This window comes from Aequorivita sediminis (assembly GCF_032080575.2).
GTDB lineage: Bacteria > Bacteroidota > Bacteroidia > Flavobacteriales > Flavobacteriaceae > Aequorivita > Aequorivita sediminis.
The window spans coordinates 1-57671 of the sequence record NZ_JAVLSO020000004.1 but is presented as its reverse complement, the minus strand read 5'-3'; the positions used below and the strand labels follow the sequence as shown (position 1 = coordinate 57671).

46 protein-coding genes and 1 riboswitch (1 of these 47 running past the window's edge) are annotated in these 57671 nt (G+C 34.5%); of the genes, 30 read left to right on the top strand and 16 right to left on the bottom strand.

The features are described 5' to 3' along the window. A protein-coding gene (locus RT250_RS08640; RefSeq protein WP_313114018.1) for an SDR family oxidoreductase crosses the window boundary here: on the bottom strand, nt 1-692 show its start. The gene continues 742 nt to the left of window position 1, outside the view; 692 of the gene's 1434 nt are visible here — the first part of the coding sequence; the start codon lies at nt 690-692; the stop codon falls past the left edge of the window. 124 nt (nt 693-816) lie between these two features. On the opposite strand from RT250_RS08640, the gene RT250_RS08635 reads away from it, so the two are divergent. Next, nucleotides 817-1023 carry a hypothetical protein gene (locus RT250_RS08635; protein WP_313114016.1) on the top strand — a complete coding sequence of 69 codons (207 nt, stop codon included), beginning with the start codon at nt 817-819 and terminating at the stop codon, nt 1021-1023. A gap of 3 nt (nt 1024-1026) precedes the next feature. Here the strand turns inward: RT250_RS08635 and RT250_RS08630 are convergent, their stop codons facing one another. Next, nucleotides 1027-1659: a MarC family NAAT transporter gene (locus RT250_RS08630; protein WP_313114015.1), complete on the bottom strand. Its 633-nt coding sequence runs from the start codon at nt 1657-1659 to the stop codon at nt 1027-1029. A 183-nt stretch (nt 1660-1842) separates the two neighbouring features. On the opposite strand from RT250_RS08630, the gene argS reads away from it, so the two are divergent. Together argS and RT250_RS08620 are read left to right on the top strand one after the other, a co-directional pair. Further along, complete coding sequence (gene argS, locus RT250_RS08625) at nt 1843-3618, top strand: arginine--tRNA ligase (protein WP_313114013.1); 1776 nt, start codon at nt 1843-1845, stop codon at nt 3616-3618. Nucleotides 3619-3874: 256 nt separating this feature from the next. Continuing rightward, nucleotides 3875-4831, top strand: a complete 957-nt coding sequence (locus tag RT250_RS08620; protein WP_313114011.1) for a fasciclin domain-containing protein — start codon at nt 3875-3877, stop codon at nt 4829-4831. Nucleotides 4832-4885: 54 nt separating this feature from the next. Here RT250_RS08620 and RT250_RS08615 read toward each other — a convergent pair whose 3' ends face one another. The 4 genes from RT250_RS08615 to RT250_RS08600 all read right to left on the bottom strand — a co-directional run bounded on the left by RT250_RS08615 (nt 4886) and on the right by RT250_RS08600 (nt 8427). Continuing rightward, the gene (locus RT250_RS08615; protein ID WP_313114009.1) at nt 4886-5533 is read right to left on the bottom strand and encodes a carbonic anhydrase; all 648 of its coding nucleotides are present in this window, start codon (nt 5531-5533) and stop codon (nt 4886-4888) included. 74 nt (nt 5534-5607) lie between these two features. After that, a complete protein-coding gene (locus RT250_RS08610) occupies nt 5608-6210 on the bottom strand; it encodes a C40 family peptidase (RefSeq protein ID WP_313114007.1) in 603 nt (200 codons plus the stop codon). A gap of 43 nt (nt 6211-6253) precedes the next feature. Then, nucleotides 6254-7372 carry a lipid-A-disaccharide synthase gene (lpxB, locus tag RT250_RS08605; RefSeq protein ID WP_313114005.1) on the bottom strand — a complete coding sequence of 373 codons (1119 nt, stop codon included), beginning with the start codon at nt 7370-7372 and terminating at the stop codon, nt 6254-6256. Between the two features lie 74 nt (nt 7373-7446). Further along, nucleotides 7447-8427, bottom strand: a complete 981-nt coding sequence (locus RT250_RS08600; protein ID WP_313114004.1) for a D-alanine--D-alanine ligase — start codon at nt 8425-8427, stop codon at nt 7447-7449. Nucleotides 8428-8646: 219 nt separating this feature from the next. Here RT250_RS08600 and RT250_RS08595 point away from each other — a divergent pair, with 219 nt between their 5' ends. Beyond that, the gene (locus RT250_RS08595) at nt 8647-9282 is read left to right on the top strand and encodes a PASTA domain-containing protein (RefSeq protein ID WP_313114002.1); all 636 of its coding nucleotides are present in this window, start codon (nt 8647-8649) and stop codon (nt 9280-9282) included. Continuing rightward, entirely contained in the window at nt 9269-10315 is a 1047-nt protein-coding gene (locus tag RT250_RS08590; protein ID WP_313114001.1) for an RluA family pseudouridine synthase, read from the top strand. Before RT250_RS08595 ends, RT250_RS08590 begins: the two co-directional genes overlap by 14 nt. Before the next feature lie 90 nt (nt 10316-10405). On the opposite strand, the gene RT250_RS08585 is transcribed toward RT250_RS08590, so the two are convergent. After that, nucleotides 10406-12163, bottom strand: coding sequence for a T9SS type A sorting domain-containing protein (locus RT250_RS08585; protein ID WP_313114000.1), 1758 nt, complete (start codon nt 12161-12163; stop codon nt 10406-10408). Between the two features lie 299 nt (nt 12164-12462). Here RT250_RS08585 and RT250_RS08580 point away from each other — a divergent pair, with 299 nt between their 5' ends. From RT250_RS08580 to RT250_RS08530, 11 genes are all read left to right on the top strand, one after another. After that, a complete protein-coding gene (locus tag RT250_RS08580) occupies nt 12463-12759 on the top strand; it encodes an endonuclease domain-containing protein (RefSeq protein ID WP_313113999.1) in 297 nt (98 codons plus the stop codon). A gap of 816 nt (nt 12760-13575) precedes the next feature. After that, on the top strand, nt 13576-15717 hold the full coding sequence (locus tag RT250_RS08575; protein ID WP_313113997.1) for a S46 family peptidase: 2142 nt from the start codon (nt 13576-13578) through the stop codon (nt 15715-15717). A gap of 138 nt (nt 15718-15855) precedes the next feature. Next, complete coding sequence (locus RT250_RS08570) at nt 15856-16824, top strand: alpha/beta fold hydrolase (protein WP_313113995.1); 969 nt, start codon at nt 15856-15858, stop codon at nt 16822-16824. A 214-nt stretch (nt 16825-17038) separates the two neighbouring features. Beyond that, nucleotides 17039-18532, top strand: a complete 1494-nt coding sequence (locus RT250_RS08565) for an MDR family MFS transporter (RefSeq protein WP_313113994.1) — start codon at nt 17039-17041, stop codon at nt 18530-18532. Between the two features lie 198 nt (nt 18533-18730). Further along, the gene (locus RT250_RS08560; protein ID WP_313113992.1) at nt 18731-19804 is read left to right on the top strand and encodes an AOC03_06830 family ribosome hibernation factor; all 1074 of its coding nucleotides are present in this window, start codon (nt 18731-18733) and stop codon (nt 19802-19804) included. A gap of 227 nt (nt 19805-20031) precedes the next feature. Further along, nucleotides 20032-20913 (top strand): DUF808 domain-containing protein, encoded by an 882-nt coding sequence (locus RT250_RS08555; RefSeq protein ID WP_185098713.1) that lies wholly within the window; start codon nt 20032-20034, stop codon nt 20911-20913. Between the two features lie 62 nt (nt 20914-20975). After that, complete coding sequence (locus tag RT250_RS08550; protein ID WP_313113989.1) at nt 20976-23381, top strand: TonB-dependent receptor; 2406 nt, start codon at nt 20976-20978, stop codon at nt 23379-23381. Between the two features lie 55 nt (nt 23382-23436). Beyond that, complete coding sequence (locus tag RT250_RS08545; RefSeq protein ID WP_313113986.1) at nt 23437-23994, top strand: PepSY domain-containing protein; 558 nt, start codon at nt 23437-23439, stop codon at nt 23992-23994. A 690-nt stretch (nt 23995-24684) separates the two neighbouring features. Continuing rightward, on the top strand, nt 24685-26322 hold the full coding sequence (locus RT250_RS08540) for an ABC-F family ATP-binding cassette domain-containing protein (protein ID WP_185098711.1): 1638 nt from the start codon (nt 24685-24687) through the stop codon (nt 26320-26322). A gap of 83 nt (nt 26323-26405) precedes the next feature. Further along, nucleotides 26406-26906: a DUF4251 domain-containing protein gene (locus RT250_RS08535; RefSeq protein ID WP_313113979.1), complete on the top strand. Its 501-nt coding sequence runs from the start codon at nt 26406-26408 to the stop codon at nt 26904-26906. Nucleotides 26907-26935: 29 nt separating this feature from the next. After that, nucleotides 26936-27313 (top strand): PH domain-containing protein, encoded by a 378-nt coding sequence (locus RT250_RS08530; RefSeq protein WP_313113978.1) that lies wholly within the window; start codon nt 26936-26938, stop codon nt 27311-27313. A gap of 38 nt (nt 27314-27351) precedes the next feature. Here RT250_RS08530 and RT250_RS08525 read toward each other — a convergent pair whose 3' ends face one another. After that, complete coding sequence (locus tag RT250_RS08525) at nt 27352-27735, bottom strand: DUF3037 domain-containing protein (protein WP_313113977.1); 384 nt, start codon at nt 27733-27735, stop codon at nt 27352-27354. Continuing rightward, complete coding sequence (locus RT250_RS08520) at nt 27713-28510, bottom strand: HipA family kinase (protein WP_313113975.1); 798 nt, start codon at nt 28508-28510, stop codon at nt 27713-27715. Before RT250_RS08520 ends, RT250_RS08525 begins: the two co-directional genes overlap by 23 nt. A 239-nt stretch (nt 28511-28749) precedes the next feature. On the opposite strand from RT250_RS08520, the gene RT250_RS08515 reads away from it, so the two are divergent. From RT250_RS08515 to RT250_RS08490, 6 genes are all read left to right on the top strand, one after another. Then, nucleotides 28750-30225 (top strand): potassium/proton antiporter, encoded by a 1476-nt coding sequence (locus RT250_RS08515; protein WP_313113973.1) that lies wholly within the window; start codon nt 28750-28752, stop codon nt 30223-30225. A gap of 76 nt (nt 30226-30301) precedes the next feature. Further along, complete coding sequence (locus RT250_RS08510) at nt 30302-30829, top strand: DUF3124 domain-containing protein (protein WP_313113971.1); 528 nt, start codon at nt 30302-30304, stop codon at nt 30827-30829. A gap of 117 nt (nt 30830-30946) precedes the next feature. Continuing rightward, entirely contained in the window at nt 30947-31708 is a 762-nt protein-coding gene (gene yaaA, locus RT250_RS08505) for a peroxide stress protein YaaA (protein ID WP_313113970.1), read from the top strand. Nucleotides 31709-31771: 63 nt separating this feature from the next. Further along, complete coding sequence (locus RT250_RS08500; protein WP_313113968.1) at nt 31772-32431, top strand: uracil-DNA glycosylase family protein; 660 nt, start codon at nt 31772-31774, stop codon at nt 32429-32431. A gap of 339 nt (nt 32432-32770) precedes the next feature. Beyond that, a complete protein-coding gene (locus tag RT250_RS08495; protein WP_313113966.1) occupies nt 32771-36277 on the top strand; it encodes an HYR domain-containing protein in 3507 nt (1168 codons plus the stop codon). Between the two features lie 125 nt (nt 36278-36402). Further along, complete coding sequence (locus RT250_RS08490) at nt 36403-38526, top strand: M3 family metallopeptidase (protein ID WP_313113964.1); 2124 nt, start codon at nt 36403-36405, stop codon at nt 38524-38526. A gap of 146 nt (nt 38527-38672) precedes the next feature. On the opposite strand, the gene RT250_RS08485 is transcribed toward RT250_RS08490, so the two are convergent. Then, nucleotides 38673-40841: a S46 family peptidase gene (locus tag RT250_RS08485; RefSeq protein ID WP_313113962.1), complete on the bottom strand. Its 2169-nt coding sequence runs from the start codon at nt 40839-40841 to the stop codon at nt 38673-38675. A 189-nt stretch (nt 40842-41030) separates the two neighbouring features. Next, nucleotides 41031-41262: riboswitch (cobalamin riboswitch) on the top strand. Between the two features lie 392 nt (nt 41263-41654). Here RT250_RS08485 and RT250_RS08480 point away from each other — a divergent pair. From RT250_RS08480 to RT250_RS08465, 4 genes are all read left to right on the top strand, one after another. After that, complete coding sequence (locus tag RT250_RS08480; RefSeq protein WP_313113960.1) at nt 41655-42947, top strand: DUF5074 domain-containing protein; 1293 nt, start codon at nt 41655-41657, stop codon at nt 42945-42947. Continuing rightward, the gene (locus RT250_RS08475) at nt 42944-43918 is read left to right on the top strand and encodes a T9SS type A sorting domain-containing protein (RefSeq protein WP_313113958.1); all 975 of its coding nucleotides are present in this window, start codon (nt 42944-42946) and stop codon (nt 43916-43918) included. Before RT250_RS08480 ends, RT250_RS08475 begins: the two co-directional genes overlap by 4 nt. 244 nt (nt 43919-44162) lie before the next feature. Continuing rightward, nucleotides 44163-44357: a hypothetical protein gene (locus tag RT250_RS08470; RefSeq protein WP_313113955.1), complete on the top strand. Its 195-nt coding sequence runs from the start codon at nt 44163-44165 to the stop codon at nt 44355-44357. A 683-nt stretch (nt 44358-45040) separates the two neighbouring features. Then, nucleotides 45041-46636 carry an FMN-binding glutamate synthase family protein gene (locus RT250_RS08465; protein ID WP_271393985.1) on the top strand — a complete coding sequence of 532 codons (1596 nt, stop codon included), beginning with the start codon at nt 45041-45043 and terminating at the stop codon, nt 46634-46636. Between the two features lie 58 nt (nt 46637-46694). Here the strand turns inward: RT250_RS08465 and RT250_RS08460 are convergent, their stop codons facing one another. After that, the gene (locus tag RT250_RS08460; protein WP_313113950.1) at nt 46695-47258 is read right to left on the bottom strand and encodes a response regulator; all 564 of its coding nucleotides are present in this window, start codon (nt 47256-47258) and stop codon (nt 46695-46697) included. Nucleotides 47259-47422: 164 nt separating this feature from the next. On the opposite strand from RT250_RS08460, the gene RT250_RS08455 reads away from it, so the two are divergent. Continuing rightward, the gene (locus RT250_RS08455; protein WP_313113947.1) at nt 47423-48865 is read left to right on the top strand and encodes a sensor histidine kinase; all 1443 of its coding nucleotides are present in this window, start codon (nt 47423-47425) and stop codon (nt 48863-48865) included. A gap of 4 nt (nt 48866-48869) precedes the next feature. Beyond that, entirely contained in the window at nt 48870-49286 is a 417-nt protein-coding gene (locus RT250_RS08450; protein WP_313113946.1) for a response regulator, read from the top strand. A gap of 146 nt (nt 49287-49432) precedes the next feature. On the opposite strand, the gene RT250_RS08445 is transcribed toward RT250_RS08450, so the two are convergent. After that, nucleotides 49433-50845 (bottom strand): glycosyltransferase family 2 protein, encoded by a 1413-nt coding sequence (locus RT250_RS08445; RefSeq protein ID WP_313113944.1) that lies wholly within the window; start codon nt 50843-50845, stop codon nt 49433-49435. Between the two features lie 371 nt (nt 50846-51216). Between RT250_RS08445 and RT250_RS08440 the strand changes: the two genes are divergently transcribed. Together RT250_RS08440 and RT250_RS08435 are read left to right on the top strand one after the other, a co-directional pair. Continuing rightward, nucleotides 51217-51690, top strand: coding sequence for a hypothetical protein (locus RT250_RS08440; protein ID WP_313113943.1), 474 nt, complete (start codon nt 51217-51219; stop codon nt 51688-51690). A gap of 322 nt (nt 51691-52012) precedes the next feature. Next, nucleotides 52013-52450 carry a nucleoside deaminase gene (locus RT250_RS08435; protein WP_313113941.1) on the top strand — a complete coding sequence of 146 codons (438 nt, stop codon included), beginning with the start codon at nt 52013-52015 and terminating at the stop codon, nt 52448-52450. A 137-nt stretch (nt 52451-52587) separates the two neighbouring features. Here the strand turns inward: RT250_RS08435 and RT250_RS08430 are convergent, their stop codons facing one another. The 4 genes from RT250_RS08430 to RT250_RS08415 form a co-directional block, all read right to left on the bottom strand. Next, the gene (locus RT250_RS08430) at nt 52588-54516 is read right to left on the bottom strand and encodes an OmpA family protein (RefSeq protein WP_313113938.1); all 1929 of its coding nucleotides are present in this window, start codon (nt 54514-54516) and stop codon (nt 52588-52590) included. 38 nt (nt 54517-54554) lie between these two features. Continuing rightward, on the bottom strand, nt 54555-55484 hold the full coding sequence (locus RT250_RS08425; RefSeq protein WP_313113937.1) for a PorP/SprF family type IX secretion system membrane protein: 930 nt from the start codon (nt 55482-55484) through the stop codon (nt 54555-54557). A gap of 13 nt (nt 55485-55497) precedes the next feature. Next, entirely contained in the window at nt 55498-56739 is a 1242-nt protein-coding gene (locus RT250_RS08420; protein WP_313113935.1) for a T9SS type B sorting domain-containing protein, read from the bottom strand. A gap of 131 nt (nt 56740-56870) precedes the next feature. Beyond that, a partial coding sequence (locus RT250_RS08415; protein WP_313113934.1) for a hypothetical protein occupies nt 56871-57671 on the bottom strand: 801 nt, incomplete at its 5' end.

Here is a 57671-nt window from a genome sequence, read left to right as displayed (position 1 = left end):
CAAAGTTTTAAACCTCGAATCTTGGAGTATTTCATCAGCATTTCTTTGTATGTTAAAATGTCTGGCCCTCCAATATCAAAAGATTGATTGTAGCATTTATCATTATCTAAAACTCCGTATAAAAAGTTAATCACATCGCGAATTGCAATAGGTTGTATTCTTGTTTTTAACCATTTTGGTGCAATCATTACAGGTAACTTTTCGCATAAGTCTCTTATGATTTCAAAAGAAGAGCTGCCGCTTCCAACTACTATTCCGGCACGTAGTACCGTTAAATTATAATTTCCTTTGTACAGTATTTCTTCTACCTTTTTTCTTGAAGAGAGATGTTTAGATAATTCTTCTTGATTCACAATTCCACTTAAATAAATAACCTGCTTAACAGAAGTAGTAGCCATATATTTATTAAAGTTAATTGCCGACCTCGCTTCCATTTCGTCAAAATCTGTAGTGGAGCTACTCATTGAGTGAATTAAGTAGTACGCAGCATCAATATCTTTTGGAAAATCGTCTGTGTTTACCTCTTCAGCAAAATCTACTTCAACAACTGAAACTTTTTTTGTGGTTTCAGGATCTAAAGGAAGTCTGTTTTTATCTCGAACGGCGCAAATTACTTCGTGACCGTTTTGTAGAAGTTCGGGTAGTAATCGCATACCAATATATCCATTGGCACCAGTTAGTAGTATTTTCAAAGATTATAGTTTTATTTAAAAGTAATTGAAAAATATTTAAAGCTATGCTAATTTGAAGTTAACATATTAGACATTTATAAGTAATACCCTATCTTTAAGAATTCAACCAAACAAATATCTTTCTATGAAAATTTTAAAAGTAGCCCTTCTTGTTATTGGAGTAGCTCTAATAATTATTGGTCTTTACAATGCATTTGTTCCTCAATCTGTTCTAGAACTAGGTCCTTTAGAAGTTAATGCAAAAGAAGGTATGTCTAATCAAACTTTAGGGATGATAGGTATAGGTGTATTAGCACTTGTAGGCGGAGCACTATTGAAGAATAGAAGTTAGATTTTAGTTGTATATAGTTTTCAAAGTTGAAATAACTGCAGAACTGATATATTCTACACCAATAGAAATTACAATAAATCCTACTATTCTAGAAATAGCATTAATTCCTGAAGCTCCTAATATTTTGCTTATATAATGGGAGCTTCTTAAAATAAGTAGCGTAGCGATACCAACGGCTGCTACTGCGAGGATAACGAATGCCATTTCACTCCATTCTTGATATTCTTGATTAAATGTAATTAATAAAGAAATTGATCCAGGCCCGGCAAGCATGGGTATTGCTAGTGGTGTAAGCGAGAATTTTTCACGCTTGTCTAAATCTTTTTTTACGCGTTTGTTTTTCATTCCCTTGTGTTTTGAAAAACTTCCTGTTAACAAGGCAAATCCAGAGGTAACGATTATCATTCCCCCTGCAATTCGCAAAGCGTTTAAACTTATTCCGAAAAAGTCTAATAAATAGGTTCCTGCAAAAAATGAAATTATTAAAATCACAACCACATTAACGGAAGTTAATAATGCAGTTTGATTGCGTTCTCGATTTGTCTCTTCAGTAGTTAAGCCAGCAAATATTGGAACAGTGCCTAAGGGGTTTATAACCGAGAAAAGTGCTGCAAATACGTATAAAAAAATGTCCATAGTTTTTTCTGCAAAGGACGCACGGCTTCTCGACTTAGACTTTACCAGAAGTTTAAATAAAGGTTAAGTGATAGGTTTGAAAATTTCAGAAATATCAATTCGGATTTAAGATTTCAAAAAAGTATCTTTGCCGATTAACTCTTAGGCATTAGCGAAAGAGTTTTCCACTTTATATTCGATGTTATGACACTCCAAGAAACCCTTGAATTTAAAATTAAAGAAGCAGTTAAAAGTATTTATGATGCTGAACTTCCATCGGTAGAATTACAGCCAACACGTAAAGATTTTGAAGGCGATATTACGGTAGTTGTATTCCCTATGCTTCGGGTAGTTAAAGGTAATCCTGTACAAATTGGTACAGCCATCGGTAATTATTTAGTTGAAAATGTTGAAGAAATTGAAAAATTTAACGTTGTTCAAGGATTCTTGAATATCGTTTTAAGTGATTCGTATTATCTGAATTTCTTTAATTCAGTGACCGATTTTTCTGCTTACGGAAAAGCGCCGCAAGGAAGTGAAGCTTTAATGGTTGAATATTCTTCACCAAATACAAACAAGCCTTTGCACTTGGGACATGTTCGAAATGTTCTTCTTGGATATTCAGTATCTGAAATTGAAAAAGCGGCAGGTAAAAAAGTCTATAAAACTCAAATTATCAACGACCGTGGGATTCATATTTGTAAAAGTATGCTCGCTTGGGAGAAGTTTGGAAATGGTGAAACGCCAGAGTCTACCAATTTAAAAGGCGATAAGTTAGTGGGTAACTACTATGTAAAATTCGATCAAGAATACAAGAAGGAAATTGAAGCTTTAAAAATTGAGGGTAAAACCGAAGAGGAAGCTAAAGCACAAGCCCCACTCATGCTAGAAGCGCAAAATATGCTTAGAAAATGGGAAGCAGGGGATAAGGAAACTGTTGACTTGTGGAATAAGATGAATGGTTGGGTTTACGAAGGTTTTGAGGAAACTTATAAATCTATTGGCGTAGATTTCGATTTCTATTATTACGAAAGTGATACTTATTTATTAGGAAAAGATATTATAGATGAAGGTTTAAAAAAAGGCGTTTTCTTTAAAAAAGATGACGGCTCTGTTTGGTGCGATTTAACCGAAGATGGCCTTGATGAAAAGCTTGTTTTAAGAAGTGATGGGACTGCGGTGTATATGACTCAAGATATAGGAACAGCCGTACAACGTGTAAAAGATCATCAAGATGTTGGTGGGATGATTTACACTGTAGGAAATGAACAAGACTACCATTTTAAGGTATTGTTTTTAATTCTTAAAAAACTTGATTATAAGTGGGCTGAAAACCTGTTTCACTTAAGTTATGGTATGGTAGATCTTCCATCTGGTAAAATGAAAAGTAGAGAAGGTACCGTTGTGGATGCGGATGATTTAATTCATCAAATGACAGCCACTGCTCGTGAGATTTCTGAAGAACTAGGGAAAATCGACGAATTTTCTGATGAAGAAAAAGAAGATTTATACAGAACTATTGGTTTAGGAGCTTTAAAATATTACATACTTAAAGTGGACCCAAAAAAGCGGATTTTATTCAATCCAGAGGAAAGTGTAGATTTTCAAGGAAATACAGGTCCTTTTATTCAATATACTTACGCTAGGATTCAGTCTATTTTGCGAAAGGCGGAAACTACTTCACAAAGCGTGGATTCTTCCCAAGTGACGATGCATCCAAAAGAAAAAGAGCTGATAAAAATTATAAAGCAATACCCTGAAGCAATACAGTTAGCAGCACAAAACTATAGCCCAGCGTTAATTGCAAATTACACCTACGATTTAGTAAAGGAATTTAATAGTTTTTATCAGAATGTGCCAATTTTAGCAACAGACAATGAAGTTGAAAAAGCTTTCCGTGTAAAGCTTTCTGAAGCAGTTGGTGAAGTTATAAAAAGTGCATTTAGGCTATTAGGAATTCAGGTGCCGGAAAGAATGTAGTTTTAAGGATTCACATTTTATTATAATAGAGTTTCAGTTATATAATTTACTGATTCCCACTCTAAAAGCTCAAAGATAATCTTTGAGCTTTTTAGTTTGTGGAATTAATTGTATTCAATTGTTTATAGGAGCGAAATAAAATCATTTGCAAAACTGTTTAACTTTTAAAGAAAAAGATTAAACAAAAGTTAAAGTTCTTTTTGAACGCTATTCCATGCCTTAGTTTTGTTTTCATATTAATCTTAACTCAAACACAATGAATAACTTACTAAAAATTTCGCTTCTTGTTTTTATTACATTTGGTATAATCTCTTGTAGTGACGACGATGATACAATAGTAGACCCGCAAACAAATACTATCGCAGATTTTGTTAGCTCTAATGACGATTATTCGTCTTTAAAATCGGCATTAGATAAAACTGGACTTACAACAACGTTAGAAGAGCCAGGCAATTATACTGTATTTGCACCCAATAATGACGCATTTTCTACGTTCCTAGCCGCCAATGGATTTTCATCTTTAGATGAAGTACCAACAGACCTACTTAAAAATGTGTTACTCAATCACGTGTTGGGGATGAAGTTGGTAGCAACAGACTTAACAACTGGTTATGTTAATTCACTAGCATTGCAAACAACCTCAGGTAAGAACTTGAGTATGTATGTTAATACTTCTTCAGGAGTTAAATTGAATGGGATTGCGGATGTTACAACTGCAGATATTATGGCTGATAATGGTGTTATACACGCAGTAAATTCTGTAATTGGTTTGCCAACAGTTGTTACTTTTGCAACTGCAGATTCTACATTTGCAACTCTAGTGTCGGCATTAACACGTGATGACCAACCAGACTATGTAGGCGTTTTGTCAACTGCAGATGGTACGAGCCCTGCACCTTTTACGGTTTTTGCTCCAACTAATGATGCTTTTAGCTCACTATTGGCAGAATTAGGCGTAAATAGTTTATCGGATATTGATGGTCCTACGTTAACGGCAACTTTGAATACTCATGTAATTGCTGAGGCCAATGTGCGTTCTGAAAATTTAGTAGATGGGCCTGTTAGTACCTTAGGCGCAGATATTATAATAGATGCCAACAACGCTACACTAACTGATCCTAACGGAAGAGTGAGCAACATTATAGTGGTTGATGTACAGGCCGAAAACGGGGTAATTCACGCTATTGATAAAGTTTTACTTCCAGAACTGTAGTAAATTAAATAGTGTATATTAAAAAGCCGCTTCATTTTGTTGAAGCGGCTTTTTTTATTTTGACTTAATTTCATCTTTGTCTAAATGATAAATTTCCATAATTCCTTGTAGAACTTTTTCGAAATCGATATTCAGATCTATAAGCTTTCCTGTACCTATATCCATTACCCATCCGTGTACAGATAACCTTCCTTGTCTAACAGCAATTTGAACATCGGCTGTTTTAATAACGTTTACACACTGTTCTTGAACATTAAGTTCTACCAGGCGTCTGTATTTTTCTTCTTCACAACTTATTTTATTTAGCTCATCGCGATGTATGCGGTAAACATCTCTAATATTTCTAAGCCATGGATTTAATATTCCTAAGTCTTTAGACTCCATAGCAGCTTTTACACCTCCACAGCCATAATGACCACAGATAACAATGTTTTTTACTTTTAAAACACTTACAGCGTAATCAATTACACTCATAGCGCTTAAGTCTAAGTTGGATACCATGTTCGAGATGTTACGCATTACAAAAACATCTCCAGGCTTAACACCCATTACCTCTTCTGCAGTAACCCTACTATCGCTACAACCTATATAAAGAATATCAGGATTTTGTCCATTAGCTAGGTTTTTGAAATATTCTGGATCTACTCCTAGTTTTTTGTTGACCCAGTTTTGGTTGTTTTTAAATATTTGTTCAATGTCCATTTATTTCGGTAATTATATTTTGGGGTAAAAATAATTTTAAATAATTTTTACCTAAAAGTAAAAGTGATGTTTTTTTAAATTTCTAACACTCTCCTAAACGAAACAAATGCCTTTTTCCAATAAGTCTCATTTAATGAGGATATTATAACTCCTGCGCTCGTTGAAGAATGAATAAATTTTATATCCCCATCTAATGTTTCAACTATTATACCTACGTGGTTAATTGTATTTTTACGGCTGGTTTTAAAAAATACTAAATCTCCTTCTTCAACTTGATCTTTTGTAATAGGAATGCCTTTGGTTGCCATATCTCGTGAAATTCTTGGCAAGCTGATATTTTCTTTTTCAAAGGCTACACATACCAATCCAGAGCAGTCCATTCCAGCTTCGGTAGTACCTCCAAACTTATAGCGCGTTCCTTCAAAAGTTTTGGCGTAGCTAATAATTTTGTGCTTAATAGCTTCTAATTTATCTTCAGCACTATCGAGAAATGCTTCTTCTTCAGATTCATCAATGGTTAATGCATTGCTTTTTTGGGCTGTTATATTCTTTACGGGTTTCTTCTTATTCAAATTAACTTTACTTGTATCAGTAACCGGGTAGCTAGAAGTATTTCGTGTAGTACCACACGATACTAGAAACAATGTGAAAAATGATAGCAGCAGTATTTTTTTCATTTCAAGAATATAGTGGGTTAGCCTCTAAAATTAATAAAAATTTCTAGTTAAGCTTTATAGAAGAGGTAATTAGTTTGGCGGTGTTTTCACTAGCACCTCTCCCGCCAAGAGTTTTTTCAAGTTCGTAATAGTCCAAAAACATCGCATTTCGTTTTTTTGGCTCTAATATTTTAGTGAGTTCTTCTTTTAAACGTTTTGTATTAAAGTCGGTTTGAATTAACTCTGTAACAACTTCTCTGTCTAGAATTAGGTTTACTAACGAAATGTATTTAAGGTTTATTACACGCTTTGCAATTTCGTAGGAAATTCTTCCACCTTTATAGCAAACTACCTGAGGTACTTTAAATAGTGCTGTCTCTAATGTTGCTGTTCCAGAAGTTACTAATGCTGCATTTGCAATACTTAAAAGTTCGTAGGTTTTATTGGTGATAAAGTGAACGTTTTTAGTGGTTAAGAACGATTCATAAAACGATTTTTCTTGACTTGGAGCACCTGCAATAACAAATTGATACTCTTTAAAATCTTTAGCCACAGAAATCATTATTTCCAGCATCTTGGTGATTTCTTGCTTTCTGCTTCCCGGTAATAGTGCAATTATAGGGCGTTCGTCAAGTTTATTTTCTTTTTTAAAGGAATGTGGGTCAACCTGTTCTTGATTGTAAATTGCATCAATAAGTGGGTGACCTACAAAATGAACTGGGAAATTGTGTTCGTTTTCGTAGAAATCCTTTTCAAAGGGAAGAATAACGTACATTTCATCAACATCGCGTTTAATGTCTTTAATTCGTCCTTCTTTCCAAGCCCAAATTTGCGGTGAAATATAATAATGTGTTTGGTAACCTTTTTGTCTTGCCCATTTTGCTATTCGTAGATTAAAACCAGGATAATCAATAAAAATTATAACATCAGGGTTAAAACTTTCAATGTCCTGTTTGCAGAATTTTATATTCTTCAGAATAGTTCGCAAATTCATTAACACTTCAGTAAACCCCATAAAAGCAAGGTCGCGATAGTGTTTTACTTCGGTCCCCCCAGTAGCCTTCATTAAATCCCCACCCCAAAAACGGAAATTCGCATCGGAATCCTCCTTTTGAATGGCTTTCATTAGGTTGGCGCCGTGTAAATCTCCTGATGCTTCGCCTGCTATGAGGTAATATTTCATTGTTTATAGGTTTGGCTGAATCCTTATACTGTAAAAATAAAAGTCTGTTTTCCAATTATAGTAGTTAAGATTCATCAATTTATTACATTCTGAATTAATATATCGAAAAATTGTGTTAGTGTCATTCCTGCTTCACGTACTTGTTTAGGAACAATACTTTCGGTAGATAGCCCTGGATTGGTATTGGTTTCTATAAAATAAGGCTTCCCTTTTTCTATAATAAACTCACTACGTGCAATACCTTTCATTTTTAGCAATTTGTAAATGCGAATTGCTTCTTTTTTTACTATATCCGTTTCCTTATCTGAAATTCTAGCTGGGGTGATTTCTTGCGATTGGCCAAGATACTTGGCTTCATAGTCGAAAAATTCATTTTCACTTACAATTTCAGTGACTGGTAGGGCAATTATTTCATTGCCATCGTTATAAACTCCAACCGAAACTTCAACGCCAACCAAGGCGGTTTCGATAATTATCTCAGTGTCTTCTGAAAATGCCTTTTCTATAGCAGGTAAAATTTCGGACATTTCGTTTACTTTACTTATTCCGAAGCTAGAGCCAGAACGGTTCGGTTTTACGAAACAAGGTAGGCCGGTAATTCTAACAATTTCTTCTACATTAATATCACTTCCTTTATTAACGTAGTATGAGTTAGCACAAAGCACTCCAAAATTCTTTAAAACAGAAAGACAATCACGCTTGTTGAAACTAAGGGCGGCTTGATAATAATCTGCACTGGTATGTGGAATTCCAAGTAAGTCCCAATATGCTTGTAAATACCCATCTTCTCCAGGAGTACCATGTATGGTGTTAAAAACAATATCAGGAACAATTGAAGTTTCTGAACCATTTTCAAAACTGAAATCAGCTTTGTTAACAGGATATTTTGTGCCATTTTCGGCTACATAATACCATCCCGATTCCAAAATATGGATTGGATAAACGTTGTATTTATTTCTATCGAGTGACTCGCAAACCACTCCGCCACTTTTAATGGATATTTCAAATTCGCTTGAATATCCGCCCATGGCAACTGCAATATTTTTTTTGCCCATAAAGAAAGATTACTATTCCACTAAAACCATTAACATAAAGGGTGGAAATCTACGTTTACAAAAGTATTAAAAAGTTAGTCTTGTATGTTATGCGAATCAAGTAATATCTATAAAAAGCTATTAAAAATTGATTTTGATTTCATTTCCCAATTAAATTTAATTTTAACCAAAAGATACTACCTTTGATTTTTATATTTTTGTGTCTTAACTAAGAAGCATATGACCTTTTTTCAGTTCTTGTTTACCAAAGCATTTGTCAAGCAGTTACTACTAGCAGTAGTGGTTTTAATAGCTTTGATATTCTTAACTTTATGGTGGTTGAAATTCACCACTAACCACAACGAAACTACCGAAGTTCCAAATCTTGCTAAAATGTCTTTAGATAAGGTCGAGGAAAAGTTAGACGAAATGAGTTTGCGTTACGAAATTTTAGACTCTGCAAATTACAACCCCGATTTTCCGAGGTATTCTGTAATTGAACAAATACCTAAACCTGGTAAATTTGTAAAAGAAAACAGGAAGTTATACTTAACACTTAATCCGTCAGGATATAGAAAAATTGAAGTTCCAAACATTTTAGGAAGAACCCGTCGTCAAGCAGAGCCTACACTCTTAGCAATGGGTTTTGAAATGGGTAAGATAAGCTATCGTCCACATATTAGTGATAACGTATTGGAAATGCGTTTTAACGGTGAGAAATTAGAGCCAGGCACTAAAATTCAAAAAACATCTGTGATAGATTTAATAGTCGGAGATCAATCATTAAATAAAATCCAGACTGAAGGCGAAGAATCTTCTGAAGAAAATCAAGATACGCCAATAGAAAATATAGAAGAAAACAATGGCGAATTTTAACGAAGAAGAGATTGAAGAAAATGCAGGTAATGATGATCTTTACGAACATTACCGATTTCAAGCTGATAAAGGACAAAATCCATTAAGGGTAGATAAATACCTGATGAACCTTATTGAAAAGGCGACTCGAAACAAAATACAAAAAGCGGCAACTGCAGGAAACATCTATGTTAATGATGTTCCTGTGAAATCTAATTACAAAGTAAAAGGTGGCGATATAGTTACTGTATTATTTGAACATCCTCCTTATGAGTTTTTATTAGTACCCGAAGATATTCCCATCGAAATAGTTTATGAAGATGATGCTGTACTTGTGGTTAACAAAGAAGCAGGAATGGTAGTGCATCCCGGACATGGGAATTATAGCGGAACACTAATAAATGCACTGACTTATCATTTTGAAAACCTGCCAAACAACAGTAGTAATCGCCCAGGTTTAGTGCACAGAATAGATAAAGATACTAGCGGACTTTTAGTAGTTGCGAAAACTGAGGAAGCTATGACACATCTAGCAAAGCAGTTTTTTGATAAAACTACAGAGCGAGAATATGTTGCTTTGGTTTGGGGTAATGTTGAAGAAGACGAAGGAACTATAGAGGGGAATATAGGACGTCACCCTAAAAATCGTTTGCAAAATACAGTTTACGAAAATGACGACGAAGAAAAAGGAAAACCAGCGGTTACGCATTATAAAGTGTTAGAACGTTTAGGTTATGTTACTTTGGTTTCTTGTAGGTTAGAAACTGGACGTACACACCAAATAAGAGTGCATATGAAATACATCGGGCATACGCTTTTTAATGACGAACGTTACGGAGGTGAGAGAATATTGAAAGGCACTACATTTTCTAAATACAAGCAATTTGTAGATAACTGTTTTAAAATTCTACCTCGTCAAGCCTTACACGCACGAACGCTAGGATTTGTACACCCAGTTACTGAAGAATTTATGCGTTTTGAGACTTCTATTCCAGAAGATATGCAAACGTGTTTAGAAAAATGGCGCAGCTATTCTAAGAACGTTATAGAGTAGTCTTAAATCATTAGATTGTTTATACAAATAAAATAAGTCCCTTTTCATTAGCTGAAAAGGGACTTGTTATTAAAGGTATATTTTAATTAATTATTTCTTAATCCACTTTGCAGTAGAAGTGCTTTTACCATCAGAAACTTTAACGAAGTATAAGCCGTTGTTAAAGTGTTTCAAATTGTATGTTGAAGTTTTTTCTAAAATTCCTTTTTTAGAGAAAACCATTTTCCCATCAATGTTGTAAACTTTTACCTCAGCATTCTGAATAGTAGTAGGAATTGTAAAACTTAAAATTCCGTCTGAAGGATTAGGAAAAACTGAAATTTGTGAAATAGAATTAAAAGTAGAGACTCCGGCAGTATCATCTAACTTTACTAATCCGTCTCGAGTATTATTTCCTTTATAACCATTCCTTTTTATGCTCTCAGAATTGTATGGTACATTTAAATTATAAACACTAACAAAAGTTGAATCTACACCACTTCCAAAAGTTTGTGTGTAACTGTTCGCAGTTAAGTCTAGTTGTCCGTCATTGTCAACATCTCCTAGAACTACTCCGTTTAGAAAAGTAAATCCTCTTGGTCTAATTGGGAAGCCATCAACTTCACCACTTCCATCCAATGAATAGGCGTGAATGTACCCAATACCATCTGCGTCAGTCATGGTGCTTGGAAAAACAATGTCTAATACACCATCGTTATTTACATCTGCAATAGAAAGTACACCTTCAGTACCTCCATATTTTTCAAATGGGAAATTAGGTAAGTTGCCGCCGTCTGGGTCTAAGCCATAGATTACTGGCAACTCTTCTCCAGGGGTGCCACTTGAAATTCTATCAGATAAAAATATCTCAAATGTACCATCGTTATCTAAGTCAAGAACTGTTGCTGGAGAATATGTCCATCCGCTAAGTGTAATTGGCCAACCCGCTTTATAGGACCCGTCGTGCTCCATAACGTAAAAGCCTGGGGAGTCTCCGTGATTACTACCAATTATTTCTAAATCATCGTCTCCATCTAGATCAGCTAGAATAGGAGATTGGTAAGAGTATTTTACATTTGGATCTACAACAGGGAAACCTGGAAATATCTGACCTTGATTGTCAAAAATGTACATTCCTCCTGAGGAAGCAGAAATTACTACATCAAGATTTCCATCATTGTCTACGTCTCCAATTGAAGGTGTAAAACCAGGAGTAGCTCCAACTTCAACTGGCCAATTTGCGTTAACTGATGTTCCGTCCATTTTAAGTGCGTGAATTTTCCCCAAAGTGCTACTTACACGTTCACACGTAATAATATCTAGAGTACCATCATCATCAAGATCTGCAACGGCAGGTGCGTTTATCATCCAATTATTATCAAAATTCAATGGCCAGCCAGGAAGATCATTTCCTTGATTATCTAACAAATAAACTCGACCAGCGTATGGAATACCTCCTGTATTAACGATAATTTCAACGGTGCCATCATTATCTAAATCTACTACTGTGGGAGGTAGTAAAATACTGCCGCTTATCGGTTTTTCCCATAAAACCGATCCGTCACCTTTTAAAACATATAACGTGTCCCAAAATCCGTATATTATTTCGTCTACCCCGTCATTATCAACGTCTGCAAGAGTAACACCTCTTGAGTTTTTAAATGTTGGATTAGCTGCTTGGCCAAATTGCCAGAGTAAATCAAAATCTTGAGTTTGTTCGGTGTTGTTGTGTTTTTCTGGAAGTAAAACTGTTTCTACCGAAATCGTTCCATCTTCGTTTAAAGATGCCTTTTGTCCTTGCTGTTGCGCAATAGATGTTGAAACCAACCCTAAAAATAGCGTTGATAATAGTACTAGTCTTTTCTTCATATGGTGTTCTTTAGTGATTAGATTTTAAAGTTATTGATAAATGTTGAGTTTGCAAAAAAGCATAAAATTAATCGGTGAACTTATCTATATGTTTTTCACAAACAGCTCCTTCCCCTTCAAAATATTCTTAATGAAATGTTCTAAGTTTCTTGTAGGGGAAGGTGTCCTTTTGCTTTTGCGTAAAAATACGGAAGCAGGTGAGAGCTAGATGGTTTTTAGGTTTTACACGTTATTTTATTATTTTTAATGTATTGAAAAAGAGGGTTATGAGAAAAAAGAAGATTCATGATAAACCTGAGTTGAGAACTTTTAGGCGTAGGTTGCGTAATAATGCTACGCCAGCAGAAGCTTTTTTATGGAAGTATTTACAAAGAAGTCAGCTAGAAGGTAGAAAATTCAGAAGACAACATAGTATTCAAAATTATATTATGGATTTTTATTGTGCTTCAGAAGGATTGATTATTGAACTCGATGGCCAGGTACATATAAACCCCAAAGCTGAAGAATATGACAGAAAACGTGACACTTTTTTAGAAGACATGGGGTTTATTGTACTTCGATATGAGAATAAGATGGTATTTGATTTTTTGCCGTAAGTTTTAAAGGATATTCGAGATCATTTTAAAGAAAATAGGAAGTAAACCCACCCCGCCCTTCGGGCACCCCTCCCTTTTAGGGCGGGGAACTTTTCTCATACTTGCGTACACGAATAATATTTTTTATACAAACAGCTCCTTCCCCTTCTAAATAATTTTAATAAAATGTTCTAGGTTTCTTCTAGGGGAAGGTGTCTTTTTACTTTTGTGTAAAAAGTCGGAAGGGGTGAAGGCTTAGAAGGTTTTTTTATGTTTTCACCTCGCCCATTGGGCAGCTCTCCCTTTCAGAGCGGGAACTTTTCTCATACTTGCGTACACGAATAATATTTTTTATATAAACAGCTCCTTCCCCTTCTAAAAATTTTTAATAAAATGTTCTAGGTTTCTTCTAGGGGAAGGTGTCTTTTTACTTTTGTGTAAAAAGTCGGAAGGGGTGAAGGCTTAGAAGGTGTTTTTTATGTTTTCACCCCGCCCGTTGGGCAGCTCTCCCTTTCAGGGCGGGGAACTTTTCTCATACTTTTGTACTCGTTTAATAATTTTTCAAACAAACAGCTCCTTCCCCTTCTAAATATTTTTAATAAAATGTTCTAAGTTTCTTGTAGGGGAAGGTGTCTTTTGGTGTTTTGCCAAAAGACGGAAGGGGTCTTATTTTCAATTTACCCATTCATAATAAAAAGTTAAATTTTACTGATTGCAATTCTTTTCAACCGTAATTCCGCAGTTAAAATGGTTAATCTACTATATTTACAAGCTGAAAATTTTTTGTGATAACAAGATTATTTTCAATTCATATTTAATCAATAATTACATTCACTAATGAAAAAATTTATTCTTTCTTTATTTATCGCAATCTTCATTTTGCCGGTACAAGCAAATGAAGGTATGTGGTTCTTAATGCACATTGAACGGTTGAATTACCGTGATATGCAAAAAATGGGGCTTCAACTTACACCAGAAGAAATATACAGTATAAATAACTCTAGCATAAAAGATGCTATTGTTCAGTTTAACCGTGGTTGTACTGCTGAAATAATTTCTGACAAAGGTCTTGTGTTGACTAACCACCACTGTGGATATAGCCAAATTGCTGAGCTATCTACTGCCGAAAACGATTATTTAACTAATGGATATTGGGCTGCAAACCATAAAGAGGAATTAAAGCCAAAGAGTCTTTCTGTTCGTTTCTTTGTAAGAATGGATGATGTTTCTAAACGTATTTTAAGTAAGGTTAACGATAAAATGACCGAACTTGAACGCGAAGCAGCAATCAATAAAGAAATAGCACTAATCGAACAAGAGAATAACGAAGGTGGAAAATATACTGTTTCTGTAAAATCATTTTATGAAGGAAATGAATTTTACTACTTCGTTTACCAAGATTATAACGATGTTCGTTTAGTTGGAACACCTCCTGCTAGTATAGGAAAATTTGGTGGAGACACCGATAACTGGGAATGGCCAAGACACACAGGTGACTTCTCTCTTTTTAGAGTTTACGCCGATAAAGATGGTAACCCAGCAGAATATTCTGAAGATAATGTTCCTTTAAAGCCAAAACATCACTTAACTACAAGCATCAAAGGATTTGAAGAAAATGATTTTGCTATGATTCTTGGATACCCAGGTCGTACAAATCGTTGGATGCCTGCAGGTGGTATTGAGCAAAACGTAGAATATGCTTACCCTGCTTGGGTTGAGGCTTCAAAAACATCTATGGATGTAATGAAGGATTATATGGACCGCGATCAGCAAGTAAAATTAGACTATGCATCTAGCTATGCGTCCATTGCCAACTATTGGAAAAACCGTCAAGGGATGATTGATGCTTTAAAACATCACAAAACTGCAGAAACTAAGCGTGAAACAGAGGCGGAATTTCAGAAATGGGCTTCTAAAAAAGCTAATAAAAAATATGCTAACGTAATTCCAACTATAAATGATTACTACGCAAAAACAAATGAAGCAAGTAGTCATAACAATTATTTAGGCTTGTTGTTGAGAACAAGAATGGCAACACTTCCTTATCGCTTAGGAACTGCTATTGAATATTACATCGAGCAAAATGAGGCGAAAAGAGCGGAATTAAAGCCAAAATTGGAAGCAGAAATCAACAACCTTTACGACGGACTTTACCTTCCATTAGAAAGAGATGTATTGGCTGCTCAGTTTAAACTTTACTCTACTAAGGCTACAAACATCGCTCCTATGATAGCTGAGATTGCTACAGAAGCTAATAAAACCGAAGATGGGTGGAAGGAGTACTTAAACAATGCACTACAAAACAGTGTTTTTGAATCTAAAGAAAAGCTACAAGGCTTCATGGCTAACCCAGATGCTGAGGTTCTTAAAAATGATCCATTATATCAACTTTCTGTAGATTTGTTAAAGCGTTATCGTTTCAAGTCGGAAGAAGAAACTCAATTAGGTCACGATTTCGACCGTGCATTTAGATTGATGGTTCAGGGTATGAGAGATCAAAACCCTGATGAGAAATACTACCCAGACGCAAATAGTACTTTGCGTTTAACGTACGGAAAAGTTATTTCGTTGCCAGAAGATAAGCGTAACGACGCTGACAAAAACTACTACACTACTTTAAAAGGAACAGTGGCTAAGTATCAGCCTGGTGATGATGAGTTTGATATGCCTAAGGAGCTAATCGATCTTTATGAAAAGAGAGATTTTGGTCCTTATGCAGATAAGGATGGATACCTTCCAGTAAACTTTTTAACTGATAATGATATTACAGGTGGTAACTCTGGTTCTCCTGTTCTTAACGGAAAAGGAGAATTAATTGGTCTTGCATTTGACGGTAATATTGAGGCAATGGCTGGAGATGTTATTTTTGACGACCAACTACAACGAACTATCAATGTTGATATACGTTATGTGTTATTTATTATAGATAAATTAGCTGGAGCAACTCATATTATTGATGAAATGACAATAGCTAAATAAGTAAATTTTTAATTTTTACAGAAGCCCACAGGTCTTATAATAAGATTTGTGGGCTTTTTTATTACTAAGGTTTATTATAAAAAGATTAACCATCAACACTAAAGTTCTTTACTACTTTTACCGCCAAATAATATGTGAATGAAAAACTTTAAATTTCTGTTGATCTTTCTTACTCTAGCATTATTTACTGCTTGTAAAAACGAGTACGACAAGTTTTCTAAAAAGCCTGATTACATTACTAAGCCTAGTAAAAAACACAAAGCATATTTTGATGCTTATGATGAAACTATGAAGCAATGGGGGGTTGATTATGAAGAGCTTTATATCACCACTTCTCACGGTATAGCACATGTTGTGGTAAGCGGAAATAGAAAAGCAACTCCAGTTGTTTTGCTACACGGAATGAATGCTAGCTCTACTATGTGGTATCCCAATGCTAAAGCCTTGGTGGAAGATTATCGAATATTTGCAATCGACTTATTATCTGAGCCAGGAAAATCTTATAAGACAGCCAATTTTAATAATATAGATGAAATTACTGAGTGGTATCAAGAGGTTTTATGGGCCCTAAAATTAGATTCTTTTCATTTAATTGGCGCTTCAAGAGGCGGTTGGTTTGCCGTTGATTTAGCAACGAAAAGCAAAAGAGATATTAAAAGCCTTGTTTTGTTGAGTCCTGCACAAACTTTTATGTGGATTCCGCCTAGTACCGATTTAATAAAAAATATAATCAACGCACTTTCTTCTGATGAAAAGAAGTTAGAAAGAGAGCTTGAAACAATGTCAAGCAACGTAAACGCAATAAATAAGAACTATTTAAAACAATATAAAATTGGGGTGAAAAATGATACTCTACCTAAGTTTATGATGCAAATGACGCCATTTCCAAATAAAAGTTTACAAACTTTAAAGATGCCTACACTTGTATTGATAGGTGATAATGATATAATTAACGGCAATAAAACTCTAGGTGTTGTAAATAGAAATATAGCAAGCAGTCACGCCGAAGTCGTTCCAAATGCAGGTCATTTTGTATCTGTGGACCAAGCTGAAGTAGTTAATAAGAAAATTTTAAACTTTCTCAATAACGTTGATAAAGCTGAGTAGTAGTTAACCAAAAGTCTTCATTAAACGTAATTGTTTCTATTTGTAGTATTTAGTCGATTATTATCTTTTTGAAGATTCATTATTACTTATTACATATTATTTCTTCAAAGAAAATCTAGTTGTTACTGCTTTAATAGTAATAGAATTTTTATTCAATTTCAAAATATACAGAAGTATTTGAAGGGCTATCTTTGCGCAAAAGTGAAATAGGAAAATGCACGATAAACCAGTAAAAGAAATGCGTAGAAATTGGGTGCTATTTGCACTCATGATTACTATGATGTTAGCAGCAATGGATAATACTATTGTTGCTACAGCCATTCCTCAAATAGTTGGGGATCTTGGTGGTTTCTCACTTTTTAGTTGGTTATTTTCAATCTATTTACTTGTTCAAACAGTTACTATTCCCATTTATGGAAAGTTAGCAGATATCTACGGACGGAAACCAATCCTCATTTTTGGAATCTTAATATTTCTTCTCGGCTCTGCTGCCTGCGCCGCAGCTTGGAATATGCATTCTCTAATTTTTTTTAGAGGGCTACAAGCTGTCGGAGCCGGGGCAATAATGGCTACTGTAAATACCATAGCAGGAGATATTTATACTATTCAAGAACGTGCTAAAATTCAAGGTTGGTTGTCTAGTGTTTGGGGTGTTTCTGCAATAATGGGTCCTGCAGTAGGTGGAGCTTTGGCAGATTACGCATCGTGGCGATGGATATTTCTAATTAACCTCCCTATCGGTGCCGGAGCGATAGCATTAATAATCATTTATCTACACGAGAAAAAACCTAATAATCGTCACAAAATAGATTGGGCAGGAGCCTTGGCGATGTTAGTAACAGGAACGGTTATCATGTTTGGTGTACTACAAGGCGGACAATCTTGGCCTTGGTTATCTCTTTATACTTTGGGGATTTTATTATTAGCAGTTTTATTGATATTTATTACAATAAGAATAGAACGAAGAGCCGTTGAACCAATATTACCAGCGTGGGTATGGAAAAAGAAGGTTATCCTAAGGGCTAATTTAGCAACCATAGGAATGGGGATTGCTACCATGGGGCCAAGTATGTATCTTCCTGTTTTTGCCCAATCAGTTTCTGGAGTTGGTGCTATGGCGGCTGGGTTTATTTTAGCAAGTATGAGTATTACTTGGCCATTGTCTTCGTCTTTATCAGGAAAGCTTTATCTACGCGTAGGATTCAGAAATACGGCACTTTGTGGAATTATAATAGTTATAATTGGTGCTGCAAGTTTCCTACTAATTCCCTTTCCTGGACCAGTGTGGAGTTTGGTTGCAATTCAAATGACATTAGGAGCAGGTTTTGGGTTAATTACAACCCCACTTTTGGTTGGAGTACAGTCCACTGTGGTATGGGGACAAAGAGGCGTTGTAACGGGTACTAATATATTTTCTCGTTATTTTGGGCAGAGTATTGGTGCAGCTGTATTTGCGGCTGTCTTTAACGCTACAATATCCAGTAAGTTGCAAAACGCTCCAGAGGTTTTACAAGGAAAACTGCCAGGAGTAAATAAAATGGTTGAGGTCTTACAAACTCATACTTCTGTTTCAGAAGTAAGTCTTTATTTAAGAGAATCTTTCTTTTACGCTACTAATAATGTTTATCTAAGTATGGTAGTAGCGGGCTTGGTTACTTTAATTATTCTACTCTTTACGCCAGCTAAATTTCCTTCAGTAAAAGAGTAACAACTGATTTCTCACACCTTTTAATTTTAAAATCAATACCTCGTTAATGTTGTGTTAATGACTTATATCATAGTTTCTTACGTTTATATTGGTTATGTTAGTATTTATGAACTTTAATTGAATTCTTATTAAAACTACACAAAAATTAAAGTTGAATTTTTGTGACTTAAAATAGTATTAACATAAAAAACATATAATATGAACATAACATTGAAAAAACTAAAAGACATTCGTTCTGAAAATTGTATCTCAATAATAGCAACTACGCATAGAACAAAACCAGATTACTTAAATGATGGATTACGTTTAAAAAATCTCATAAAAGAGGCTGAAGATAAGTTAATGGCAGATACTACAAAACGTAATGCTACAAGTTTGATAGAGAAACTAAACAACTTAGCCTCGTCTATCGACCATAGCCAGAATTTAGAAAGTCTGTTACTTTTTGTAAATGATGATATTGCTGAGTTTACTCGTTTACCGATAAAAGTGGAAGATCGTGTAGTAATAGACGACACCTTTGCTACTCGTGATTTAATTAGGGCTATGCACTTAGAAACTCATTATTATATTTTAGTTTTAAGTCAGGAAAAAACTAGACTTCTTGAAGTGATGAATGACAAAGTTATTCAAGAAATAGGAAATCCATTCCCTTATGAAAACACCCAGTTCTTCTCAAAAAATAGGGCTGCCGCTGCAATAGCTTCCAAACAAACAAGTTTAAATGCTGAATACTTTAATCAAGCGGATAAATTGGTGAATGAGGTAAGAAAAGATAACCCGCTACCAGTTCTAATTTGTGGATTAGAAGAAAACCATAAGGAATACCTAAAGATTGCCGATAATAAAAATAGTATTTTTGAGGTGTATCTTAACAAGAGTATGATTAATGAATCTGCTCACACTATAGTAGAAGAAAGTTGGGAAGTTGTAAAAGATTATATTGTTGATAAAAATAATGCGCGAAAGGAAGATTTAAAAAATGCAGTTGGGCAGAATAAGTTTTTGAGTGATACGAATGAAATTTGGCGAGCAATTGCTGAAGGGAAGATTCAAACACTATTTATTGAACAAGGTTTGTTTCAACCTGCAGTTTTGAAAGATGATGAAATAGTTTATGTTTCTGAGGAGAAGAGAAACGATAAGGGAGTAATTGATGATATTTATGACGAAATGATTGAAGCCAATATGGACTTTGGCGGAGATGTGGTTTTCCTTCCTAAAGGGGAATTATCAAAGTTTAATGGATTTGGAGCGATAACACGTTATTAGTCTTTTAGTAGTTTTTGTTTAATAGACCCGATTTGCTTTCAATTTAGAAAGTAAATCGGGTTTTTATTTTCATACAAAAGGAGAAATTTATTTACGTACTTGATGTCTTGCAGCCATGAGATAAGTTGATTTTACTGATATAGCTAGATGTAAAGTAAATTGGGCAATAATTATAAGAAGTTTAATGTCAACTTGCCTATTTTTGCTAAAATTTAAAAGAAAATTTTATGGCTTCAGGAATCTTCGCAATACTTGATGATATAGCAGTTTTACTTGATGATGTGGCAGTGATGAGTAAAGTTGCTGCAAAAAAAACAGCAGGCATATTAGGTGACGACCTAGCTGTGAATGCTGAGAAAGCTTCAGGTTTTGCTTCTTCCAGAGAAATTCCAGTTTTGTGGGCTATCACTAAAGGTTCTTTTATTAACAAGTTAATTATTCTTCCAATTGCATTCTTATTAAGTGCTTTTATACCGATTGCCGTTACAATTATTTTGCTACTTGGAGGGCTATATCTAGCTTATGAAGGAGCAGAAAAAATATATGAATTCATTTTTCCTCACGCTCACTCCAAAAAAGAGAAAGTGGACGTAGAGATGAGTGAAGCTGAAATATTAGCTTACGAAAATGAGCGTGTGAAATCTGCCATTATAACCGATTTTATTCTTTCGCTAGAAATTGTGATTATTGCATTAGGAACTGTTCTTACTCAGCCCCTTGCTACACAGATAATAGTTGTAAGTATTATTGCTTTATTGGCTACTGTAGGTGTTTATGGTATTGTTGCACTTATAGTGCGTATGGATGAAGTAGGGTTTAAGCTTATAAAAAGCAGCAAAGAAGGTAAAAGCTTTAAAAAATCGTTAGGGCTATTCTTAGTACAGGCATTACCAATTATAATTAAAAGTTTAAGTGTAATTGGAACTATTGCTTTATTATTGGTTGCTGGAGGGATTTTTGTTCATAATGTAGATTACTTTCACAGTTTCCTACCAACATTACCTTCTTTTGTAGGTGAATTTATTGTTGGCTTAATTATTGGCTTTATTTGCTTACTTATTGTAATAGGAGCGAAAAAGCTTTGGAAGGTTATCAAAGGAGATAAATAGCGCAAATTTTAATTTAAAGTATTTAAACATCTGAAATAAGTTTTTACTTCAGGATTATAACTATGAGATATATTTTCCCTTTAATTTTATTAATAGGTTGTGCGATTAATGGCTTTGGTCAAACAATAACTATTAAGGAAGAAGAATCTAATGAGCCTATTGAATTGGTTACTCTTTCAAATGTAAAAATGAATTTATATACCACTACAAATGCCAAAGGACAAGCTGATATTTCAGCTTTTAAAAATATTGAAAAGATAGAGATTCGAACACTAGGATATAAATCTATAACTAAAAGCTACGCTGAATTAGAGTCTGAAAATTTTGAAATTTATTTAAAATTATCAAACTTCAACTTAGATGAAGTAGTTATATCTGGCTCGCGTTGGCGACAAAGTAGTGATGATGTAGCTTCCAAAATTATTTCTATTTCTGCCAAGGAAGTTGCACTTCAAAACCCTCAAACAGCTGCAGATTTACTGAGTACTTCAGGTAAGGTTTTTGTGCAAAAGAGTCAGCAGGGAGGAGGAAGCCCTATAATTCGTGGTTTTGCTACTAGTCGTTTACTTTATTCTATAGATGGTGTACGAATGAATACCGCAATTTTTCGTTCTGGAAACCTTCAAAATGTTATAAGTCTAGATCCTTTTGCAATTGAAAATACCGAAGTGCTTTTCGGTCCAGGTTCTGTAATTTATGGTAGTGATGCTATTGGTGGAGTAATGAGTTTTCAAACATTAACCCCAAAATTCACCTTCACTGATAAACCTTATATCACAGGGAAAGCAAGTGCTAGATATTCTTCAGCAAATAATGAAAAAACGGGACATTTAGATGTAAATCTAGGTTTTAAAAACTGGGCGTTCATTACAAGTTTTACTTCTTGGGATTACGATCATCTTCGTCAAGGGAGACACGGTCCAAACGATTATATAAAAGATTTCTATGTTCAGCGACAAGGAGATTCGGACATTATCATTAAGCAAGACGACGAATTACTCCAAATCCCTTCAGCCTATTCACAAGTCAATTTAATGCAAAAAATTCGCTTTAAACCAAATGATAAATGGGATTTTCAGTATGGATTTCACTATTCAGAAACTTCTCCATATGGCAGATACGACAGGCATAACCGCTTAAAAGATGGATTTCCAAGATATGCCGAGTGGGATTACGGGCCACAAATATGGATGATGAATAATTTAAATATTAACCATACCGCCAACAATGCAGTATTTGACCAAATGAGCATACGATTGGCGCATCAATGGTTTGAAGAGAGCAGGCTAAGTAGAAACTTCAATAAAACTTCTCGTAGCAATCAAGAAGAAGAAGTTAGCGCATATTCTGTAAATTTAGACTTTGTAAAAAGTACCAGCGATAATAACACCTTCTTTTATGGTGTGGAATACGTTATAGACGATGTGAATTCTAAAGGGAAAGCTAAAGATATTACTACAGGTATTACAGAGGCCGCTCCTTCAAGATACCCCGTTTCAACTTGGCAATCGTTAGCGGTTTACTTCACAGATGAATATAAAGTTTCTGAAGAATTTACTTTAAGTGCAGGAGCGCGTTACAATCATATTTTGTTGGATTCAGACTTTGATACAAGCTTTTACTCTTTCCCTTTTTCAAAAGCAAGTATCAGCAAAGGTGCACTTACTGGGAGTATAGGAGGTGTTTACAGACCAACCAAAACATTAGTATTAAGTACAAACTTGGGTACAGCATTTAGAGCTCCAAATGTGGATGATATCGGTAAAGTTTTCGATTCGGAACCAGGAAGTGTTGTTATTCCTAATCCCAACTTAAAACCAGAATATGCTTATAATGCAGATTTAGGGATTGCTAAAGTATTTGGCGATATTGTAAAACTTGATGTTACTGCATACTATACTTCACTTAAAAATGCATTAGTTCGAAGAGATTTTAAACTTAATGGCCGTGATAGTATAATTTATGAAGGAGAACTAAGTCAAGTGCAAGCAATTCAAAATGCTGCAGTTGCACATGTTTATGGAGTTCAGGCGGGAGTTGAATTAAAACTACCAAAAGGGTTTGGATTTTCTACAGATATAAACTTTCAGAAAGGAGAAGAAGAATTAGATAACGGGAAAACTAGTTCCGCACGTCATTCTTCACCATTTTTTGGAGTATCACGTTTAAATTACAAGAAGAATAAATTGAGAATGGAGTTGAACGTGCTCTACCAAGGAAAACGCGATTTTGACGACTTACCTGAAGGAGAAAAAGGAAAAACTGAAATATACGCTTTAGATGAAAATGGCAACCCTTATGCCCCGTCTTGGTATACATTAAATTATAAAGCCCTTTATAAACTTTCACATACATTTGATATAAGTGGAGGGGTTGAAAACATTACAGATCAACGTTACCGTTCTTATAGTTCGGGAATTTCAGGGGCAGGACGAAATTTTATTTTATCGTTAACTGCTCACTTTTAATCGGTAATAATTGCTGTTTCTTTATTGATGAAGAAACATAGACGTATTTTATAATATGAATAGAAAAAAACACGCTGCCATATTGCGATCTACTAGGAAAATTCATCGTTTGATGGGAATTTTTCTTGCAGTACTGTTTTTGATAATGGCTGTTACGGGGTTGTTATTGGGATGGAAGAAGCACAGTTACGGAATAATGCTTCCGAAATCGGAAAAAGGAATCTCCACAAATATTGAAGAATGGATGCCTTTAGATAAATTGCATAGCATAGCGACAAAAACTCTTCACGAAAATGTTGATTCTAACCTATCTTTAGAATTAGACCGGATTGATGCTAGACCGGACAAGGGAATGATGAAATTCATATTTGAAGAAGGTTATCACGAAATACAACTAGATGCCACTACTGGCGAAGTTTTAAGTGTAGACAGAAGAATATCCGACTTAATTGAAGAGATTCACGACGGTTCAATAGTTGACGATTGGTTGAATATAAAAAACGGAGCATTCAAAGTTTTTTATAACACCTTAATGGGACTTTCTTTATTCTTATTTGTTATTACCGGAGTTTGGCTTTGGGTTGGTCCTAAAATTATGAAACGAGCCAAATAACATTTCTAATAGAAATGAAAAAGGGCCCGTCAAATTAATCGACATTGGCCCTTTTCTTCATCAAACCAACTATTTAAAAAAACAAACTAATATTAATTTTATGAATCGCTAAAAAATTTAGCCTTTGAATTTTAATGTGAATCGTTGTCTTATACACCTAAACTTTTTGATGTAAAATTTATTTTAAAGCTTCAAATACCTTAAAAATATTATCTCGTATAACACACAAATGGTGTGATTATATCGGAAAGATGGTAAATAATTTATAATAAGAAATTAAGGATTTTCTTAACTGAGAAGTATTCCTATCGCATTCATTAAAATTACTAAGTCTAATCATAACGGAGGATTTTTTTGATAGAAGGACAAACATATCAATTTATTTATTGATAAACAAGTATTTATAGTCAATAAAAAGTGGGTTTAAATATTTGATTTAAAGATTATTAAGTCTTTAATTTTTTCTACAACATAGACTCTGAATTATTTAATTAAAAAATCTAACTTGGTGAAAATTCATCTCACATTATCTCGATTTACTTTACTAGGGTTATAACTTATAATCCACTTTCTTTTAATAGTTTTGCAGCCTTTAAAAAAATATGACGATTGGACGTGTGACAAATGTTTTGACGATAAAATATTTGTCTTTAATTTAAGTTCAACGTTCTATTAAACACCTATCAGAATATGATTTCAATAGATAATTTGGCGGTTGAGTTTAGTGGAGACACGCTTTTTAGTGATGTGTCATTCGTAGTAAACGAAAACGACAAAATAGCCCTAATGGGTAAGAATGGTGCTGGTAAAAGTACTATGATGAAAATAATAGCAGGGGTTCAAAAACCTACACGAGGGAATGTACGTGCTCCAAAGGATACGGTAATTGCGTATTTACCTCAGCATTTATTAACGGAAGATAATTGCACTGTATTTGAAGAAGCGTCTAAAGCTTTCACTCAGATATTTGAGATGCGTGATGAAATAGATCGCCTTAATAAAGAACTCGAAACTCGAACAGATTACGAAAGTGATGAGTATATGAATATCATAACTAAAGTTGCAGAGTTAGGTGAAAAGTATTACGCGCTTGAAGAGATAAATTATGAAGCTGAGGTTGAAAAAGCGCTTCGTGGTTTAGGATTTAAAAGAAGTGATTTACATCGACAAACTTCAGAGTTTAGTGGTGGATGGCGTATGCGTATTGAACTTGCAAAACTCTTACTTCAAAAACCAGATTTAATTCTATTAGATGAGCCAACAAACCACGTAGATATTGAGTCGGTTATTTGGTTAGAAGATTTCTTGCTGAATAAAGCAAAAGCGGTAATTGTTATATCCCACGACAAAACTTTTATCGATAATATTACAAACAGAACCATTGAGGTAACAATGGGACGTATTTACGACTATAAGGCCAATTACAGCCACTATTTACAATTACGTGCCGATAGACGTGCTCATCAAATAAAAGCATATGAGGAGCAACAAAAATTTATAGCAGAGACAAAACAGTTTATAGAACGTTTTAAAGGAACTTATTCAAAAACCAATCAAGTAAACTCTCGCGAACGAATGCTGGAAAAGCTTGAAATTATAGAGATAGACGATATCGATAATTCGGCCCTAGCTTTGCGTTTTCCACCTGCACAACGAAGTGGGGATTATCCTGTTATCGTTGAAGGGCTTACGAAAAAATATGGCGACCACGTGGTATTTCAAGATGCTAATATGAGTATTTCTCGAGGTCAGAAAGTAAGTTTTGTTGGAAGAAATGGTGAAGGAAAATCAACAATGATTAAAGCCATAATGGGCGAAATAGATTTTGAGGGAACTTGTGCATTAGGTCACAATGCTAAGGTTGGGTATTTTGCTCAAAATCAAGCCGCGCTTTTAGATAAGGAACTTACTGTTTTTCAAACGGTAGATGAGGTTGCTAAAGGTGAAATTAGAACCCAAATTAAAAATATTCTCGGTCGCTTTATGTTTAGCGGCGATGATATCGATAAAAAAGTAGGCCTGCTTTCTGGAGGTGAAAAAACACGTTTAGCAATGGTAAAATTACTGCTGGAACCCGTAAACGTTTTAATTCTCGATGAGCCAACAAACCACTTAGACCTAAAGTCGAAAGACGTTTTAAAAGAAGCCCTGCTTCAGTTTGATGGTACCTTAATTTTGGTTTCTCACGATCGTGATTTCCTTCAAGGTCTTTCTGAAAAAGTTTTTGAATTTAAAGACAAACGAGTAATCGAACACTTTGAAAGTATTGACGATTTCCTTGAGCGTAATAGAATTCAAAACTTAAAAGAAATTGATTTAAAAGCGTAAATTATTTCGTCTAATATTGTAGTCTAAAACCCGAATGCGGTATAATTGTTGTAATCTTTGAGACTCTAAAAAAAATAAATATCATGAAAAAACATATTCTAATATTCACAGCACTGTTTGCTTTTGGATTTGCAAGCGTACAAGCTCAAAGTAAGATTTCAAAAAATAAACTTTCTATTTCACCCGAACAGAATAGTATAGAAGCTTTATTAAACTCGAAAAATTTTGAATTTATAGCAAATACAGCTTATCCTACAGGAGGAACTTCAAAAAACTTAGTTGGGAGTGATTACGCTATTATTTTTACTCCAAAAATGGTGAAGAGTCATTTGCCGTTTTATGGACGTGCATATAGCGGAATGAATATGAGTAAGGATAAAGGAATGCGTTTTAGCGGTAAGCCACAGGATTTTAAAATCGAAAATAACGAGAAAGGATATCACGTTCAAACTAAAGTTGAAGAGGATAACGATACTTTCTTAATATCAATTTCAGTGAGTAATTCTGGATATGCTACGCTTACCATTAGCAGCAACAACAGAGGAACTATAAGTTATTACGGAGAAATTATTTCAGCGAAATAATTAACAACTAATTCTTTACTATATCATTTATGAGTCTATTCAATAAAATACTTGGGAACGCAAGTGAGGTTTCTTCAGAAAAATTAACCGATAAATATAGTCGACTATTAATAGAAGGAGAAGTTATAGAACTTGGTTTTAAGCTTTTTCGTGATGTCTTTATGTTCACAAATAAACGATTAATTCTAATTGATTTACAAGGTGTAACTGGAAGCAAAGCAGAATTTAAATGCTTGCCTTATAAGCATATATCTCGCTTTTCATTAGAGACGGCCGGAACTTTTGATTTGGATGCAGAACTAAAAATTTGGATTTCAAGCGAAGATACGCCAACGGTAAGTAAGAAATTTAACAAGAGTATTGATATTTACGAAGTGCAAAAATATTTAGCAACCAAGGTATTGTAGGGGGATTCACAATTCGATAATTCTGAAATCCTTAGCGTTTACAAAACTAACTCGTTAAACAATCGCTCTAAGGTAGCATCTAGGTCATTGCTGAATCCATTGTGAGGACGTGAGGTTTGCAATGATGAACTTCGTTGTGCGGTAAGCCATCGAAATCTGTCGGAAGTCTCCCATTGTGCAACCAGCCCGCCTTGTTTCACTCCCATACAGATTTTCTCAAAAGCTTTAAGGTTGTTTTCAATCTCTTCAAATTCTAATTCGCAGGAAAAGGCTTTAAGTTTTTTAGTGTCGATATGGTACTTGCAGTTCAAGTATTTTGCACTTTTACTGAAAAGTATAATACCTACATTCAAGAACTCCTCACGTTCAACGCGGGGTACCAAACGTATTACCGCATATTCATATAAGTGTTTTCCTGGCATCTTGAATTTGTTTTACAAAATTATTTGCATTGTCTCTTCTCAGTACTAAAAACTGATAATATACATTTCTAATTTCCTCTGGATTCATATCAGTGCCTTCCCAATTTAGCCAATCTAAAGGGATAAGATTAGTAATTTCAAAGAGTTTATCATCTGGGAAAAGAGAAATCATTTGACTGTTTATTTCTTCAACTTTAGTAGCTTGAGGTAATAAAACATGGTCTTTAATATATGGAAACGGACTTTGTGCCGCTTTTTTCCAATCGCCCCAAGAATGGTGAAAATAAAATGTTGCGCCGTGATCGATAAGCCACAGTTCTTTATGCCAAATAAGCATATTGGTGTTTTTTACCGTACGGTCTATATTGGTGATAAAAGCATCCAGCCAAACTATCTTTGAAGCTAGCTCTTCATCAACTTCTGTAACTATAGGGTCGAATGTTAATGCACCTGATAGGAAATGTAAAGCTAAATTTAGCCCTTGACTTCCTTTTAATAAATCTTGAATTTCTTCATCTCCTTCACTACGTCCAAAAGCTTCATCTAGGTTTGCAAATACTAACTCAGGTACTCGTAGTCCCATTGTTCTTGCAATTTCGCCCCCTAATAACTCTGAGATTAAAGCCTTAACTCCATGTCCGGCGCCTCTAAACTTTAAAACGTATTTAAAATCGTCATCGGCTTCTGCCAATGCAGGTAACGAACCACCTTCCCTAAGCGGGGTAATGTAGCGCGTTACGTTAACGGTGCGGAGATCAATTTTCTTCTTAGTCATCGCTTACAAAATTAGTGTTATTTGTGAATATGCTATTGGAATACACAAATGAAGTTATTAGTGAATGTTTAAAATTTTATAAAGCCTTGAACTGCCAATGATAACAGATTTTAGAGTTTTATATTTGAGGAGTACCTTTACGTAGTTTTTGTTGCGAATTAAAAATTTAAATAGCAGATAATTTTACAAATTTTAATTTGTATTTTGCAATCTTCCTAACATTTTAAAAGATAAAGTTATTGAATCTAACCATTGAAAACATTCTGCTTGTTGGCTCAATTCTACTTTTTATAAGTATTATAGCAGGTAAAACTTCGTATAAATTTGGCGTTCCAACCTTGGTGCTTTTCTTGGGAATTGGAATGTTAGCAGGAGAAGATGGGATAGGGATTAGCTTTAACAATCCTCAAATAGCGCAGTTAATAGGAATTATTTCACTGAATTTTATTCTATTTTCTGGAGGGCTTGATACCGACTGGAAAGCTGTAAAACCCATTATGAAAGAAGGGTTTGCTCTTTCTACAATTGGAGTTTTTTTAACAGCTATTGGTTTAGGAACATTTGTATATTACGTAACAGACTTTACAATATATGAAAGCTTACTTTTAGGGAGTATAGTTTCCTCTACAGATGCAGCTGCAGTTTTTTCAATTTTAAGATCTAAAAACCTTGCGCTACGTGCCAATTTACGACCTACTCTTGAAATGGAGAGCGGAAGTAACGATCCAATGGCTTATGTGCTTACAATTGCATTTCTAGGCTTAGTGGTTAATCAAGACCAAGGTTTGGTTTCTATGATTCCTTTGTTTTTTCAGCAGATGATTCTTGGAACAATTGCAGGTTTTGGCTTTGGGAAATTAAGTAAAATTATTATAAACAGAATAAAGTTAGACTTTGAAGGTCTGTACCCAGTGCTAGTAATAGCATTGATGTTTATCACTTTTTCGGTAACAGATTTTGTGGGAGGAAATGGTTTTTTAGCTATTTATATATGTGCTGTATTTTTAGGAAATCAATATTTAATTCACAAAAAGACTATTTTAAAAATGTACGACGGTCTAGCCTGGCTAATGCAAATCGTACTATTCTTGACCTTAGGGCTTTTGGTATTTCCTTCGCAAATTGTCCCGGTAATTGGTATCGGACTTGTAATATCATTGTTTTTGATTTTTGTTGCGCGTCCCGTTGCAGTTTTTCTAAGCTTAATTCCATTTAAATTGAAATTGCGTAGGCGATTTTATATCTCTTGGGTTGGATTACGTGGAGCAGTGCCAATTGTATTTGCTACCTATCCGCTTTTAGCTGGAATCGACAAAGCAAATATGATGTTTAACATAGTGTTTTTTATCTCACTTACATCAATTTTAATTCAAGGCACTACGCTTTCGGTAGTGGCAAAATGGTTGAATGTAAGTATTCCAAGTAGTCAAAAAATACTAACACCTTCCGAGAAGTTTTTAGAAGAACATCCTAAAACAGAAATGCGCGAAATTGGAATTGCTAATGGAAATAAAGTAGTTGGGAAGCAGATAGTAGAGATAGAATTTCCTAAAACTGCTATTATCGCAATGATAAAAAGAGGGGATAAATATATTACACCTAATGGGAATACTGTAATTGATGCAGATGATGTGCTTATCGTGCTTTCAGAAAATAAAAAAGGAATTAAAAAAGTGTTTAAAGCCTTAAATATAAGAGAGTTCTCAGCTGCGTAAACGAAATTCGTATAGTTAAGTTTGAAACCAATAATTTATCGTAATTTTATGGTTATAACAATTAAAGAAAACCTAGTTGAGTATTAAGCAATTCTTCATATTAATTATTCTGTTTGGATTTTTTTCGGCTTGTGAAGAAACTACTGAAATAAGCTCATTTAGCCCTAATCATTGGGAAGATCATTATATTGAAAACAATTCGTTTTTTCCGAAGAATGACTCGTTGCAAAAGGGAAAAACTTATCTAAGTGTATATTCTCACATTTATAGTATTTCATTAAAGAAAACTCAGAACCTTACCGCTATGATAAGTTTGAGAAATGTAAGTGAAACTGATACTGTATTTATATCTAAAGCCAATTATTACAGTACCAATGGCGACCTGATTAGGCAATATTTTAAAAAACCGATTTTTTTAAAACCACTTGAAACAGTAGAAATTGTTATTGATGAAGCTGATAATTATGGGGGTAGTGGTGCCAACTTTATTTTTGAATGGTCTTCTAAAATGAAAACACCAGAGCCAATATTTGAAGCAATAATGACATCGCTACGCGGCGCTCAAGGCCTAAGTTTTACAACAATAGGAAAAAGAATAAAGTAGTTCTTCTACTTCACATCTTTTGTTAATATATAACTATTTAGTTATAGAAGTATCTAGCTGGTAACATTTTGTTTAGTTGTGTTTCTTTTCGTTATTTTTGAAGCAAAAGCTAAGAAAATGAAAATAGTAGTTTCCCCTGCAAAAACGTTGGATTTTGAATCTAAACTCCCAACCCCTCGTGCCACTCAACCACGTTTTTTAGAAGAAGCAGCGCTAATTAATAATAAACTTGAAAGAAAAAGCAAAAAAACCATTGCTGAATTAATGAATATTAGTGATAAGCTTGCTGAGCTAAATTACCAACGATATAAAGAATTTAATACTCCTTTCACGACAGAAAATGCTCGCCCGGCAGTATATGCTTTCGCAGGCGATGTTTATACAGGATTAGACGCTTATTCTATTTCGTTAGAAAAAATCGATCTTTTACAAGATTCACTCCGTATTCTTTCAGGGATGTATGGAATGTTACGACCTTTAGATTTAATGCAGCCTTATCGCTTAGAAATGGGAACTAAGCTTTCTGTTAATAGAAAAAAAGACCTTTATGAGTTTTGGAAGAAAATACTTACTGAAGCCCTAAATAAAGAATTACAAGATGATGAGCTATTTATAAATCTTGCCAGTGTTGAGTATTTTAAAGCCATAGACGAAAAAAATTTAAAAGTTCCAGTGATTTCACCAGTTTTTAAAGATTTCAAAAATGGAAAGCTTAAAATAATTTCGTTTTTTGCTAAAAAAGCTAGAGGTAGTATGACTCGTTTTGCTATAGATAGGGAAGTAAAAACTTTAGAGGATTTAAAAGCTTTTGATTACGATGGTTACGGTTATAGCGAAGAGTACACCGAAAAAGAAAAAGAACCAGTTTTTATAAGATAGCATTTTAAAATCCCTGAATTGATAGTAGTAATTTAAGATAGTAATCTAAATTTTTCAGTGCATTTGTTTCATCATATACATCCATATCCTCCATTTATTCCTGAAACAGCAACTAAGTTGATTGTTGGAACGTTGCCACCACCACGGTTCACTACAGGGGAATTAAAAGAAGGAGACGTAGATTTTTGTTACGGAAGTCGTGATGGGCAATTGTGGGTTATTTTAGACAAAATATTCGATTTGAATTTAAAATTCGAAAATACTGCTGAAGCCATAGAACAACGTGAACGATTTCTTATAAATCGAGGAATTGGTGTTTGTGATATGGTAGCCTCAGCAAAACGAGACAAGGTAGATGCTTCAGATATTGGAATGAGGGATGTAGAGCTACGTGATTTGGTAGTCATACTCCAGCAGAACCCAAAGATTGATACCTTGCTTTTTACCGGAGGAAATAGTAAAAATGGTCCAGAATACTTCTTTAGAAGAAAACTAAAAGAGTACAATATTTCACTTAAGGTAATTTCAAACAAAGTACCCCGCATACATACTTTTCAATTGCCAAATAACGGAAGAGAAATAATAACAGTTTCACTCATAGCTCCATCTGGAGCTGCAAATAGGGCAGTAGGAAGTTTAGCTTCGTATAAAAAAATGAAAGCAGAATTCCCCCAAAAAACTACAATAGATTTCCGAGTACAACAGTACAAACCATTCTTCTAGTTTTACTGTTTACGTTACGTAAATCGGTTAGCTCATTTTATGTAAACTCGTGTTTTGTTTTGGAGCCTATAATAATTAAAGAACAACTTGTTTTAACAGTGAGCTAATACAAAATTGATTTTAGTCGAGATATTGTAAAATTTTTAGAGTTGATTCTCCTGATTTCATAAATATCTGTAAAGAAGATATTTGTGTGATTATTTTAGAAAAACAGCTTAAATTATTAATAAAATTGCGACTTGTTTAATATTTTAATTATGCATTTCAGAATAATTTGTCAATTAATATAAAATGCTGTACATTTAACGTGATTTTAACTATTAACTTAAATTATGTTTTATGAAAAAAATTACCTTTTTAACCTTAATGGCATTATTTCTTACCTCCTTGGGGTGGCAAGCCAATGCCCAATATTGTGCTGCTGCTGGAAACAGTACCACATATGAAAAAATTACAAATGTTACCTTTGCGGGCATAAATAATTCTACTACCGTTCATCCAGGATATAGCGATTTTACAAGTATGGTTGCAAGTCTTAGCCCTGGAGGAACTGAGCAATTATCAATCACCATAGATCCTGATGGTGGTGATTACTTATATGCATTTATCGATTGGAATCAAAACGGTGTTTTAGACGATGCTGGTGAGGCGTATAACATCGCTGGTCCTATTGGAACTAATGGACCTCATACTATGAATATAACGGTTCCTGCTTCTGCCGCACTTGGGGCTACTCGTATGAGAATTAAATTGAAATGGGGAGCATCAGATCCTGGACCTTGTGGTACTTTCTCTTTTGGAGAAGTTGAAGATTACACTGTAAATGTTGGAACCGTAGTTGGTAATCCACCTGTTATTTCTTGTCCTACGGATATCACAGCCTATACTGAGGCTGGCGTATGTACTGCAGCAGTGAATTTCAGTGATGCGATTGCGTTTGATACTGAAGATGGTGCGATTCCTACAACTCAAACTGCTGGTCCTGCTAGTGGAAGTGACTTCCCTTTAGGGGTAACTGTAGTTGAGTATTCTGCAACTGATAGTGATGGAAATACTGTTACTTGCCAGTTTGAAGTAAATGTAATAGATGACGAAGCTCCTATTGCGGTTTGTCAAGACATCACAGTAGATCTTGATTCTGTAACTGGAATGGCTTCAATTACAGGTGCAGATATTGATAATGGTTCTACCGATAATTGTGGAATTGCTTCCTATACTCTAGATGTTTCAAGTTTCGACTGTTCAATGATTGGAGAAAATACGGTAACCCTAACGGTAACTGATAACTCAGGAAATTCATCAACCTGTACTGCTACCGTTACTGTTCAAGATACTACTGCACCAGAGGTTTTCTGTGTTGGAGGATTTGGAAACTTTTCAGAATCTGAAGATTTTGAATCGGCTTCTGTTCCTGCGGGATGGACAACTAATATAATTTTAGGTTCTCAAGATTGGACTTTCGGTTCAGGTGAGATGCCAACTGGAGGAGACTTCCCGACTAATGCCGCCATTTTTGATGACGACGCAGCTGGAAGTGAAGACAATATTGCAGAGTTAATTTCTCCAGTTTACGATTTAACAGGAGCAACTGCTGCAGATATTTCATTCGATTATGCACTTCAAGATTTCGCAGGTTTAGGTCTATTGCGTGCCGAAGTTTGGGACGGAGCTGCTTGGCAAGAAGTTTTCTTAGCTGATAATGCAGATATCGACCCTACAAACACTGGTGCAATTGATGTAACTGCATATATAAACAATGCCTTCCAAGTTAAATTCACTTTTGATGATGAAACAGGATGGAACTGGGGTGCCGGTGTAGACAACTTCTTACTAAACTATCAAGCTGCTTCAGGTGGTGGACTAGACGTATATCTTGATGCTAATGGTGTAGCAAGTATTGATCCTAGTGATCTTGTAACAGGTGTTACAGAAGCTTGTGGATACACAATTACCGCTGGAGGTGTTGGTGGAGGAGCTCAAGGCTCTTTAACAAGTCTATTTGCTTCTGGAAATAATGGAGCTATGGGTGGTGCTGTATATTTTGATATCACAGTTGGTCCAAGCGACTTAGATGTTACTGAAATTGATATCAATACCGCAGACCCAGGTGCATTTACTATGGATGTTTACACTCTAGTAGGGACTTATGTTGGCAATGAGACCAATGCCGCCGCATGGGGAACAGCTGTTGCAGTCGGTTCTGGAACAGGTGCAGGACAAGACGCTCCATCTAATGCTGTATTAGATAATCCTATTACATTAAGTGCAAATACTACTTACGGTATTGCATTGGTATTAGATGCTACTCATGGTCATTATTATACAAATGGTGATGGAAGTAATCAAAATTTCTCTAATGCTGATATGTCTATGTCTTTAGGGGCTGCCTCTAATACGCCTTTTACAACGCCAATTTTTGCACCAAGAGTATTTAATGGTACAGTTCATTATGTAACAAGTGGTGGTTCAGGACTTGATTTTACATGTGCCGATCTAGGTGAAAACATAGTAGAAGTTACTGTAACCGATTCTAGCGGAAATACTGCAACTTGTACAGCCGTTGTAAATGTTATTGATAACATCGCACCAGTAATTACATGTGGTGTTGTGCCTGTAACTACAGAATTAGAAGAATTTGAAGGATCAACAATACCTTCTGGATGGACAACTGAGGTACTTAGCGGTAACGCAGATTGGGCATTCGGATCTGGTGATATGCCTACAGGAGGAGATTTCCCTACAAATGCAGCAATCTTTAATGACGATGCAGCTGGTAGTGGGGAAGTAAACATGGCATCATTAATCTCTCCAGCATACGATATTACTGGAGCTGTTACTGCATCTGTATCATTTGACTACGCATTACAGGAATTCGCTGGTGATGGTACACTTACAGTAGATGTTTACGATGGTGCAGCTTGGCAGCAAATTCTTTTTGTTGAAGTTGATACCGATCCTACAAACTCTGGTAGTATAGATGTTATGCCATACGCAAATGCCAACCTTCAAGTTCGTTTTACTTTTGACGATGAAGGTTCATGGGGATGGGGTGCTGGAGTTGATAACTTCGAGATTACTTACGAGACTTCTGCAACTGGTAACATGATAGATGTTGCTCTTGGCGCGGATGGAACTGCTACCATAGATCCATATGCATTACTTTCAAACATTGATGAAGCTTGTGGTATAGATACTATTGCTACTGATGTAACAACTGTTACATGTGCAGATATAGGTACTCCAGTAATGGTAACGGTATTTGTGAGTGACGCAAGTGGAAACGTTGCTTCATGTGTAGCAGAAGTAAATGTTGTTGATCTATTAGGCCCAGAAATTACTTGTCCTGCAGATCAAACCGTTGACCCTGGTGTTGGAAACTTATATTATATCGTTCCAGATTACTTTGCAAATGGTGAAGCTACTGCTATAGATAATTGTACAGACCCTGTTACTATTACTTCGCAAGACCCTGCTCCTGGAGCAGCCTTGCCAGATGGAGTACATACAATTACTTTAACTGCGACAGATGAATATGGAAATTCTTCTACTTGTAGCTTCGAACTTACTGTTGAAACAGTGCTTGGTGCTAATGAAAACTCCTTAGAAACTGGAGTTACACTGTATCCTAACCCAGCTAGCACAATGGTAAACCTTGTGAATAAGACTAATATTGCTCTTGAGTCGATGACAATTTTCGATGTGAGTGGCAAAATGGTTAGCCAGATAAATCTAAGCGCAATGCAAGGCGAGAAAGCAGTTGATATTTCGACTCTTGCTACAGGAGTGTATGTTGTTCAGATTGTTGGGGACAACGTAAGTACTGTTAAGCGATTGATTGTAGAATAATTCAAACTATAAAATAACCAATCAAAAAAAAGGAGACCCCTTCAGCTTTTGCTGAAGGGGTTTTCAATTTTGTAGCGAAAGGTTATTACGTATCTTTACAGTTATATTATAAAAAAATCAACATAATGAAAAAAGTTATTCCGTTTCTTACCCTAGCGTTGCTAGTGGTAGGTTGTAACAATTCTAAAGAGAAAGAGAATAAGAGTAAAAGCGAAGATGAAATGAGTACAGAAAATCCATTATTTTCTGAAAGCACCTTGCCTTATGGTGCTCCAGATTTTTCAAAGTTAAATGATGATCACTATAAGCCAGCGTTACTTAAGGGTATCGAAGAGCAGAAAAATGCAGTTCAGGCTATAGCAAATTCTGAAGAGGAACCTACTTTTGAAAATACAGTTCTGGCATTGGAAAAAAGTGGAGAATTGTTAGAAAGAGCTTCACAAGTGTTTTATGCGCTAACAGGTTCACATACTAACGAAACCTTACAAGCTATTCAAGAAGAAATGGCTCCAAAATTTGCTGCGCAGAACGATATGATTTATTTAAACGATAAGTTGTTTCAACGTTTTAAAACCTTATACGATAAGAGAGAATCATTAAATTTAGATGCTGAATCGTTAAAACTTTTAGAAGAGTATTACGAGAATTTTGAAATAGCAGGGGCAAACCTTTCTTCAGAGGATAAAGACCAGCTAAAGCAGTTTAACGAAAAAATTGCAACGCTAACCAATAGGTTTGGTAAAGTGCTTTTAGATGCAAACAATGCAGGTGCAGTTACTTTTACCAATAAAGAAGAGTTGGCTGGATTAGATGAAGATTATCTTAAGTCGATTGAAAATGAGAATGGAAAAGGTTGGACAGTAGCTTTGTTAAATACTACCCAACAGCCGCTCTTGTCGTCTTTGGAAAATAGAGCTACACGTGAGAAATTATTTAAAGCTGCATATCACAGGGCAGATCAGGGTGCAAATAACACTAGTGAAATTATAAAAGAATTAGTTGAGGTTCGCGCACAAAAGGCAAAACTATTAGGATTTAACAACTATGCTGAGTGGAGTCTACAGAAAACAATGGCAAAAAGTCCAGCAACAATTAATAAGTTTTTTGATGGATTAATTGCTGCTGCAACTGCTAAGGCTCAAGTTGAAGCCGATGAAATTCAAAAAATGATTAAATCTAAAGGTGGAGACTTTACCTTAGAACCTTGGGATTGGAATTATTACGCTGAAATGGTACGTAGAGAAAAATACGATCTAGATGAAAATCAGATTAAGCCATATTTTGAAATGTATAACGTGTTGGAAAATGGTGTTTTCTATGCTGCAAACAAACTTTATGGCATTACTCATAAAGAAAGAACCGACATTCCTGTGTATCATGATGATGTAAAGGTTTATGAGTTATTCGAAGAAAATGGTGACCAACTTGGGCTCTTTTATGTAGATTACTTTGCTCGCCCTAGCAAAAGAGGAGGAGCATGGATGTCTAATTTTGTAACACAATCTAAGCTTTACAACAAAAAACCAGTTATATATAATGTATGTAATTATCCAAAACCAGCTGGAAATGAACCTGCACTATTAACCTACGATGAGGTAGAGACTATGTTTCACGAATTTGGTCACGCGCTTCACGGGTTTTTTGCAGCCCAACAATACCCTTCACTTTCAGGAACAGCAGTTGCTCGCGATTTTGTTGAGTTTCCATCACAGTTCAATGAAAACTGGGCTTTGTATCCAGAAGTATTGAAAAACTATGCAATGCATTATAAAACTGGAGAAAAGATTCCACAGGAACTAATTGATAAAATTAAAAATTCTGGCACTTTTAATCAGGGGTATAGTCTAACAGAAAACCTGGCAGCTTCAAATTTAGATATGCAATGGCATACTATTGCAGCTGATAAAAAGATAGAAGATGTTGCTAAATTTGAAAAAGACGCCTTAAATAGAACTAAATTGGATGTAGTTCACGCTGTGCCTCCTAGGTACCGTTCAACGTATTTTGCACATATTTTTGCTGGAGGTTACGCTGCAGGTTACTATTCGTATTCTTGGACCGAAATGCTTCACCACGATGCTTACAACTGGTTTGAAGAGAATGGAGGGATGACACGTGAAAACGGACAGCGCTTTAGAGATATGGTAATCTCAAGAGGAAATACTATGGAGCTAGAATCAATGTACAAAGCTTGGAGAGGTAGCGATCCAAAAATTGAGCCTATGCTAAAAGCAAGAGGATTAAAATAAGAAGTAGTTATTATGGGGTAATCCAATAACTTATCAAATTATGCTTAAACCACAACATTGTATTTTGTGGAATAGAAATTAAAAAGCCCCCAACGAAAGTTGGGGGCTTTTTTTAACTAATAATTGTAGTAACTAACCGTAGCTCATTACTTCCTTTTCCTAGATTTCTTATTTCCTTTTTTGGGGTGAACAAGTTTCATTTCATCAATAAGATTTGTTGCGCCCGCATACTTATCTACAATAAATAATACGTAGCGAATATCAACCATAATGTTTCTTGAAAGAGAAGGGTCGTAATAGTAATCACTCATTGTACCCTCCCAAACGCGGTCGAAATTAAGACCGATAAGGTTTCCATGGGCGTCAATAGCAGGGCTACCGCTATTACCACCAGTAGTGTGGTTGGTACCGATAAAATTCACAGGCATTTTGCCGTTTTCAGCATACTGGCCATAATCTTTAGCTTCGTATAGATCTATTAATTTTTGAGGTACGTCAAATTCATAATCTCCTGGAATGTATTTTTGCATAACTCCTTCAAGATGCGTTACTGGCTCGTAATAAACGGCATCAGCGGGAGAGTAACCCGCTACTTTTCCATAAGTAACACGTAGTGTTCCATTTGCGTTAGGAAAAATTCGATCTTCCTTAGGGCTTAATTCAATCAACGCTTTCATATAGTCACGTTGCAATCCAGTAATGTTTAGTTGAATTTCTTCATATTTAGGCGCAATTTTTTCGAAATATGCTTCTGCCATATCTTTTACAACATTAAAACCAGGGTCGTTGTTAAGATTTGAAATTACAGTTTCGGCATCACCTTCTAATAATTTCTTCAATGAGTCGAAATCTACAAAAGCAGACTTGCTGTAAACCTCTTCAGTTAATGCTTTTGAATCGAGGTTATTAAATGAAGCAGGTAAAAACTCCTGTGGAACTTTTTCAGCATAGATAGCAATTAAAGCTTCAAAAACCTCTTTGTCAACTTTTGCACTGTAGTCTTTATAATGGCCAGACATTCTCTCTATCATATTATCTCTTCTATCTTTAAAAGATTGAGCCCCTCTAGCATCATATACCTGTGTGAGCTGGTAAGCTTGAAATCCAGTGCGAAGTAACTCCACATTTCTTAAAACCGTTTCAAAGAAATACTCACGAGCTAAGTTGTAAGGTTCAATTTCGGCGTAATACTTCTCAAATTGTGGTAGCAAATTTCCGTATTCATTTTGCTTTCCTTTTTTGTTTATTTGATTAGTAAGCGCTTTTTCTTGTTTCTGTTTAATACCAACGGCATTACTTTTTGTCAATCCAAGTGTTTCTCCTTGCCACTTTTTCCAATAGTTTGCGATACGTGCAAATTTTGATGCATATTGAATTTTAATCTGTGGGTCAGCACGCATATATTTATCCTGTACAGCTAAGGCAGCATCGCGAATTGCAATACGAGCAGGGTTTACTGTATTAATAATTTGCTCAATAGCAAATGAAGGTAAATATTCGTCGGTTGTTCCTGGAAATCCAAAAACCATTGTAAAATCGTTTTCAGCTACGCCATCTAATGAAATTGGAAGGAAGTGTTTTGGAGTATAAGGTACATTGTCTTCCGAATATTCTGCTGGGCGATTGTTTTTGTCTGCATAAATTCTAAAAAGTGCAAAATCACCCGTATGGCGTGGCCAAATCCAGTTGTCGGTATCGCTACCAAATTTTCCAATAGATGAAGGTGGAGTTCCTACTAGGCGAACGTCCTTAAAAGTTTCAACTACAAATAGCATATATTGGTTTCCTTCAAAGAATGTACGCACTCGGTTCTCTTGCCATGCTTCTTTCGGAAAGCTCTGTGAAACCTGAGCGATATTTTCTTCTATTCTTTTCTGTTTATCGGCTTCAGGCATTGATTCTGTAACCCCATTCATCACCTGAGTGGTAACGTCTTCAATTTTAATGATAAAAGTTGCTGTTACTCCTGGGTTTGGCAATTCTTCTTTTAAATTCATTGCCCAGAAACCGTTTTCTAAATAATCGTTTTCTAATGTTGAATGACTTTGAATTTGTGAATAACCACAATGATGGTTAGTTAGTAAAAGTCCTTGGTTACTAATAACTTCAGAAGTACAACCACCATTAAAATGTGGTACCGCATCTTTTAAGCTAGCGTTGTTTACATCGTAAATATCTTGGGCTGACATTTTCATTCCAAGATTTTTCATTTCAGACTCATTCATTCCTTCTAAGAGTGAAGGAATCCACATACCACCTTGCTGCGCAAAGAGCGGGACGGATAAAAAGATAAAAAGTACACGTAATAATTTCATAGAATAATTTTTAAAGAATAATAGTCTGCAAGATAAGAATACCACAACAAATATGAAGATTTTTAAGTGCGATAACTTATTTAACCTTCACTTTCGCTGCTTATTTCATTGGTATACATTAGGATATATAAGCCATTTTACATTTTTTAAAATCTCTTGTTTTGTAAAATTTTACAAGGAAATTTTGATTAGTTTTGCGCCACATTTGGTTTGTTGCTGAAAAATTTCAGTACAATTAAAAGGGAATCAGGAAAAGTGAATTTTGCACTTAATAAAAGCCTGAGCTGTTCCCGCAACTGTAAGCTTAGTCCCAAGATTGGGATGTCTGTAATTAAAACTTCAAAATCCACTGTTGGGGAACCAATGGGAAGGAAAATTACAGGACGCGAGCCAGGAGACCTGCCAAATGCCAAATAACTTAAAACAATGGCTTTCGGGTAAAAAGCTTCAGGTTTATGAAAGATTACTGCTGTAAACTAACTACTTGTATTACTATCTATTTTCTGAGATTCGCTCAGAGAAAAGACCTGACTGCACTTAAATATATTCTTCAGAAAATCTATCCTAAGCTGTTGTTATCACTGCTTTCAATTAGCCTAAGTTATAGAAAATATCACAACAAACATTTTCAAAATAGACACTTAGATATAATCAAATTAATCAACCTAAATGCGTTTAAAAACTTCTGTTTAAGTTTTTGTAAATCAAAGCAGATCAATAATGGTTTAATCTTGATTTGAAATTAAGTTATTGAATATGAGTAAACAAAATCTGAAATAAATTCAAATCTAAATAAATTTTAAAAAAGTGAACATGAAAAATTATTACAAAAACTTACTTACCGTAGCGGCTACATTATTATTTAGTATTTGTAGTTTTTCTCAAAACTATGAAGATGGAATATTTATCTTAAATGAAGGAATGATAGGAACTGAAACAGCTTCAGTTTCATTTCTAAATTCAAGTGGAGTATTAGAAAACAACGTTTTTTCAAATCAAAATCCGGGTATGATATTAGGGGATACTGGTCAAGGAATGGGGTTTACAGAGGATTTTGCTTATGTAGTTTTAAATTATAGTAACGAGGTTAAAGTGATGAATAGAACAACTTTTGAGATGGTGGCCAGCATCACAGACCAAATGGTTTATCCTCGAAATATTGCCTTTTCCGGTGACAATGGATATGTCACAAATTGGGGTGATCCAGGAAATAATTCCGACGATTTCGTTGCTGTTATAGATTTAACTACAAATGAAGTTACTTCAACTATTCCTGTTGCTGAAGGACCAGAAGAAATAGTTGAGAAAAATGGTGTTCTATTTGTTGCACATCAAGGAGGCTATGGTTTTGGGAATTCTATTTCAATTATTGATGCTGCTTCTAACGAGGTTACTGAGGTAGCTGTGGGCGATGTGCCTTCAGCCTTACGCGTTGACGATGACTTCCTTTATGTTCTTTGCACTGGAAGTCCAAGTTATTCAGGAAATGAAACATCTGGAAAGATTGTAAAAATTAGCCTAAACGACTATCAGAACACTACAGAATTCACATTCCCTGGTTTAGATCATCCAGAATTTCTAGGTCTAGATGCTACTGACCTTTATTACGTATTAAATAGAAATATCTACAAAATGTCATTGATGGATACTGAACTTCCAACTCAGCCATTTATTATTACATCCTCAAACAACGTTCTAATTCCCTATGGGTTTAATAAGATAGCTGATAAGTTGTATTTAACCGATGCCGTAAATTATGTGAATGATGGGAAAGTATTAGTCTATAACGAAGATGGAAGTTTTGAAACAGAATACACAGTAGGCCAATTACCAAATGGAGTATATAAATTTGAAGACCAAACAGCATCGGTGTCAGATTTTGTAGCGAAAAACATCGCGATCTACCCTAATCCTGCGACAGATGGTTTTAAGCTAAATATTAAAGGAAATGCCGAATTCTCCATTTACGACACTTTAGGAAGACTAGTAAAAGCTGGAGTTTATAGCAATGAAACAGTAAAGGTAAACGACTTAAAAGCTGGAGTTTACTTAGTGCAAATAGCTTTTGAAGGTGCTGTTTCGACAGAGAAATTAATTGTAAAATGAGAGTGATTTTTATCTTTTTTCTTATAACCACTTGTTCGCTGCAGTCGCAAAGTTATGCGCCTGCAGCCGGCCAGGTTGGATCAACTGCAATTGCAGCGGATAGTGCCCTTTTTGTTTCTTGGGCGACAGGTGTTAGTATTGAAAGAGGTTATGTAGATATTTCGAATCCGGATTATCAGGCTAACGGTAGTAATTATGCAACCTATGGAGAACCTTATAACGCGCTAGGTCCTGCAACAAATAGTGCAGTGAGCTTAGGGGATGGTGGGCAAGCCATATTAACTTTTGATAGACCCATTAAAGATGGCCCTGGCTTTGATTTTGCGGTTTTTGAAAATAGTTTTAGTGATTTTTATTTAGAATTAGCTTTTGTTGAAGTAAGCTCCAACGGAATTGATTTTTTTAGATTTCCTTCTCATAGCCAAACTCAAACAGAGATTCAAGTGGAAGGGTTTGATGAATTAGATCCTACCTATATAAATAACCTAGCAGGTAAATATCGGGCAATGTTTGGAACTCCATTCGACCTTGCGGAATTACAAGAAGATCCCCTACTTGATAAAAATAATATTACTCATATTAAGATAATAGATGTTGTGGGAAGTCTAAATTCTAATTATGCAAGTTATGATAGTCATGGAAATATTATAAACGATCCTTTTACAACCCCATTTCATTCAGGTGGGTTTGATCTGGATGCTGTAGGTGTTATAAATGAACAGCTTTTAGGTGTAGAGGAAAAAGAAAGTAAGAAGTTTCAGGTATATCCTAATCCTGCAGTTACACAACTTTTTATCAGAAACTCAAATTCTTCTCAAGCTAAAGTTTATGATATGGGTGGGCGTTTGGTTTGTTCTAAACAATTAAATAAAGATGATTTTATTGATGTTTCCAACCTTCCAAATGGGGTATATGTATTAATGTTGATTTTTAATGATACTGTTAGTCAGCATCGTTTCCTGAAACAATAAACCTGTTAATCTTGATTGAATAGGAAGCTAGATTGCTTTTTAAACCAAATGTGGAGAAATTAAATATGTGAAGTTTTGCTTAAAACACTACTTCTCGCAGCCAAATCAAAATTTGAATTGTCTATATTACATCCTTAATGTTAAGTTTATGATAATTAAGGCATAAGAAAATGTTATGTAGGGTAAATCTAATATTATTCGTGTTAATTTTATTGCCGAAATAAAAACTAATAAATTAAATGCTATGAATAGGATAGATATACTTCGCAGTACAACTGAAAGTTTGATAGCTCAATTAAACTTGCAGCTAAAGTTATCCAAAAATGAAACCCGTGATGAAAATAATAGTAAATCGAAATCTACAATAGAAGGCAGGAATAAGAAAAAAAATACAACTGTAAAAAAGAAAAAATCTAAAAATATACGATATACATTTTAATTCAATAGATTACTCTATCCCTTAGTTTAAGAAACATCTTAAATATTCTAGATATTAATAAAGCTTCTAAGAATTTGGAAGCTTTTTTTATTTTACTAAATTATACTTAATCAATTGAAGTCTGGTCCACAAATTATTTGCTAAAATTTAAGCTTTTCCTTTTGTTAATATTAATTTAAAAACTGGAGACAAAATACATCGATATATTTTGATTTATATTTTAATAATTGAGAATTGTCTTTTTATATTATCTATGGTTTTGTTGGAAACTATTGATGTTTTCTTATGAAAGTCAAGGTGAAAACATATGATTTTAACCTAACCTAATTTGTATTCAATCAATTAGGATAATTGCAAGTTAAAAGGGTGTGATTTGGTTGTTGAATAGGTATTGAATAATTAGTTTTGCTCTTTTATTCAGTTAAGTAGAAAACTTATTATTGTTGAATTAATAATTACAGTTATTTTGAAAGGAATCTAAGTGAATTAAAGTTTGCGGCATTTATTTATCAATTAAATTAATGCATTTAAAAACTCTATTTTCATATTAGTATCTTGAGAAATAAGTTGTAATTTGGTCCTTAATATTTAAAATCTACAGCTTGCTGATTATCAGAATTTTATATTTTATAAGAGCTAATATATTCTATAAAACATAGACCCAATTTCAATAAATCCCAATTATGCGTACTCAATTCTTTATATTTTCGAGTGTTTTGCTTATAATAACTTTTGCATTAGGCTACTACCTAGACCCTTCATGGTATGTGTTTTTTGTAATCGTTTTCTTATTTACTGCTTTAGGGTATTACGATGTACTTCAAACGCGGCATACAATTATGCGAAATTATCCCGTTTTCGGTCGTTTGCGTTATGTGCTTGAAGAACTTCGTCCAAAATTGTATCAATACTTTATTGAATCTGACATTGATGGTCGTCCTTTTAATAGAGTAGATCGTTCAACTGTATATCAAAGAGCAAAAGGGGTAAGAGATACTATTCCTTTTGGAACGCAATTAGACCTATATGCTGAAGGCTACGAATGGATTTGTCATTCAATAGCACCAAAGGCTTTTGATACCTTAAATAACGATCCACGTATAATGATCGGTAATAAGGATTGTACACAACCGTATTCTGCTAGTATTTTAAATATTTCTGCGATGAGTTTTGGAGCACTCAGTTCCAATGCTGTAGAAGCTTTAAACGCTGGTGCCAAAATTGGAAATTTCGCCCATAATACTGGAGAAGGAGGTTTAAGTCATTATCACTTAAAGCACGGAGGAGATTTAATCTGGCAAATTGGAACAGGTTATTTTGGTTGCCGTACCGAAGATGGTAAGTTTAACCCTGAATTATTCGCAGAAAAAGCTAAACATCCTAATGTTAAGATGATTGAGCTTAAAATTTCTCAAGGAGCAAAACCTGGGCATGGTGGAATACTTCCTGCAGAGAAAAACTCTGAGGAAATTGCTAAAATTAGACATATTAAACCTCACGTAAAAGTTGTGTCGCCACCTTACCATTCTGCGTTTGATACGCCTATGGAAATGGTTAAGTTTATTCAAAAACTAAGAGAGTTGTCGGGAGGTAAACCAGTTGGATTTAAACTGTGTATTGGCTATAAGAGTGAATTTATTGCAATCTGTCAAGCAATGGTTGAACTCGATTTGTATCCAGACTTTATTGCGGTAGATGGAGGAGAAGGAGGAACTGGAGCTGCACCCCCAGAATTTAGTAATTATGTAGGTGCACCGTTGTTAGATGGTTTAGATTTCGTTCATAACATCTTAAATGGTATGAATATTCGTAGACATATTAAGGTGATTGCTTCAGGTAAAATTACTTCTGCGTTCCATATTGCTCGTGCTATTGCTTTAGGAGCAGACGGATGTTACCAAGCGAGAGGTATGAAAATGGCTATTGGGTGTATTCAAGCTTTACTTTGTAACACCAATAAATGTCCTGTAGGTATTACTACTCAAGACCCTAAGTTAACAGTAGGTTTGGTTCCAGAAGATAAGAAAACTCGTGTTGCTAATTATCACGAAAAAACAATTAAGAATTTCGTGGAATTATTAGGAGCTACCGGTGTAGATGAAACTAGAAATCTTACACGTACTCATATTTATAGAAGAGTATCATTAAATGAAATGATTACTTACGAAGAGCTATTCCCGTCTATTAAGGAAGGTTCTATGCTAAATGGTGATATTCCTAAAAAATATCAGATGGATTTCGCTTACGCCGATAAAAACCGTTGGGGAATTCACCCATAATCGATAATAAGTTAAAGACAAAAAAGAGTCTGATTCTATTGTAGAATCAGACTCTTTTTTATTTCCTAAATAGGTTCATTATCTTGTCTAATATCGTTGGTTCTTTCTGGTTCTCTTTATCATCATCTTCATTATCATCACCAAAAGTGTATTCTCTTAAAAAGTCGCTATGAGATTTGCTAGAATCGTATTTTCGTCTCTGCCTATCTATACGGTCCATTTTATCTTGACTATTTGCTATAATAGTCTCAAATAACGGGAGTAACCTTTCATTAAGGGTATTAATAGGTTCTTTTAGAAAAAAACCTTCGGCACCACTCTTTAATAATTTATCCTTATCTCCTTCGTATTTTAAATTTCCTGTGATAACTACTATTGGAATATTGTCGTTATAATTTTTAGAAATTCTAATTACATCAAATGCATTCATTCCTATAAGTTTAAAGTCGGTGATAACCATATCTGGAATGTATGTTTTTAAAGCATTTATTAAACTTATCTCGCTATCTACAAATCGAATTTCAGGATTTACTGAAATTTTTTTAAGCTGTCGTTGAAGTAAAAAAGTATCTGATACTAAATCTTCAACTATCAAAAAATTCATATTATCAGGTAAAGCCATCTTGGATAGGTTGTGGTTAGACTAGTAAATTTATCTAATTATTTTGTCATTTTATACTTTCGGTGGATTAATTGAAATTATTTTTTGGATTATTGTCATGTAAATCTAGTTCATTACCTTTGAAAGGATAGCTGTATTTTTTTTACAACTTATACCATTTGCCTATGAAAAGAATCAGAAAAGTTGGTTTAACTAACTTTATATTACTAGTCTCTTCACTAATTCTTGTGATTATTTTAATAGGATTTTCATTTATGCAAAATGCTGATTCTGCCGATGAAATTGCTGAAAGTTGGAAGGTAAAAAACAATATTGATCAAATTTCTTCAACAATATCTAAAATGGAGAGCTTTGGCTTAACCTATAGATACACTAATAATATTAAGTATAAAGAAGAATTCAGGTTAGCTGAAAAAGAATACGACACATTATTAAAATCGTTAAGATATTTAGTTCGTGAAACAGAACAACAAGTAAATCGGGTAAATACGATTGAGGCTAAAATGGATTCTAACCTTAAATTGTTGGACAGTATTTTATTAAATCCAACTTCTAATTTATCTTCAATTGAGAATGATAATCATCGAGATGTTCATTTTAATGATGATGTAGCATTAATTTTGAAAGATATGTTAATAACTGCTGATGTTATTCTTGATAAACGAATTAGAAAGTTTACTACTTGGAAGCTTATAATTCTAGCAGGTTTGGGGGTTGCTACTATCATAGTTTTCCTTAGTCTGTTTAACTTAATAAAAAAGATTAGACCTTTAATAGAAGAGCTTCTCCAAACACAGTCCGATTTAGAACGTTCAAATAAAAACTTACAACACACTTTAAAAGATTTAAAAATTTCTAATGCCGAAAAGCAAAAGGAAATTAAAGCAAAAGAAAAGGCTATAGAAGAGGCAGATAAATTAAATGAATCTCTTATCGTAAAAAATCAACAATTAGATCATTTTGCCTACGTAGCTTCTCACGACTTGCAAGAACCATTACGTACGGTTTCAAACTACTTAGAAATATTTCAAGAAGATTTCCCGGAACGAGTAAAAGGGGAAGCTGTAATGTATTTTAACTTCATAAATAGGGCAGTAGAACGAATGCGAAACCTTATTAGCGGACTCCTTTCTTTTTCCAGAATTGGTACAAGCGGTCAGATGGAGGAAGTGAACTTAAATGAAACATTAGAAAAAATTAAAGATGATTTCGCTGTAGTAATTGAAGAACGTGGAATTGTAATAGAGCACGACCATTTACCAACAATAACAGGGTACAGAATTGAGATAAAACAATTATTTCAAAATCTTATTTCTAATGCTATAAAATTCACCAAACCAGAGGTAAAACCTAACATTAAGATATCTTTCGACGAAACAGATAACTATTTCAATTTTCATATAAAGGATAATGGAATTGGTATTCCTGAGAAAGATTTTACTAAGGTTTTCGATATGTTTAGCAGGCTTAATAGCAATAAAGACTATGAAGGTCAGGGGATAGGATTAGCATTTTGTCAGAAAATAGTCGAACTTCATTTGGGTAACATTTGGGTAAGTTCTACTTTTGGAGTTGGTACCACTGTTCATTTTACTTTAAAAAAATAACTATATGAAAAAATTAAAGAATGTATTGCTTATTGACGATTCGGAAAGTGATAATTTCTATCACGCTCGAAAAATTAAGAAAATGGGGATAAGTGATAATATTCATATATGCTATAGCGGACAAGAAGCCTTAACATATTTGAAAAGTGAATTAGACGGAAAACACCCTCAGCCCACATTAATATTTTTGGATATCAATATGCCAGGAATGAATGGATGGGAGTTTTTGGAAGAGTATGAAAAACTTTCGGTGTCTCAGCAAGGAGAAGTTGTGCTTACAATGCTAAGTAACTCTATAGACGAAAGAGATCAATCTAGAGCTAAGGAATTTAAGAGTGTACATGGTTTTTATAATAAGCCTCTTAGTGAAGATTACCTTAAAACTATAATAGATAACTATCTAAAAAAATACCTTATCTAATCGAAGTTTATCGGGTAAAATTGTAACGGTTCCTAGCATCATTAATTTCCAATTCTTCAAATACAGCCATAAAAAAAGGCCAGCACATAAATAGTTGGTCAATTGGGTGCTGGCCAGAAATCCTTTCGGATCTAAATTTATAACTGTTATCCTCGCGTTAACCAGCCTCTTTTGCTAGCTGTAGCGATTGCGTAAGGAGTAATCCAGAATAATGCAAAAGTGTATAATATGCTATATGAATACGCCCAAAATGATTCTGATACATTGTATCGTTTAGCATAAAACAGCATCGGGAAACTTGAAAATATAAGAATTCCGAATAGCGTAGAGCTAAAGAACAATATAGGATGTGTTGCGATAAAGAATAGCATAAACAGAATAAATGGATAGCTCATTATAATCTTCAACGATTGACTTATAAATAATAATCGTATTCCAGATTTTGATTCTTCCCTGAAGTTTGTAAAAACATATTTAGACATTTCAATGTTTTCGCGCACATTACTACGACCCCATCTAATGAACATTTTATATAGTCCCTTATAACTTTCAGGTACGTTAGTATAAGCATAAGCATTACGCTGAAATAACACTTTATTACCTTGTTTTAATATCATATTAGTCATAGCTCTATCTTCGCCTATATCTGATGGTTTCCCCATAAATGTTTGGTTTATCCATTCAGGAAGTACAGCAAAAACAGCACTTCGGCGGTAGGCAGCTAATGCTCCTGGAGTACATAATACTGAGTTAAGACTGCTTTCTGCGGAACGTACAAATTCAAAACTAAGTACGAAACTCACATCCAGCATTTTTGGTAAAAGCGCTTTTTTATTGTTTAATACTCGAATGTTTCCAGCTACTGCACCGCATTTTTCATCCAGAATAAATGGGCTAACCAAATTTCTTAAAGTATCTTCATTTACAACAGAATCGCTATCCACTGTTACAAAAACTTCTCCAGTGCCAATGTTGAATCCACGATAAAGCGCGTGACGTTTACCTTTGTTTTTAGGTTGTTGAAATATAGTAACGCTATCTCCTAATTCTTTTTTGGCTTGTTGCATCCAATGCCAGGTATCATCTTTACTCCCGTCATCAATAGCTAATAATTGTAGTTTTTCTGATGGGTAGTCACTGTTGGCTAGACTTCTTAATGTTTCCCACACTTGTTTCCCTTCATTGTAAGCAGGAACTATTACTGTACAAGTAGGCAATTCCTCGTCACTTACAGAGGCTATAGGTTTATATTTAAAATATCTTACAAGGGTATAAACAAAGAACCCAGCTTTAAAAACTAAAAGAGCAGTGGCCATAACTAAAAATACATAACCAAGGGTTGAGCTCATACGTTCTTCACGAAAATTGGCAAAGTCTGTGTCTAAATAGAAAAATAGATAGGTTGCAATAAAAATTAATAAAAAAGTACTAGCTAGCACAAATACCCCCCAAGGGTTTGTACGTGAAACCGACTTGTTTTGACTTTTGAAATTTGTAGCTATCTGTTCTGTAGATTTATCTAAATGATTTCCAGAAGTGTCTTGTGTGTTGTTGTTCATTTTAAATCCTTAATTGATTTTTATTCGCTTTTGAAAATTGTTTATCAATTCGAGGAAGTGTTTAACAACTGTTGTGCCGAGTGAGGTTTGTTAGGTTTTATTAAGCTTTTGAGGATTTACAGCTACAAAAAGTGTATAGATTTTATACAGTTGGATATACAATTATACAGTTTGGATAGTAAGTGAGTCTATATTGTGTATGTTTTTGTTGAGTTTTTTAGTATGGAAGAATAATTGCTATAATTACAACTTTAGGAAACTAGTTAAAATCTAAATGTTTCGTAAGTTAGTTTTATTTTGTTCGTTTTTTCAATCCTTGGAAAAACGAACAATTTTAATGTTTAAGAGAAAAATAACTTTAAAAAATAACTATGAATACCATTAAAAGCCTGTCATTAATCACTTTATTAGCGCTGTTTACAGCCTGTGGCGTAACGAAAACTGATACCAACACAAATTCTAATTCCAATCGAGTTGAAGCTACTAAAAGAGGAAGAGCAAATACTGATATACCAGTTAAAAGTGATAGATCGAATAAAAGTCAACAGCTATCTACAGAAACTCCTAACAAAGAATTATCAAGTAAACAGATTGAGGAAGCTGCTAAGGCTAGAAATCAAAAAATGTTTGTAGACCTCGCTATGACGGAGGAGCAAGTAAATAGGTTTAATAGTGAATGGAATAGAACCTTGCAAAGTTGGAATAAAAACAACCGTAACAGAGTAATGAATAGTTTTGAGCGAACCGAACTTCAAGACAATATTTTAAGCAAAATATTAAGCGAAACCCAGTTTAAAAATTACCGAATTTATGCACGTGAAAATGCAGGAAGTCGGTTAGATTAATTCAATTTGATAAGGGTTTTATATTGAATTTTTATAGCTAGTGATAAGATGTAAATACTTGATAAGTACGTGGCTATACGTATTGTTTTAATGACTTAGAACATGTTACTTTGATACAAGTATATTATAGTGGGGTATAATATTAATAATATTTACCTCACAGTATTTATACAATTGACTTTCCTGTCAAAATTTAGCTTCAGAAATTTCTGATTTAAATATTAAAATCCCCTTGTTGTAGCATTTCAACATATTTTGGTTTTGATTAAAACCGAGCTTTTGAGTATGAAATTTATTAACTTAAAAAGTTTGAATATTAATTATGGATACATTTTTTTCAGAAGCTTTAAAAGAAGCAGAGATAGGTATAGCAGAGGGAGGAATTCCTGTTGGAGCTGTTTTGGTGCATAATGGAGAAATTATTGGACGCGGACATAATAAAAGAGTTCAAAAAGGCAGTCCTATTATACATGCCGAAATGGATGCCATTGAAAATGCTGGCCGACAATCTGTGTCAATTTATAAAGAAAGTGTTCTATATACCACTTTATCTCCTTGTCCGATGTGTGCTGGGGCGATTTTACATTATGGTATTCCAAAGGTTGTTATTGGTGAAAACACCAATTATCTAGGTGCGGAGGATATGTTGATAGAAAATGGAGTTTCGGTGATTGTGCTTAACGATAAAAGGTGTAAGCAACTAGTAGATTATTTCATTTCTGAAAATCCTGAGCTTTGGAATGAGGATGTGGGGGCGTGATCCTGAATTACTTTATTTTATTATTTGAAGAGACTAAAACGTGTAATAGAATTAAATAGTTATTTAATTCTATAAAAAAACCAAGAGATTATTGTTAAACACTTGGTTTTAAATTTAACTGCTTTTATATAAAACTCTTATTCCATAATAATAAACTCCGATCTTCTATTTTTCTGGTGTTCGGCTTCCGAGCATTTTACAGCGTTACTACAATTATTTATTAATTCACTTTCACCTAGTCCCTCAGATTTTAATCGGCTTGAGTCTATTCCTTTTGATACAATATAGTCCATCGTAGATGTTGCACGTCTTTGAGACAAGGCTTTATTATAAGCATTACTTCCGCGGCTGTCAGTGTGCGCACGTATTTTCAGTTTTAGTTGAGGATACTCATTAAGAACAGCGACAATCTTCTCTAATTCTACTTGAGCGTCAGTACGAATGTTAGCCTTGTCAAAATCAAAATAAATCATAGGAATATTAAGTACCTTAGCTAAATCTGTGTCTGATATGAGTTGTTCTTTATTTTTTTGCAATTGGAAATCTACCGATTGTGACTCTAGACCTGGAGTTGAACTTTTTTCATCGGTATCATAGTTTTGATGACTTGCACGAATGGTATATTTATGAAACTTATTTATCTCGGTTATAAAATACCCACTCGCATCGGTTGTTAGCGTAGTATAGGAATTACCATCAGAATCTTTAAACGTAATAGTTGCACTTTCAATAGGCTCTTCAGTTTGTTTGTCGGTAACATTACCATCAATTGTCGCTTTATATACATCAATAATGGGTGCGGTTTCTAAAAAGGAATATATATTGTCATAAACAAAAGAACCTTTAGTTTGAGTTCGATTTGAACTCACAAAACCTCTTTTTGTGGTTGAATCTATTCCGAAAGCAAAATCATCTGCATAGGAATTTACAGGGGCACCAACATTAAGAACATTTCCATAACCTTTATCCTTAATTTTCACATAAAATACATCCATGCCTCCCAGTCCAAAATGGCCATCCGAAGAAAAATATAGTTCATTTTCTTGTGATATAAATGGAAAGGTTTCTTTTCCTGCCGTATTTATTTTAGATCCTAGATTTACAGCTTCACCTATGCTGCCATCTTCCTTAATTGAAGCCACGTAAATATCAGAACTGCCATAGCTACCAGGGCGATCGGAAGAGAAATATAATTTAGTTTCATCTGGACTTAAAGCAGGATGAGCTGAAGAATAAAGGTCACTATTAAATGGAAGTTCTTCGGGTTCTAACCACTTTTCGTCTTGTTTTTTAACTCTGTATATTTTTAGCTTTTGGTTGTTGTCTTTGTTGTCGGCTGTTAGGTTGTTACGCGTTAAATACATCGTATTACCATCCTTGGTAAACACAGGAGAAGATTCGTGAAACTGACTGTTAAGTTTGCCTTTAATTTTACTAGGTTTTCCTGAAGGTATATTTTCTTCATTAATTTCAATCTGATATAACGATAGGAAGCTTAGGCCATCCCAAGCACTTTTTCTATTTAAAAATGATTGTGTGCTAGAGGTAGAAGCATAAATCAGAGTATTATCAACTTTTGTGTGCCCAAATGAAATTTTGTCTTCATCGTAAAGAGCTGCGATAGGTTGTAATTCATATCTACCAGAATTTTGTGCTATTAATGATGGATAGTCAATTGTTTTATTTGCAGTAGCTTTACTTTTATCCAAGTAGTTATTGTAAACCTCTTTTGCTTTTGTATCGTTAGCGGTGGCTTTCAATGTTTGTGAATAACGCAACAAAATTGACGGCTCTTGGACTGCGTTAAGATTGAATAAACGATTATACCATTTTAAAGCCTCGTCGTATTGTGCATTAAAATAATAAGAATTTCCGAGCTTTGTAAATAACTCTTCAGATTCATATCCTTTTTCAGCGACAGCTAAATATATTTTCTGAGCATCCACATAATTGTATTGCTCATATTTTTCATCAGCTTTTTTTAGCTTTTGTTCTTGGGCATTACTGCTTAATGCAAGGCCCAAGAAACAAGCTAAAATTAGGGATAAAGTAATGTTATTTTTCATCTGTCTATTATTGTTTTAGTGCTATTACTTCATTTAGTCTAGAAGAATCTTGGGTTTAACTTTGTATTTACTTTAGTACCTAACTCAAATCGTAAAAATATTTCGTGAGAACCATCGTTGTACCTTCCAAGTGGTGTAGTGTCATAATCATAAGCATAGCCTATCATTATGTTGTCGTTTACTTGAAAACCAGCCAAGCCACTTACTGCGGCATCAAACCTATAGGCCAAACCAAATGTTACACGCTCATAAAGTAATGCGTTAGCAGAAACATCTATAGCAAGAGGAGCGCCTACAACCGCTTTAGCCATAAACGCAGGTTTCAGTTTAAGGTTTGGGTTCATCGTAAAAACATAACCTCCTGTAAAGTAAAAATGTGCTTTCTCGGTAGCAGTTGAAACCTTCACATCGTCATAGTGTTCTGTTTCTAATAGATTAGGAGAAGATAAGCCTAAATACCAATTATCGGTATGAAGAAATAATCCAGCACCAACAACAGGTGAACTATAGTTTTTTTGCGTCAAGTCGTAATCATTAGGGTCGTAAATAAGTAATTTGTTTGGGTCTATATCAAGTAATGAGAGACCTCCTTTAACTCCAAAAGATAGTTTTGCAGCATCTGATACATTTATTGTATATGAAAAATCTGCAGTTATGACACTTTCTGTAGAAGGTCCAATTTTATCACTACTAAAACCAAGTCCGAGTCCGATGCCTTGAATACCGATAGGGGAGTGAGCTGTAAAGTTTAAAGTTTCAGGTGCACCGTCTAAACCTACCCATTGATTTCGGTAAATTCCAATCATACTTAATGATCCACGATTTCCGGCATAAGCAGGATTTATGCTTACGCCATTATACATATATTGGGTAAACTGTGAATCTTGCTGAGCCTGCATTTGCTGTGAAGCCGAAAACATACATGCCAGTAAAACGAAAACAAATATTTTTGATATATTAATATTCATAGAATTTTTCTTATTAGTTTCCACTTAGGTATAAATAACCTGCTTGCTTGTGTCTATTATTTTCTGAAGGATTACCGTATTGATAATCTAAAATGTAATAATAGGTTCCGGTAGGTAACTGCTTATCTCCATCAACAGTTAATCTACCTGTTGAAAAGCCATCAAAAACATTTCCATTAACCCCGTAATTGTCAGATTCGAAGACTTTTATCCCCCAACGGTTAAAAATTTGTACATTAAGGTCATTTGCACATTCATTATTTGATGTGTCAATTAAGAAGTAATCGTTTTTACCATCACCATTTGGAGTAACAGCATTATATACGGTAATATGACACGGTAAAACTTCTCCAGTATTTAAGCGGCCAAAGGTCACTACTCCATAACCTTTTACAGCTGTAGTAACTGTTTTATTATCGATATCTATAACGCCACCTTCATCTACCCACATATTAGTTTCCTCATTCCATCGCACTATTGTTAAAGCTTCTTGTGAAGCTGCATCAATCATGGATTGTGGAGTTGTTTCTTCTCGCCACGAAAGTGTAATTAGCATATCTTCTTCTGCAGCAGAATCCTTGTTAATAGTCCAATATTCTTGATTGTCAATTTCCTCAATTACACCTGCTTTTAATTCATGAGAGAACATTGGGTTGGAGTTTTCAAAGTGAAATTTCCCTTCAAAAATCCCACCCGAATTAGCAGGAGCAGAAATGCCAGCAAAACGATAATACCCACCATCACCAATAGGAAAGGTAAAAGCTTTATTCCCGAACTTAGTTACAGGTCCATCAATATGGCTGTAATCGGATGTATTGATATGAAAAGCATCAGTATTAAATGTAATCGCACCACCAAAGTTATCGTTGTCTAAAATTCCATTAAATAAGTCAGCTTCTCCACTTATGTTTACATCTCCTGAAATTTGAAATGGAACTGAATTACTAGTATTGTTAAAATACACATTGTAGAGATAACTTACTTTGGATCCGCTAATAGATTGAACAGCACTTCCAATAAACCTAGTTAATCCTGTATTTTGATAGAAATCTACATGTCCGTCATTGTGAAAGTGACTATAGATAAATGCATCACCATCATTAAAAAACGCCCCCGTTTCTAAATTGTTAAAACGCTCTACCGTCGAAAACTCTGTGCCTTCACTTACGTAAAGCATCCCTTCATTACTTGTTTGTGCAAGTGTTGTGAAGGTTAAGAGTAGCAAAACAATTATATGTGATAAAAATATTCTCATAGTTTAATGCTATTTATATTTAGAATGCTTTTCAGTACTTTTTTTTACAATTCAATAAGACTAAGAGCCAATAATTTTTAAAAAGAGCTTAAATACCAATTCAAACTAAACTGCTATTTATATCTTATTAATTACTTTACTTGATGTATTGAAAAATAAGTTTGTGAACTACTTAATACAGATAAAGTGAGTAATGGTGACTTTAAGCCAAACGTAATTTTATCTCCAGCTTTTAGCTTTACTAAAGTTTGTGTAGATCTAGTAGGTGGAGATACATTTATGTTTGTTAGTACTAATTCTATGTTTATACTTAAATACTCCTCCTTAGCAAGTAATGAAATATTATTAGTGGCACCATCAATTTTAAATATAGCTACTCCCATATCTGCAGCCGTAAGTAAACCTGTAAAATCAGATTGAATTGATATATCGTAAATTCCATCCTGTGGGGCTACAAACTCTCCTGTGGAAATATTATAATCATTGTTCTCGTCGAATTGACGTCCACTTGCCGAAAAACTAGCTCGTTTATAGCCATCTAGTAAAGTAAGATTTAATATTGAAAAACCTGTGGAAGCTCTATAACTTAAAAATGACTTAAGAGGTTGTCCGTAAATTGCAATTATTTCATTGTAAATATCGCCCTGGTTTTGAATGTTGGTCACCACGTCGTTAATTACATCAACTGTAATGCTATCGCCATTGGCGTTGGTAAAGACGTAGGTGCCATCTCCGTTGTCCTGCATGCTTGTAGTGTTGGCGTTGAAGATAACTTCAGTACCATCTACCGCTGTATGCTTAAAAGTTCCATCTCCTAAGTCTTCAAAAACATCAGTCCCTGAGGCAGCGATAATGTTTATGATTTCATCGTAGATATCGCCCTGGTTTTGAATGTTTGTCACCACATCGTTAATTACATCAACTGTAATGCT

Bases quoted from the DNA above. Each gene is read 5' to 3' on its own strand.
- RT250_RS08430 (WP_313113938.1), bottom strand. From the start codon at position 54,516: ATGAAAAATAACATTACTTTATCCCTAATTTTAGCTTGTTTCTTGGGC.
- RT250_RS08490 (WP_313113964.1), top strand. From the start codon at position 36,403: ATGAAAAAAGTTATTCCGTTTCTTACCCTAGCGTTGCTAGTGGTAGGT.
- RT250_RS08495 (WP_313113966.1), top strand. From the start codon at position 32,771: ATGAAAAAAATTACCTTTTTAACCTTAATGGCATTATTTCTTACCTCC.
- RT250_RS08525 (WP_313113977.1), bottom strand. From the start codon at position 27,735: ATGCCAGGAAAACACTTATATGAATATGCGGTAATACGTTTGGTACCC.
- RT250_RS08560 (WP_313113992.1), top strand. From the start codon at position 18,731: ATGAACATAACATTGAAAAAACTAAAAGACATTCGTTCTGAAAATTGT.
- RT250_RS08530 (WP_313113978.1), top strand. From the start codon at position 26,936: ATGAGTCTATTCAATAAAATACTTGGGAACGCAAGTGAGGTTTCTTCA.
- RT250_RS08555 (WP_185098713.1), top strand. From the start codon at position 20,032: ATGGCTTCAGGAATCTTCGCAATACTTGATGATATAGCAGTTTTACTT.
- RT250_RS08485 (WP_313113962.1), bottom strand. From the start codon at position 40,841: ATGAAATTATTACGTGTACTTTTTATCTTTTTATCCGTCCCGCTCTTT.
- RT250_RS08455 (WP_313113947.1), top strand. From the start codon at position 47,423: ATGAAAAGAATCAGAAAAGTTGGTTTAACTAACTTTATATTACTAGTC.
- argS (WP_313114013.1), top strand. From the start codon at position 1,843: ATGACACTCCAAGAAACCCTTGAATTTAAAATTAAAGAAGCAGTTAAA.
- RT250_RS08545 (WP_313113986.1), top strand. From the start codon at position 23,437: ATGAATAGAAAAAAACACGCTGCCATATTGCGATCTACTAGGAAAATT.
- RT250_RS08535 (WP_313113979.1), top strand. From the start codon at position 26,406: ATGAAAAAACATATTCTAATATTCACAGCACTGTTTGCTTTTGGATTT.
- RT250_RS08590 (WP_313114001.1), top strand. From the start codon at position 9,269: ATGGCGAATTTTAACGAAGAAGAGATTGAAGAAAATGCAGGTAATGAT.
- RT250_RS08420 (WP_313113935.1), bottom strand. From the start codon at position 56,739: ATGAGAATATTTTTATCACATATAATTGTTTTGCTACTCTTAACCTTC.
- RT250_RS08595 (WP_313114002.1), top strand. From the start codon at position 8,647: ATGACCTTTTTTCAGTTCTTGTTTACCAAAGCATTTGTCAAGCAGTTA.
- RT250_RS08465 (WP_271393985.1), top strand. From the start codon at position 45,041: ATGCGTACTCAATTCTTTATATTTTCGAGTGTTTTGCTTATAATAACT.
- RT250_RS08570 (WP_313113995.1), top strand. From the start codon at position 15,856: ATGAAAAACTTTAAATTTCTGTTGATCTTTCTTACTCTAGCATTATTT.
- RT250_RS08445 (WP_313113944.1), bottom strand. From the start codon at position 50,845: ATGAACAACAACACACAAGACACTTCTGGAAATCATTTAGATAAATCT.
- RT250_RS08550 (WP_313113989.1), top strand. From the start codon at position 20,976: ATGAGATATATTTTCCCTTTAATTTTATTAATAGGTTGTGCGATTAAT.
- RT250_RS08520 (WP_313113975.1), bottom strand. From the start codon at position 28,510: ATGACTAAGAAGAAAATTGATCTCCGCACCGTTAACGTAACGCGCTAC.
- RT250_RS08585 (WP_313114000.1), bottom strand. From the start codon at position 12,163: ATGAAGAAAAGACTAGTACTATTATCAACGCTATTTTTAGGGTTGGTT.
- RT250_RS08565 (WP_313113994.1), top strand. From the start codon at position 17,039: ATGCACGATAAACCAGTAAAAGAAATGCGTAGAAATTGGGTGCTATTT.
- RT250_RS08620 (WP_313114011.1), top strand. From the start codon at position 3,875: ATGAATAACTTACTAAAAATTTCGCTTCTTGTTTTTATTACATTTGGT.
- lpxB (WP_313114005.1), bottom strand. From the start codon at position 7,372: ATGAAATATTACCTCATAGCAGGCGAAGCATCAGGAGATTTACACGGC.
- RT250_RS08425 (WP_313113937.1), bottom strand. From the start codon at position 55,484: ATGAATATTAATATATCAAAAATATTTGTTTTCGTTTTACTGGCATGT.
- RT250_RS08575 (WP_313113997.1), top strand. From the start codon at position 13,576: ATGAAAAAATTTATTCTTTCTTTATTTATCGCAATCTTCATTTTGCCG.
- RT250_RS08615 (WP_313114009.1), bottom strand. From the start codon at position 5,533: ATGGACATTGAACAAATATTTAAAAACAACCAAAACTGGGTCAACAAA.
- RT250_RS08475 (WP_313113958.1), top strand. From the start codon at position 42,944: ATGAGAGTGATTTTTATCTTTTTTCTTATAACCACTTGTTCGCTGCAG.
- RT250_RS08540 (WP_185098711.1), top strand. From the start codon at position 24,685: ATGATTTCAATAGATAATTTGGCGGTTGAGTTTAGTGGAGACACGCTT.
- RT250_RS08440 (WP_313113943.1), top strand. From the start codon at position 51,217: ATGAATACCATTAAAAGCCTGTCATTAATCACTTTATTAGCGCTGTTT.
- RT250_RS08470 (WP_313113955.1), top strand. From the start codon at position 44,163: ATGAATAGGATAGATATACTTCGCAGTACAACTGAAAGTTTGATAGCT.
- RT250_RS08450 (WP_313113946.1), top strand. From the start codon at position 48,870: ATGAAAAAATTAAAGAATGTATTGCTTATTGACGATTCGGAAAGTGAT.
- RT250_RS08630 (WP_313114015.1), bottom strand. From the start codon at position 1,659: ATGGACATTTTTTTATACGTATTTGCAGCACTTTTCTCGGTTATAAAC.
- RT250_RS08635 (WP_313114016.1), top strand. From the start codon at position 817: ATGAAAATTTTAAAAGTAGCCCTTCTTGTTATTGGAGTAGCTCTAATA.
- yaaA (WP_313113970.1), top strand. From the start codon at position 30,947: ATGAAAATAGTAGTTTCCCCTGCAAAAACGTTGGATTTTGAATCTAAA.
- RT250_RS08480 (WP_313113960.1), top strand. From the start codon at position 41,655: ATGAAAAATTATTACAAAAACTTACTTACCGTAGCGGCTACATTATTA.
- RT250_RS08460 (WP_313113950.1), bottom strand. From the start codon at position 47,258: ATGGCTTTACCTGATAATATGAATTTTTTGATAGTTGAAGATTTAGTA.
- RT250_RS08600 (WP_313114004.1), bottom strand. From the start codon at position 8,427: ATGGGCAAAAAAAATATTGCAGTTGCCATGGGCGGATATTCAAGCGAA.
- RT250_RS08435 (WP_313113941.1), top strand. From the start codon at position 52,013: ATGGATACATTTTTTTCAGAAGCTTTAAAAGAAGCAGAGATAGGTATA.
- RT250_RS08610 (WP_313114007.1), bottom strand. From the start codon at position 6,210: ATGAAAAAAATACTGCTGCTATCATTTTTCACATTGTTTCTAGTATCG.